Raw genomic sequence first — 48,108 nt, forward strand, 5'->3', positions numbered from 1 at the left:
TCGTCCGCACCACCGTGCTGGTACGCCTGACCGCCGGTGCCGCCCGTGCCGCCGGTGCCGCCCGTGCCGCCGGCCCGCGCCGGTCCGCCGCGGGCATCGTCCGCAGTGCCGTAGTACGCCGGGCCACCGTGGGCGCCGTACGCACCGGCCCCGGCACCGGCACCGGCAGGGGCAGGGGCAGGGGTGCCCGTTCCGCCCCCTTCGGTCGCGCCGCCCGCCTGATGCGGCGTACTCCCGGCGGCCGCCGGGCCCGTCGTGCCGTAGACGTCCTGCCATCCGTGCGCCGCCGCCGGGTCCGCGTAGGCGTCGTACGCCGGCGGGGGCGCCCCCTGCGGCAGGTACACGTTCGGCGGGCCCTGCGGCTCGCCGCCCGTCGCTCCGTCGGCGTAATCGAATGGCTTGGACATGGCGGCGCATTCTAGGGACCGAAGGTGCTGGTGGGACAGCGTGCGGCGATATCGCCCCAAATAGCCGCGTCTCACGTGGCGGAAAACACGACCCGGCAGCCATTACCGGGCCGTAAGCTCCCACACATGCAGGTGATCCAGTCGACCAAGCTCGCCAACGTCTGTTACGAGATCCGGGGCCCGGTTCTCGAGGAGGCGATGCGCCTGGAAGCAGCAGGGCACCGCATCCTCAAGCTGAACACCGGCAACCCGGCAGCGTTCGGCTTCGAGTGCCCGCCGGAGATCCTGGAGGACGTCCTCCGGAACGTGTCGTCGGCACACGGCTACGGCGACGCCAAGGGCCTGCTGGCCGCGCGCCGGGCCGTCGTGATGCACAACCAGACCCTCGGCATCGAGACCGACGTCGAGCACGTCTTCATCGGCAACGGCGTCTCCGAGCTGATCGTGATGGCGATGCAGGGCCTGCTGGACGACGGCGACGAGGTCCTCGTGCCCGCGCCCGACTACCCGCTGTGGACCGCCGCCGTCTCCCTGTCCGGCGGCACCGCCGTGCACTACCGCTGCGACGAGCAGGCCGACTGGATGCCGGACCTCGCCGACATCGAGCGCAAGGTCACCGACCGCACCAAGGCGCTCGTGATCATCAACCCCAACAACCCGACGGGGGCCGTCTACGACGAGGCGATGATCAAGGGCCTGACCGACATCGCCCGCCGGCACAACCTGCTCGTCTGCTCCGACGAGATCTACGACAAGATCCTCTACGACGGGGCCACGCACACCCCGACCGCCTCCGTCGCCCCGGACCTGCTCACCCTCACGTTCAACGGCATGTCGAAGGCCTACCGGGTCGCCGGCTACCGGGTCGGCTGGATGTCGATCTCCGGGCCGCGCGCCCACGCCGACTCCTACATCGAGGGTCTGACGATCCTGGCGAACATGCGCCTGTGCGCGAACATGCCGGGGCAGCACGGAGTCGTCGCGGCGCTCAGCGGACGGCAGACGATCAACGACCTGGTCCTGCCGGGCGGGCGGCTGCGCGAGCAGCGGGACACGGCGTACGAGCTGCTGACCCAGATCCCCGGGGTGAGCTGCGTCAAGCCCAAGGGCGCGCTCTACCTCTTCCCGCGCCTCGACCCCAAGGTCTTCAAGATCAAGGACGACCGCCGCATGGTCCTGGACCTGCTCCGGCGCGAGAAGATCATGGTCGTCCAGGGCACGGGCTTCAACTGGCCGGAGCCGGACCACTTCCGGGTGGTGACCCTGCCGACGGTGGGAGACCTGACCGACGCCATAGGGCGGATCGGCCACTTCCTGGACGGCTACAGCCAGGCCTGACCACGCCGGACCGCTCCCGGCCGCACCTGACCCCGACTGCCCGCTCACGCTATGTGTGCGGGCAGTCCGGTTTTGTGAAGAACTCAACTTTAGACGAAATCTAAGCTAGGATGGTTTCCTGTAAGAACTCAGGAGGCCTTCCCATGTACGAACCGATCCGCACCAAGTCGGTCCACAGCACGGTGGACGGCCCCAACCCCGACTTCCCCCACCGTTCCCGCGAGGAAGAGCTGGACATCCAGCTCGCGGGGCACCTCGCCGCCCTGCTCGCGGTCACGGACGAGCTGCGTGCGGCGCAGGCCTCGGCCGACCTGGACACGGCGGCGGAGCGGCTGGCGGAGCAGGTGGGCCGACTGCGCGGCGGGCGCACCCCCGTGCGCGCGGCGGCGAGCGGCCGACGCGAACGCGGCACCGCAGCCCTGCACCGGCGGGCGCACGCCCTGGCCGGCCGCGCGCTGGTCGTCGCCGCCTCCCGAGCCGACACAGCGGCCGCCATCCTGGCCGCCGAGCGCATGGACGCGCACACCGCGGCCCTGGAGCCACGCGAACTCGCGTCCCGCTGAGCAGCCCCTCGGGGCTCCCCCTGGACGGCCCCGGTCCGCGCGCACCCGCAGCGACGCGCGGACCGGGCGCCACAAGCCACCTGTGGAGGAATCCCCGGGCCGTGCAGGACGTTGATCCTTCAGGAACCGTGGTAGAGCCGCTGCAGGTCGACGAGAACCACTTCACCCCGGCTCTCGGCCGCCCGCAGCTCCGGGTCGAATCCGGCGCCGCTGTAGCAGGCGGGGCTTGCATGACGAGTGTCGACACCCTTCGCCTCCAGCAACTCCAGGATGCGACGCAGGCGTTGCAGGTGTCCGAGGTTCATGACCTTGTGCCACTTGGCCTCTCCCACGGACAGCAGGATGCCCTGGTCCTGGCCGATGGCTCCGTGCACCACGACATCGGCCTCGAGTGAGGTCCGGTTCACCGGGTCGGCCACGGTCCCGGAGGCGACCTGGATCGGCATGCCCCCGAACGTCGCGGGGTCCGCGTGCCACTCGACCCACTCACGGCACAAACGCTCGAAGTGCGGGCCCACGACCTTGCTGAGGAACGTGGACCTGCTGTGTTCCCACATCGCGGCCGCTCCTCGGCGGCGGCTCAGCAGAGCCGTCTCGGGGCGGACGACCGCATGGTGAAAGGTGATCAGCGGCTCGGCGACGTGGTAGGTCGTGCGATTGGCGCGGAAGGCGTCGGGCTCTGAGGTGAGCAGGCCACAGTTCTTCAGGACGGACAGCGGCAGCGAGATGTCCGTGGCCTTACGGCCCACCGCGCTCGCGATGCCACCGCTGGTCCGGTTGCCGCCCGCGACCGCGGCCAGGACCGAGTGGTACAGCGACCGGTTGCGCAGATCCGGCTCGGCGGCCAGGAGGTAAGGCGCCTCTCCGTGGATGGGACGGGCCGGGTTGAGTACGGTCCGGCAGACCCAGGCGTCGAAGTCGTCGGGCCCGTCCGGCACATCGTCGTCGACGAACTCCCTGCGGTACGCCGGGGTGCCGCCGACGATCGCATGGACGAGCACTGCCAGCCGCGGGTCCCGGATGCCCCAGAATTCGGCGGCCTCGCGAAAGCCCAGGGAGTGAACGACGAGATCGAGGCCCGCCCGGCCGTAGAGCGGTGAAGCCCCGGAGAGGAGCCCACCCATGAAGGACATCGCGCTGCCGCACAGCAGGATCCGGGGCCGTTCCTTACGGTGACGTTCGGAGCGCACCCCGATGGCGGCCTGCAACTGGGAAGGGAGAGCTGGGGCGTTCCGTGCCAGATAGGGGAACTCATCGATCACCACGGGCAGCGGCCTCTCCTTCGCCAGCCCGAAGAGCAGCTCCAGCCCCTGTTCCCAGTTGGCCGGCCTCGGCGGGACGACGGCACCGGTGAAGCGTGCGACCGCATCGCCCAAGAGGTGCAGGGACTCAGCGGCCGATGCCTCGACCGCCGCGTAGTAGAACCCGTCGGTGGCGTCCGCCAGCGCCTGGAGCAGGAAACTCTTGCCTTGCCGACGGCGGCCGGACACCACGCCGAGCCGAGGACCCGCGCCCTCGGCGGTCGCGAAGGCGGTCAGCTCACTCCACTCCCACTCCCTGTCGAACATGTCCTGCGGCTTCGGCAGACCGCGCGCTGCGGGGCGGGTCATGGCGCCTCCGGTTCTTAGAGACGTACCTCTTAGAGGTACACCGGTAAGAACGAGAGGAGCCGGAATCCGTTACGCGGTGCGTTCGAGACGGCGGGGCGCGAGCACTACCACTGGTACGAACGCGACGTGGACGGACCACAGCCAGTTGTCCGGCATCACCGCGGGCGGCAAGAGCTACGACCTGTACGCCGGTGGCGACCCCATCAGCAACACCGACCCGTCCGGTCTGGGCTTCGGCAGTTTTGTCGACGGGGTATTCGGTGGCAAGGATCTGTATGAGACATGGCAGAACCGCAACAACCCCGACGCTCTGATTGCACAGTCGGTCGGTATGGTCGCGGGCGCAGTCTTCGGAGCTGTCTGTGTCGCAGGGACATCCACCATGGCGACGGCCGCCGGAATGCCCTATCTCATTCCACTAACCACGACTGGCTGCGGTATCGCTGCTGACACTGTCAGCAGTGAAACTTCGGGGGCGATGGAGAACACGCTCAAATAGTGAAAGGCAACGGTCATGTCATGAACTTGCCTCCAGACGGCGGCGATATGCTGGATCCACATGCAGGCTCTGAGCCAGGCAATTCCATAGCGGCTGCATCACTGTGGGTCGGCCTGTGCGCCAGCGTCTCCGCTATCGTCATCGCGATTTACGCGGCAGCGAATGACAGGGTCGTCGTCGGGCTCTGGACAGGCGGTGTCGCCGTCGTCTTGGCCATGGCCTTCGGGACCGCTCTGAAGTACCGGGCTCGATAGGCCGCAAACGGGACAAGGGTGCGTCACTGACCTCTGGCGCGGCACATCTCGACCGCCGGCCGCCCTCCAGGGTGGCCGGCGGTCCCCAGATGGTCCCCAGGCTCGACCTCAAGCGGGGCCGACGGCGTCAGGCGTCAGGCGCCGACTTGAGGGACGTGACGAAAGACGTCCAGACCCGGGCCGTGATGGTGAGGACCGGACCGTCGGGGACCTTGGAGTCGCGGACGGGGACGACGGCGGTGTGGGCGTCGCACACTTCGACGCAGTTGCCGCCGTCGCCGTTGCTGTAGGTGCTCTTGCGCCAGGCCGCTGTGCTCAAGTCACGTGCGTTCTTCGCCATTTCGGTCATCCTCAGCCGCTTGCTCGATCAGGGCGAGGGACGCCTCCGGGGGCAGGGCGGCGGCCCTGAGCCGATCGTATGCCTTGCGGTACTGCTTCACGAGAGCCGGATCGTCGATGGTGTCCCCGCTGTACTGCGCCTCTGTGTAGACCAAGGGCGGGGCGTCCGCGAAGGTCATGACCATTGCCGAGCCCAACATCAGCGGATACGCCCCGCAGTACCACGGAAGGATCTGGGGAACGATCCGGCGGCATCGCGCGAGTTCCGCGATGCGCTCCCACTGTTCGGCGCTCCGCTCCGGCGGCAGGATCGGCTGACGCAGCAACGACTCGGGCAGGATGACCCAGTACTCCGGGGTCTTGTGATCGTCCTCGAACAGCCGGGCACGCGCCAGCCTCGCGGTCACCTTCTCCTCCACCGCCTCGTCGGGAGCCAGAGGGTGGGCGGAGCGGGTGACCGCCCGCGCATACGCCTCCGTCTGCAACAACCCCGGCACCAGCGTCGGGCACCACTCCTCGATGGTCTCCGCGTGCTGCTCCGCCTCCAGCACCCGCTCGAAGTAGCTCGCGTGCCCCCGCCGTTTGGCCTTTCGCACGTCCTCGCAACGCCGCCTGAAGAAGCCGTCCGTGCCGAGCACCCTGTCCACGTGCTCGGCGAGTTCCGCCGGCATCCGGCGCGTGCCTCGCTCGATCTCGCTGAGGTGGCTCGGGCCGTAGAAGCTGCCCTCGACGAGTTGCTGGAGGGTGAGGCCTGCCTCCTCCCGTTTCCAGCGCAACTCACTGCCGTAGAAGGTCGGGACGCCCGTCGAACCGTCGATGTCCTTGCGTTGACCCATCGTTCACCGTCCTTGGTGTGCCGTTACCGCGCGCTACCGGATCCAGCGGCACATACGCGCAGTTCAGGAGCGGGAGACCGAACGGCTGTCACGCTACGCGGGCGGCGGCAGAGTGTGAGGGGTTCGTCACAGAGCGCACTGGAAGGTGTGAACCCCCATGTACGACCCCAATCAAGCCGACACCCGCGTCGCGGACTTGAGAGCCGCGCTTGCCGCGCACGGCATCACCCGGCCGTCGCTCGGAGTCGACCTCCCGGCTTGCGCCGCCCGCTGCCCCACGCGACCGCCGATGATCACCCTGGAGCTGCTCGCGACCCCCGCCGAGGTGTCCGGCGTTCGGGGGGCCCTGCGACCGCACGGCATCGACGTGCAGCTCTGCGCGAGCGAGCTCGTCACGACCGTGATCCGGCACGTCGGGGAGGGCGTCCCCGTGACGGTGCGGGTGTGGCGGGACGGAGGGCGCGTCCGGCTGGGGGTCACCGATCCCGACCCCCGGGCCCTGCCCGTCCTGGTCACAGTGGTCGGGTCCGAGTCGGAGTCCGGCCGAGGGCTGGCGCTGCTCGACGCGCTGGCCGTGCGCTGGGGCGTGGAGCAGGAGGCCGGGTGCAAGACGGTGTGGTGCGAGCTGCTCGTCCCTGTTCCGGAAACGCCCGAGCGCCCCGGTCGACGTAGGCGGTCGACCGGGGCGCTCGGTCAAGCATCGGCACGTTCGTGAGCCCGCCTGGGGGCCGCGCCGAAGCGGGCGGGAGGGGGCCGGTCGCCGCCGGTTCCCGTCGGGGCGGACGGAGGACGCGGCGGCCGGCCCGGAACCCCGCACGCCGTTGTGCGGGTCCCGCCAGTCGGTTCCGCGGCCGGCCGTGACGATGTTGCTGGTCAGGGCACAGTCGGTTCCAGCCGGCCGCGGAGTTCGGGGGTGGGATCAGCCCAGGCGCTGCACCAGCGCGCGGTACTGGTCCCACAGCTCCTTCGGCGTGTGGTCGCCGAAGGTGTTGAGGTGCTCGGGGACCAGGGAGGCCTCCTCGCGCCAGACCTCCTTGTCGACCGTGAGCAGGAACTCCAGGTCGGACTCGGCCAGCTCCAGGCCGTCGGTGTCGAGGGCCTCCTTGGTCGGCAGGACGCCGATGGGGGTCTCGACGCCCTCGGCGGTGCCGTCCAGGCGCTCCACGATCCACTTCAGGACGCGGGAGTTCTCACCGAAGCCGGGCCAGACGAACTTGCCCTCGTCGTCCTTGCGGAACCAGTTGACGTAGTAGATCTTCGGCAGCTTGGACTGGTCCTTGTCCTTGGCCACGTCGACCCAGTGGGCCATGTAGTCACCCATGTTGTAGCCGCAGAACGGCAGCATCGCGAACGGGTCGCGGCGCAGCTCGCCGACCTTGCCCTCGGCGGCGGCGGTCTTCTCGGAGGCCACGTTGGCGCCGAGGAAGACGCCGTGGTTCCAGTCGAAGGACTCCGTCACCAGCGGAACGGCGGTGGCGCGGCGGCCGCCGAAGAGGATCGCCGAGATCGGCACACCCTTGGGGTCCTCCCACTCCGGCGCGATGATCGGGCACTGCGAGGCCGGCACGGTGAAGCGGGCGTTGGGGTGCGCGGCCGGAACGCCGGACTCGGGCGTCCAGTCGTTGCCCTTCCAGTCCGTCAGGTGGGCCGGGGTCTCCTCCGTCATGCCCTCCCACCAGATGTCGTTGTCGTCGGTGAGGGCGACGTTGGTGAAGACGGAGTTGCCCCACAGGGTCTTCATCGCGTTGGCGTTGGTGTGCTCGCCGGTGCCGGGGGCGACGCCGAAGAAGCCGGCCTCGGGGTTGATGGCGTAGAGGCGGCCGTCCTCGCCGAAGCGCATCCAGGCGATGTCGTCGCCGATGGTCTCGACCGTCCAGCCGGGGATGGTCGGCTCCAGCATGGCGAGGTTGGTCTTGCCGCAGGCGCTCGGGAAGGCCGCGGCGACGTACTTGGACTCGCCGCGCGGCGGGGTGAGCTTCAGGACGAGCATGTGCTCGGCGAGCCAGCCCTCGTCACGGGCCATGACGGAGGCGATGCGCAGGGCGTAGCACTTCTTGCCGAGCAGGGCGTTGCCGCCGTAGCCGGAGCCGTAGGACCAGATCTCGCGGTCCTCGGGGAAGTGCGAGATGTACTTGGTCTGGTTGCAGGGCCAGGGGACGTCCGCCTGGCCGGGCTCCAGCGGGGCGCCCAGGGTGTGCACGGCCTTGACGAAGAAGCCGTCGGAGCCGAGCTCGTCCAGGACGGCCTGGCCCATGCGCGTCATCGTGCGCATCGACACGGCGACGTACGCCGAGTCGGTGATCTCCACACCGAGCGCGGACAGCGGCGAGCCGAGCGGGCCCATGCAGAAGGGCACGACGTACATGGTCCGGCCGCGCATGGAGCCGCGGAACAGGCCGCCCTGGCCTCCGGAGCCCTGGAAGATCTCCCGCATCTCGGCGGGGGCCTTCCAGTGGTTGGTCGGGCCCGCGTCCGCCTCCTTCTCGGAGCAGATGAACGTCCGGTCCTCGACGCGGGCGACGTCGGTGGGGTCGGAGGCGGCGTAGTAGGAGTGGGGGCGCTTGATCGGGTCGAGTTTGCGGAAGGTGCCCTTCCCGACGAGCTCCTCGCACAGTCGCTCGTACTCGGCCTCGGAGCCGTCACACCAGACCACGTTGTCCGGCTGCGTCAGTTCAGCGATCTCGTTGACCCACGAGATCAGCCCCTGATGGGTGGTGGGGACGGTGGGAGCCGCGATATCGCGCGCCACGATTGCTCCTAAATGAGGGATTTTTTGTGATGTGGAGGCCCCGTGGGGGCTGCGACCCGGATGCTTCGGTGGATCTTGGCGCTCATCCGGTGCCGACCGCACTCATTTGATCATCCGACGTACGCGCCCATCTGTCCAGAGGAGCGCACAGGTGAGCAACGTGAGGCTCGCCACGGTTTCCGCGCGCCGCTTTGCATGTACGTTGCGTTCACATGGCAGTCCGTTTGCGTGACCGTCGCCGGGGCGCGATGAGAGGATGGCCACTCTTCACCGGTCAATCGACGGCACCGACACGCCACTTACGGTTCCGTAGCTACCATTCGGCCATGACTGCGTTCGTCCCCGACGCGCCCACGGACTCGGCGGCCGACGGCCACGGTCCGAAGGCGCTCTCCCTGCCGCATCCGGTCAAGCCGAAGCTGCGCGGCTGGCTGCACCTGGGCATGTTCCCGGCCGTTCTGGTCGCGGGCCTGGTGCTGACCGCGCTCGCCGACTCCTCCAGAGGGCGCATCGCCTGCGGGATCTTCGCGCTGACAGCCTGCCTGCTGTTCGGTGTGAGCGCGCTGTACCACCGGGGCAACTGGAGTCCGCGCATGGACGGCGTCCTGCGCCGGCTGGACCACGCCAACATCTTCTTGATCATCGCGGGCACCTACACGCCGCTGACCCTGCTGCTCCTGCCCGGCGCCAAGGGCCAGTGGCTGTTGTGGGGCATCTGGGCCGCGGCCGTGGCCGGCATCCTCTTCCGGGTCTTCTGGGTCGGCGCCCCGCGCTGGCTCTACACGCCCTGCTACATCGCCATGGGCTGGGCGGCCGTCTTCTACCTGCCGGACTTCATGCGCACCGGCGGCATCGCCGTCCTCGTCCTGGTCATCGTCGGCGGCCTGCTCTACAGCGCGGGCGGCGTGGTCTACGGCATCAAGAAGCCGAACCCGTCACCGCGCTGGTTCGGCTTCCACGAGGTGTTCCACTCCTTCACCCTGGCGGCCTTCATCGCGCACTACGTGGGGATCTCGCTGGTGGCGTACCAGCACGGATAGGGCCGGTGAAGTGACAGTGGCTCGCGTCTGAGAGCTACTGTCACTTCATGGATACCGTCACCAACCCGGCCGACCGCCCTCCCCTGGGACTCCGGGAGCGGAAGAAGATCAAGACCCGCCAGGCGATCCGCACCGCGACGTACGCGCTGATCGAGGAGCAGGGTTACGACGCCACGACGATCGAGCAGATCGCGGACCGTGCCGAGGTGTCGCCGTCGACCGTCTTCCGGTACTTCCCCACCAAGGAGGACATCGTCATCACCGACGAGTGGGACCCCGTGATGACGGCGGAGCTGCGGGCCCGGCCGCGGGACGAGTCGTGGGCGGACGTCCTGCGGCACGTGATGCGCACGGCGCTCGACCTGAGCCTCGCCGAGGAGCCAGAGGTGACGCGGCTGCGGACCCGGCTCGGGGTCGAGGTCCCCGCCGTGCGCGCCCGCATGATGGAGAGCATGGCGGCGACCGGCCTGCTGCTGCGCGAGGCCCTCGCCGAACGCTCCGGGCTCGATCCCGACAGTCTGGAGCTGCGGGTCTTCGCCATGTCGGTGATGGGCGGGCTGATGGAGGTCTCCCAGTACTGGGCGGAGACCGGCCACCGGGACGACATCCGGGACCTCGTCGACCGCGCCCTGGACGTCATGGAGCAGGGCCTGCCGGGCGGAAAACCCTGAGGCCGGCGCCCGTCGCCATGACATCCTGACCTGGTGAACGGTCCCGAGATCCACGTCGAGTTCGCCCCCGAGCTGCACGTCTTCGTCCCCCGGGCCCGCCGGGACGGCACCGTGCGGGCCGCCACCGACGGCGCCGCAGGCCTCGGCCATGTCATCGAGTCGCTGGGGGTGCCGCTCACCGAGGTCGGCGCGCTGCTCGTGGACGGCAGCGAGGTGCCCGTCTCGCACGTCCCGGCGGCCGGGGAGTCGGTGACCGTACGGACCGTCGCACGCCCCCAGCGCGTCCCGGGTGCTCCCCTGCGCTTCCTCCTCGACGTGCACCTCGGCACGCTGGCCCGCCGGCTGCGGCTGCTCGGCGTGGACACGGCCTACGAGTCGACGGACATCGGCGACCCCGCCCTCGCGGCGCGTTCGGCGGCGGAGCAGCGGGTGATGCTGAGCCGCGACCGGGGGCTGCTGCGGCGGCGCGAGCTGTGGGCGGGGGCGTTCGTGTACAGCACCCGGCCGGAGGAGCAGCTGCGGGACGTACTGGACCGGTTCGAGCCCGAGTTGCTCCCCTGGACGAGGTGCACCGCCTGCAACGGGACGCTCCACAAGGCCTCCAAGGAGGAGGTGGCGGACCAGTTGCAGCAGGGCACGCACCGGTCGTACGACGTGTTCGCGCGGTGCGGTGCGTGTGGGCGGGCGTACTGGAAGGGTGCGCATCACGAGCAGTTGGAGGCCATCGTGGAGCGGGCGCTTGCGCTCCGCGCGGAGCGCCGTTGAGCCCTGAGCGCCATTGAGTCCTGAGCGCCGCGGGGAACCGCGGGACCGCCGTGGCCGGTCGCGCAGTTCCCCGCGCCCCTGAAGGGGCGTGCCTCTCCTAGCGCCTGCTCAGGTCCCCCTTGCCGCAGGCGATCCCGTCCCTGTTGCGGTCCAGGTTCAGCGGGTCGTCCTTGCCGTTGACCTTCAGGCGGCCGTAATCGTTCGTCTTGAGCCACGTGCAGCGGGCGGCGGTCGTCTTCTTCACCTCGGCCGGGAAGTCCGTCGGCACGCAGACGTTGATCGAGCCGTAGTGGCGGTCGCAGCCGGAGACCGTCGGGCCGACCTTCTGCGACACCCGCTTCTTGCCGGGCCCCGTGACCTTGCCCTTCGGCGCGTCGGCGAAGTCGTGGACGTGGGCCGAGGCATCGGTCGCCTTCAGGGCCTGCGGGCCCTGGAGGTGCACCCACTTCGCCACCGAAGGCACCCCGTTCGCGTCCACCGCGAAGAGCATGTACCAGCCGGGCGGGGCCAGGTTGGGGTTGCTCGTGACGTTCAGGTCGACGTTGTCGCCGTCCACGGACAGCGGCAGGTCCACGAACCGCTGGTTCGGGTCCGAGGAGTGCGTGACGGCGGCCGGGCGGATCAGCTGGGCCTTGGCGACGGGCCGGTCGACGGTGATCCGCTGGGTGTCGCCGTAGTTCCACTCGGTGTCGATGACGGACGTGATCTGCGGGCGCGGGCCCTTGAACAGGTAGGGCGGGCTGTAGACCGACACGTCGTGGTTCCAGGTGCCGTTGCCCGGGTTGTCGCCGGTGGTCATCACGCGGCCGTCGGGGAGCAGGAACGCCGAGGAGTGGTAGCCGCGCGCCTCGGGGTCGACGGCCACCGGGTCGAAGGTCTCCGACGCGGGGTCGAAGATCGACGTCTCGTAGACCGGGTTGGCCCGGTTGTGCAGCGCGCCGCCCGTCTCCAGCACCTTGCCGTCGGGCAGGAGCACCGCGGAGACGTACATCTTGCCCTGGTTACCGGTCTGCGGGACCGGACCGTTGCCGAGGTCGACCGTGCCCTGCGGGATCGGCGGCCCGGCCACGTACGACGGGTTCGGCTGCTTGAGGTCGATGATGTCGGTCAGGCGGTTCGCCTCCGGGTTGGAGTCGATGTTGCCGCCGCCGAGGGTGAGGACCTTCTGGTCCTGCGCCGGGGGCAGCAGCACGCTGGCCGACTGGTCGCGCTCGTCCTTGTTGCGCAGGCCGGGCACCTGGGTGGTGGTGTTGGCGTCGTAGTCGTAGATCGCGGAGCCGGTGCCGGGGATGTTGTTGCCGAAGACGTGGCTGCCCGAGTAGAAGAGGCGGCCGTCCTGCATCAGGATCATCGACGGGTACAGGCCCCAGTACGACCAGGTCTGGTTGACCTTCCACAGCGGCTGCCACTGCTGCTCGGCCTCGGAGAACAGCTCGGCGGTGACCGAGCCGGTGGAGTCCTCGCGCAGGCCGCCGAAGGAGATGACGTCACCGTTGCCGAGGATCGTCGCCGACGGGTACCAGTGGCCGTCGTTCATGTCGTTGGTCTTGGTGTAGGTCTCGGTCTCCGGGTCGAAGATGTACGAGTCCTTGTAGCCCTGGTAGCCGACGCGGCCGTCCGCCGTCGGGTAGCCCTTGTTGCCGGACATCACCAGCACGCGGCCGTCCTGGAGCTGGACGTGGCCGGCGCAGAACATGTCCTTGGGCGTGGGGACGACCTTGTAGGAGCCGTTCGCCGGGTCGTACACCGCCGAGGTGAAGGTGCCGGCCTCGAACATCGACTCGTCGTTGCCGGAGCCCGCGATCAGCAGCACCTTGCCGCCCGGCAGGACGACGGAGTGCATGGAGCGGACCGGGTTCTGCGTGGGCAGCACGTCCCACTTGCCGTTCGCGCACTGCTCGGCCGTGCCGGTGCACTCCGGCGGCAGGACCGGGTCGGGGACCTGGTCCATCGTGTAGTCGTCGGTGGTGGCGGAGCCGGTGCCGTAGACGGAGACGCCCCAGGAGATGCGGTCGGTGCCGGCCGGGACCTCGGGGGTGCGGACCGTCGCCTCGGTCCAGCCGCCCGCCATGTCCAGTGTCTTGAGGTCGGTCCAGTACTGCCAGCCGGCCGTGGTGTCGTGCCGGAAGAGCGTGATCGCCGCGTCGGGCGTGGTCGTCTTGTACCAGAGGCCGAGGTCGTACTGCTTGCCCGGCGTCACCACCGGTGCGCACGCCGCGGACTCGGTGATCAGCGCCTTGCGGTCACCGTCGACGCGGCGGGTCAGCTCGACCTTCATGGCCTTGGAGCCGGTGTGCGCGTCGGACGTGGTGGTGAAGGTGAAGTCGTTGTCGCCCCAGCCCGACTTCTCCCAGCAGTACGGCATGTCGTCGGTGCCGGCGGTCTCGAAGCCGGGGTTCTTGATGAGGTTGGCGGCGGAGGCGGACTGGGGTGCGGTCAGCAGCAGGCCCGCGGTGAGGCCCGCCACCGCCAGGAACGCGGTACTTCTACGACGTCTGTTCACACGGCTCCTCCTTGCTGTGCGGTGCTCCCACGACCGGGCTTCTCGCGTCCCCGCCGCGGCAGATAGACCAGCGCTTCGGTCCCGGCGAAGCGCAGGACGAACGTCGTCACCAGCGCGAGCGCGGTGGCCGACAGCACGCCCAGGTGCAGCTGGTGCACGAACAGGGCGATCAGCGGGATGCGCAGCACCAGATCGGCGTTGGCGAGCAGCGCGAACCGCCCGGCCCGGTCCCACCAGCGCCGGTGCCGGCGCCGCTCGCGGAACAGCAGGTGCTCGATGAGCACGAAGTTCCAGGCGACACCGAGCTGGTTGGCGAGGATCTCCGCCGGTACGTAGTGCATCCCGGCGGCGGTCAGCGCCCACAGGCCCAGCAGGTTCGGCACGAAGCCGGTCAGCCCGATCAGGCCGAAGCCGATCATCCGCGCGACCGGCGAGGCGGCGCGCAGCCCGGCCAGGTGGCGCAGGAAGCGCAGGCCCTCCTGCGCGGTGGACTTGGACTCCCCGGCGAACCGGTCCTGGAAGACGAACGGCACCTCGGTGACCCTGCGCGGGCGGCTGCGGACGGCGAGTTCGAGGAGGATCTTGTAGCCGAGCGGCTGGAGGACCTCCGCGGTGACCGCGCTGCGGCGGATCGCGAAGAAGCCGCTCATCGGGTCGCTGATGCCGTGCAGCCGGCGCGGGAAGAGCGCCTTGGTCAGCCAGGTCGCCCCGCGCGAGACGGCCACCCGGTAGCTGCCCGCGAGTCCGGCCCGGCTGCCGCCCTTGATGTACCGGGAGGCCACGACCAGCCCGGCGTTCGCCCGCTCGCCGGTGGCGACCAGGTCGGGCACGAGGGCCGGCGGGTGCTGGCAGTCGCCGTCCATGACGACGATCCAGTCGGACGTGGCCGCCTTCAGGCCCTCGACGACCGCGCCGCCGAGCCCGCCCACCGGCTCCTCCCGGTGCAGCACGGTCACCGGGAACGGGCAGTCCTGCGCCGCCTTCTCGATGACCTCGGGCGTGTCGTCGGTGGAGTCGTCCACGAAGACGACCTCGCAGGGCAGCCGGGCCGGGACGGCCTCGGTGATCTGGCGCAGCAACTGCCGTACGTTGGCCGACTCGTTGAACGTCGGTACGACGATGGTGACGGCGCCCGGCTCGGGGATCTCGGTGGTCTCGACGACCTCGCCGGGGACGGTGGACTCCTGGCTCATCGCGCGCCTCCGGCGGACGTCTGGATCTGGCGGATCTCGATGCGGTCCTCGCCGGTGCCGAAGGTGGCGACCGGGTCCGAGTGCTCCATGGCGGCCTTGACGTTGGGCAGGTCGGCCGCGTCGCGCCGCACGGTCGGCGAGGCGACGACGTAGTCGAGGTCCTTCCAGCCGCGCGGCATCGTCTTCGTCACCGCCGGGTCGAGGTCGGCCTTGTAGAACCAGATGACGCCGAGCCCGGGCCGGTAGCCCTGGTGCACCAGGTCCAGCCAGAGGGCGTCGTCCACCAGCACCCGGGTGCGCTCCGGGTCCTCGACCTCCGTGGCCAGCCACTTGGAGGCGGCCTTGTAGGGGGCGTTGGCGTCGGTGGTGACGGCCGTGTGGGCGCCGTCGTACCAGCGGGGCAGGACGTAGGCGCCGGCGGCCAGGGCGAGGACGGCGGCGAGCGCGTACCGGCTCACACTGACGTACCGTTTCTCCGCCTCGGAGCGCCAGCGGCTCAGCACCGCGTGGGCGACGGAGGCGGTCCCTCCGGCGAGGACCAGCGCGAGGAACGGCAGGGCCTGGATGACGTACATCGCGGGCAGGTAGCCGTTCGGGCGCAGGGCCAGCGCGGCGAAGATCGCCACGGCCAGGGCCGGTCCGGCCAGGGCCCGGGCGGTGACCGACCAGCGCCAGGTGAGGAGCAGGAGCAGGGCGCCCGCGAGACCGCCGAGAGGCAGGACCTTGTCGTAGTACAGCCACGACTGGAGCACGCCCCAGGAGCCGGATCCCTGGTCCAGGATGAAGCCCGAACCGGGTCTGGTCATCTGGTACTTGACGCCGTCCCAGAGGGACACGTGCCCGGCGCCGGGCAGCAACTCGCCCTTGAGCAGGGCGAACAGCGGGTACGAGAAGCCGATCAGGGCGCAGGCCGTGACGGCTCCGGTGAGGGCGAACTTGCGGGTGTCCCGGTGGCTGTGGCGCCACATGGTGAGGAACAGGGCGGGCAGGACGACGAGCATCGTCTCCTTGGTGAGGACGGCCGTCGCGGCCGCTATCCCCGCGCCGAAGTGGTGCCACAGGTGGCGGCTCGGGGAGGCGGCCAGGGTGAAGGCCAGCAGCGTCCACATCACCGCGAGGTTGTCGAGGAAGATCTCCCGCTGGAGGACGACCGACAGCGGCGAGAGCCCGAAGAACACCATGCCGAGCCCGGCGGCCCAGCGGGGCAGCGCGAGGCGCCGGCCCAGCACGTAGACGAGGACCGCGCTGATGCCGCTGATCACCAGCATCGCGGCGCGCATGGTGCCCACCGTCATCGACTCGGGGCTGATCAGCGCGGGGATCCAGGTCAGCACGGCGATCTGGATCCAGCCGAGCGGCGGATGGTCGTACCAGTAGGTGTAGTGGGCCAGGCCGTTGCCCTGCTGGACCGACCAGGCCTGGGCGAGATAGGTGCCCTCGTCGTCGCTGAGGGCCGGGTAGTCGCCGATGTTCCAGCCCTGCACGACGAGGATCGCCGCGAGGAGGACACCGCACAGAAGCAGGTCGGGCCGGGAGGAGCGCAGCCGGCTCGGCGGCTCCGGTCTGCGGTGCGCGCCGGTCCGGGGCGCAGGCCGGCGCTGCGCGGGGACCTTCGCAGCGGTCACCGCGGGAAGGGTGGAGGTCACGCGGGTACGTCCTCTCGGGTCACGTCGCGCCGGGTCACGGCCGTCTCGTCGAGGTGGGCCCCGACATGGCTGGTCAGCTCCCAGTCGTTGCGGCCGCGCTGCTCACGCCAGACGGCCCGCACGGCCGCTCCGGCGAGCAGGACCTGGTAGAAGGGGCCGCCGAGGATCAGCTTCAGGTAGTGCGCGAAGCGGACGCGCAGCCCGTACTGCTTGCCGAAGTCGTGCAGTCCGACGACCTCGAAGACGAAGGTGACCAGGGCGGTGACGGCCGGCAGGAAGGTGATGAAGGCGATGCCGACGGGCACGTCCAGGAACAGGGCGATCGCCACGTTCAGCGGGATGATCAGGCCGGTGAAGGCCTGCATGAACGGCGTCATCAGGGTGTAGCGGGCGAGCAACCGCTGCCCGAGGGTGGGCAGTTGCTTCCAGTCCTTCTTCCGGTACACCTGGAGGAACCCCTGGTTCCAGCGGGTGCGCTGCTTCAGCAGGGACATCAGCGAGCCCGGGGTCTCCTCGCGGGTCACCATGTCGGAGTCGTAGGCGACGACGACCTTATTGCCGACGCTGGACAGGCGCACTCCGAGGTCGCAGTCCTCGGCGAGGCAGTTCGGGTCCCAGCCGTCGGCTTCCCTCAGGACGTCCGTGCGGACGAAGACGGTGTTGCCGCCGAGCGGAATGAAACCTTTCTGCGCGTGCAGGTGGAGCCGGGAGCGGAACCAGAAGAAGTACTCCAGGCAGTTGCGCAGGCTGTACCAGCTGGAGTGGAAGTTGATCAGCTGCACCCCGCCCTGCACGACATCGGCACCGGTGGTGCGGAAGGCGTGGTCGACGTGTGCGAGGAGCTCCGGGTGGACCTGGTCCTCCGCGTCGAAGACGCCGACGACGTCGCCGCGGCAGTGCGGCAGCGCCGTGTTCATCGCCTTCGGCTTGTTCTTCTTCTCGTGCGTGTCGACGACGACCCGGACCCGTGCATCACGCGCGGCGGCCTGCTCGGCCACCGCGGTGGTCTCCGGGTCGTCGTGCCCGACGATCACGATGATCTCGAAGTCGGTGTGGCTCGACTCCAGCAGCCGCTGGATGGTGTGGTCCAGCACCGCCTGTTCGTGCCGCGCGGGCAGCAGCAGCGAGAACGAGACGTGCTCGTCCCCGTCCGGACTGCTGAACCGGGTGGAGGCGAGCACTTCCGGCGTGCGCCAGGCGTGCATCTGCCACCACAGGGTGAACGCCGCCATCCAGAACAGAGCCAGCGAAACGGCAGCGATGAAGACAGACGTCAGCAAGCAGATCCCCCCAGATCCCAGAGCCCCCGGTCGTGACGGTGTGCCGGTGCGGCCCCTCCCGTCACGTCACTGTGCAGAGATTAGGGGGGAACTGTGAATCCTGGGGGCTGTTCAGATAAAGAGCGTGTTTCCGTTGATTCCCGACTTCAGTCGCTCAGCACCGCACGCAACCGGTCAACTTCCGTTGTCGGCGCGTCACATGTGAAGTTACGGCAGACATAGGCCGCCGGTTCACCGCCGACCAGCGGACGGGCGCTGAGCAGCGGGAACTCCTCGCTCTCCGGCACCCCGACGGCGACGACGGCACCCGGCGCGGTCCCCAGAAGCGCCGTGCGGTGCAAGGCCCTTGTGCCGGCGTCGTCGAGCGACGGACCCACGACCGCGACTTCCCGCGGACCGTCCAGCACGGCCTCCGCGACCGCGAGCCCCCAGCCGATGAAGCGCGGCACCCGCGGCCCGAGCGCCTTGACGACACCGAGGGCCTTCTCGGCTGCCGTGCGGTGCGGCTCGGAGCCGGTGTGCGCGGCGTACCCCAGCAGGGCACCGGCCGCAGCACTCCAGCCGGACGGCGCGGCATTGTCGGTCGGATCCTGCGGACGGCGGATCAGCCGCTCGGCGTCGGCCGCGGTGTCGTACAGCGAGCCCGACTCCGGGTCGGTGAAGCGGGCCAGGACGTGGTCGACGAGGAAGCCGGCGAACTCCAGCCAGACGCCCTCACCGGTGACGGACGCGAGCGCGAGGAACCCCTCCGCCACATCCGCGTAGTCCTCCAGGACACCCGCGTTGGCGCCGGCGTGGCCGTCCTTACTGGTGCGGGTGAGCCGGGCCTGCTCGTCCAGGTGCAGCCGGACCAGCAGGTCGGCCGCAGCGACGGCGGCCTCGACCAGGTCGGGCCGGTCGAAGTAGGCGCCCGTCTCGGCCAGGGCGGCGATCGCGAGGCCGTTCCAGGCGGCGACGACCTTGTCGTCCCGGCCGGGCGCGGGCCGCCGCGACCGCGCCGCCAGCAGCCGCTCCCGGACGGAAGCGACCTTTCCCGCATCGACGAAGCCGTCCCGCACGGGCAGTTGGAGGACGGACGCGCCCTCCTCGAAGGTCCCCTCCTCGGTCACCCCGAAGTGCCGCGCCGCGAGGTCCGCGTCCTGCTCGCCGAGGACCTCCCGCAACTGCTCCGGCGTCCACACGTAGTACGCGCCCTCGACGTGCTTCCCGGTGCCGTCGTCGCTGTCGGCGTCCAGCGCGGAGGCGAACCCGCCCTCGTTCGTGCGCAGTTCACGCACCATGAAGTCGGCCGTCTCCAGGGCGACGCGGCGCGCGAGCTCCGAGCCGGTGGCGCGCCACAGATGGGCGTACACCCGGCACAGCAGGGCGTTGTCGTACAGCATCTTCTCGAAGTGCGGCACGACCCAGTCACGGTCGACCGAGTAGCGGGCGAAGCCACCCCCGAGCTGGTCGTAGATCCCGCCCCGGGCCATCCGCTCGCAGGTGTCGCTCGCCATCTGGAGCGCGCCCTCGGCGCCGGTCCGCGCATGGTGCCTCAGCAGGAACTCCAGCACCATGGACGGCGGGAACTTCGGCGCCCCGCCGAATCCGCCGCGCTGCGGGTCGTACTCCCGGGTCAGCCCGAGCAGGGCCTGCGCGAGCTCCTCCTCACCGGGGGTCTGCGCATCGCCGTAGGAGATCTCCCGCCCGGCCAGATCCCGGACGATCTTCCCGGCGACCTCGGTCACCTCGTCCCGCCGCTCGTCCCACGCCTGGTGCACGCCCTGGAGCACCTGCCGGAAGGACGGCATGCCCTGCCGGGGAGCGGGCGGGAAGTACGTACCGAAGTAGAACGGCTCGGCGTCCGGGGTGAGGAAGACGGTCATGGGCCAGCCGCCCTGCCCGGTCGCGGCCTGCACGGCTTCCATGTAGACGGCGTCCACGTCGGGGCGTTCTTCGCGGTCGACCTTCACGCTGACGTAGTGCGCGTTGAGGTACTCGGCGGTCTCCTGGTCCTCGAAGGACTCGTGCGCCATGACGTGACACCAGTGACAGCTGCTGTATCCGATGCTGAGCAGCACGGGCACGTTCCGTTTCCGCGCCTCTTCGAACGCCTCTGCCGACCAGGGCCACCAGTCGACGGGGTTGTCGGCGTGCTGGAGCAGGTACGGGGACGTCTCATGAGCCAGTCGGTTCGGCATGGTGTCCATCCTGCCGCAGTACCCCGCCCGTCACCCGGCAGGCGTCTCCCAGACGGTCACCTTGAACTTGGCGGTGCCGCGGCCGGCCGGCGCGGAGACGACGCTCAGATACGCCGTACGGCCCTCGGTCGTCGCCAGACAGAAGCGGCTGCCCCTGGCTGCCTCGCCCGAATACGTGCCGTTGTCGGCCACGGCCTCGGCGCACTGGGACTCGGTCGGCGCCGAGCCGGACGCGGGCAGGGCGGCGAGGGTGTTGCCGGACTTCGGCGTGTACAGGGTGGGGGCGGCGGCGGTCGTGCTGACCGTGAGGTCGTCGCCCTCGCCGTCGGTGCCCGTGACGACCGGTGCGGTCGAGTCCAGGTCGAGGTAGCGCATGCCGCCGCTGCCCAGGTCGACCTCGAAGTCGTCGGGGCCGTAGAGGACCTCGGCCGCCGCGGCGCTCTCTTCCGACGGCGCGGCGGGCTGCTCACCGTCGGTGGACTCCTTCGACGAGGACGACCGGACCGGGGACTGCGCCTGGTCCTCGCTCGTGCCGTCCGACGAGTCCCGGCCGCTCACCAGGATCGTGACCAGGATGCCCACGACCGGGATGACGATCCCGATGACCCACCAGGCCCAGCGGGGCTGGTGCGGCCCCTGCGGCGTACCGGTCGGCGCATTGTTGTGCGCGGTCATGTGCTCCCCCGTGTTGCCCCTTCGTCGTGTGCGATCACGATAGCCCGCCGGGCGGACGGCGGCCCCGATTCACCATCCCTCCACGGCTGTTGGCCGGCCGCACAACCACCCACTCCACGCTGAACGGGTCCCTTCCCGACGACCCGGCCCCTCCCCATGACGCGCCGTTCGCAGCACACTTGACCTTGAACGCCGTTGCCGCCGGAGGGGGAAGTGACATGCGGGACAGCCATCGGGCCGATGCCGAACGGCTGTTGGTGCGGGCCGTGGAGGAGGAGGTGCGGCGCTCGGGCGGACGCAGCGACGGGAAGGTGCTGCTCGCGCGGGCGCGCGGAGCGCTCGACACGATGGCGCGGAGCGCGGGTGAGGAGTACGAGGCCTACACGCGCGCCCTGGACGAGGCGGCGGCCGGCCAGCTGACCTTCGGGCAGCGGTACGCCCGGGAGGGGGCCGGGACGCCGCTGCTGGTGGCCGGGGTGGCGGCCGTCGCAGCCGTCGTCGCCGACCTGGCGCTGGGCACGGGGACCGGGACGGCTCTGGGGGCCGGTGTGACGGTGGGTGTCGTCGGGGCCACGGCAACGGTGGTGAAAGTGGTCGGGTCGCATCTGCCGGCCGCGCACCGCCGGGCCGGTGCCGTGAGCCAGCCGGGCGGCCCGGAGCAGTTGCGGTTGCAGTGGCTGACGGCGCTGGAGGTGCGGGGCATCCGGCCGTTCCTGGACCAGCAGCGGGTACTCGCGGCCTCGACGGGGCCGAAGAAGACGGGCGGCCCGCGGCTGCGGGGCGCGGACAAGAGCGCGGCGGCGCGCGGGCGCAATGTGCTGGAACAATCCTTCGGGCAGCTCCCCGAACCGGCGGAGCCGTTCGCGGGGCGGCGGCAGGAGCTGGCGCAGATCCGGCAGTGGGTGCAGGCGGCCCGGGCGAGCACCGAGACGCAGCCGACGGTGGTGGTGCTGCACGGCACGCCCGGCAGCGGCCGTACGACGCTCGCCGTGCACGCGACGCACGATCTGAGGGACTACTTCCGCGGTGCCTGTGTCGTCGACCTGCGCGCCGACGGGCCGGGCGAGTCACCGCTGTCCACCCGTGACGCGCTGCTGCATCTGCTGAACCGGCTCGGCGCGCCCCGCGAGCAGCTGCTGTTCCGCGAGCGGTCCTCGCCCGACCAGCAGGTCAAGCGGCTGAGCGAGCTGTACCACCAGCATCTGACGGGCCTGCCGGTCACGGTCGTCCTCGATGACGCCGCGGACGCGGAGCAGGTCCGCGCCCTGGTCCCGGAGCGCTCCGACAGCCTGGTACTGGTGACCGCGCGGGGTCCGCTGGAGCTGGGGGGCCTGCCCGCGCGGGTGCACCAGCTGGCGGTGGCGCCGCTGGACGCGGCGGGTGCGGAGGAGCTGCTGGGCGCGGCGGCGCAGGACCGTTCCGGGCCCTACGACGCGGAGTCCGCGGACCGGGTCCGGGAGCTGTGCGGCGGGCTGCCGCTGGCGCTGCGCATCGCGGGCTCGTGCCTCGGTCCGCGCTCGCCGCGCGCGCTGGCCACGGACCTCGACGCGTACGGCCCGGTCGAGCCGGTCGAACGCGTCCTGTGGCTGCGCTACACCGACCAGTCGGAGACCGTACGGCGCTTGCTGCGCCGGCTGGCCCTGGCCGGGCGGGCCTCCCTGGGTGCCGCCGCGGCCGCCGCGCTGCTGGCGACGGACGAGGCGGAGGCCAAACGGCATCTCGGGGTCCTGACCCGGGCCGGGCTGATCGACCACGTCCGGGGCGACCGCTACCGGCTGCACGACCTGGTCCGTTCCTTCGCCCAGGCCCGCCTGCTCGACGAGGAGGAGCCGGCCGAGCGCACGGCGGCGCAGGAACGGCTGATCGTCAACTACGCCGAGCTGGCCGACTCGGTGCTGCGGATGGTCGACGGCAACATGTCGACCCGGACGAACCGTTTCAGCCCCTACGGCTTCACCTCCCTCGACGAGGCGCTGCGCTGGCTGGACGACGAGTCGAGCTTCATCACGGCGGCGCTGCGGCATGCCGAGGGGGTGGACCAGGCGGCGGTGCTGAACCTGCTGGGCGCCCTGTGCGACTACTGCCTGCTGCGGGGCGACCTGTACCGGCTGGGTGAGATCAGTGAGCTGGCGCAGGCGGTGGACGAGGGGCTGATGGTCCGCTCGGTGCAGTGGCGTACGGGTATCGCGGCCCGGCAGCTGGGCGAGCTGGACAAGGCCCGCACCACCCTCGCCTCGGTCGTGGACCTCTACCGGGAGGCCCACCACGACGCCGGCGCCGCCCGCGCGCTGTGCTCCCTCGGCATCACGCTGCACCACCAGGGCAACCTGACGGAGGCGTCGGCGAAACTGCGCGAGGCGCTCACCCTCCAGGCCCCGCCCGCGCTGGCGGTGGACCGGGCGTGGACGATGCACGCACTCGCGGCGGTGGAGCGGGACCGTGCCCGGCTGGCGGAGGCGCTGGAGCTGCTGACCGAGTCGTTGGTCCTGCACCGGCGGGGCGAGTCCGTGCACGGCCAGGCGTGGGCGCACTTCCAGCTCGGTCAGCTGGGACTGCGCAGGGGCGACGTCCCACGGGCCGAGGCGGAGCTGCGGGCGGCCCTGGAGCTGTACGGGCGCACCCGTGACGCCCGTGGTGAGGCCTGGGCCCTGACGCAGCTGGCCCGTGCGCTGCTGGTCGCCGGGGACGCGTCCCCGGCGGTGGAGGAGCTGCGCGGGGCGGCGGCCCGGCACCGCGACAACGAGGACGCGCGCGGCGAGGCCTGGACCCTGTACTACCTGGGCCAGGCCCTGGAGGAGACGGGCGATCTCGATCAGGCGGTCCGCGAACTGGAGCGGGCCCGCACGATGTTCTCCCGCATGCGGGACGTCTACGGTCTGGCCTGCGCCCGCCACCACTCGGCGCGCGTCACCCGCGACCAGCGGGCGGCCCAGACGGGCTCACTGCGCAACTCCGGCTTCGCCCGCCAGCTCCTGGTCGACGCCCGGGCCGACTTCCAGCGCATCGGCGTCGCCCACGGCGAGGCCTGGACGTGCCTGGAACTGGCGGTCGTGGACGCGGGCAACGCCCGCACCCAGCAGGCACTGGCCCTGTGCGACGAGGCGGTGGACCTCTTCACGTCCTACGGCGACCGCCGGGGCGAGGACTGGGCCCGCTTCCTGCGCTGCACGCTTCTGCCGTATGCGGCCCCCGGCGGCATGGAGGTGGGCACGGCGGTGGCCCAGGAGGAGCTGGCGCAGCTGTCCCGCGCCGGCCACGGGCTGCGCGACGGGAAGCTGGACGACTACCTCGACGCGTACCAGCTGCTGCTGGAGCGGGGCGTGACCCTGGAGGCGGGCTGGCAGGCCTGGCGTCTCGGCATGGTGCCGAACCGGCATGCGCGCGAGGTGATGGGCGTGGCGGTGGAGACGGAGGCGTAGCTCCCGACGCGCGCGGCGCATCCGTCGGCGGCGGTTGTCGCCGGCCGCCGACGGGTGGCGCCCCCTCGGCCGGGGGGCGTCAGCCTTGCTTCTTGGCTCCCTGGCCGGTGGGCTCCGCTTCCCCGGCCTTCGCGTCCGCGTCCGCCGGGGCCTGCTCCGGCTGCTCCGCCGTCGGGTCCGGGACCTGAGTGAAGTCGACCCGGTTCATGTGCCGGCTCATGGACTTCATCAGGGCCCACACCGCCAGGGCCATCGCCGCGAAGACGATGAAGCCGAGGACGCCGGGGGTGACCTTGTCCTCGTCGACCTCCTTGGCGAAGGAGACGAGGTGCGTCATTGCCAGGCTTGCGCTTGCGCTCATGTCAGGCATTGTCGCGGATGCCCGCGAAGAGGTCGTCCTCGGGGAGGGAGGTATCGACGAGGGCCTTCGCCAGCTCGTACTCCTCCGTCGGCCAGACCTCCTTCTGGATCTCCATCGGCACCTTGAACCAGCCGCCGTCCGGGTCGATCTGCGTGGCGTGGGCGATCAGCGCCTTGTCACGGATCTCGTAGAAGTCGGCGCACGGGATGTGCGTGGTGAGCGTGCGCTGCTTCATGCCGAACTCCTCCCAGCGCTTGAGCCAGTCCCCGTAGGGGGACTCCAGGCCGCGGTCGAGCATCGCCTGGTGCAGGGCCTCGGTGCGCGGACGGTTGAAGCCCTGGTTGTAGTAGAGCTTCTGCGGCTGGTAGGCGGGGCCGTACTCCGCCTCCGGGTACTTCTCGGTGTCCGCGGCCGACTCGAACGCCACCATGGAGATCTTGTGCGTCATGATGTGGTCGGGGTGCGGGTAGCCGCCGTTCTCGTCGTAGGTGGTGATCACCTGCGGGCGGAAGGCACGGATCTTGCGCACCAGCTCCCCGGCCGCGTGGTCCACGTCCTCCAGGGCGAAGCAGCCCTCCGGCAGCGGCGGCAGCGGGTCGCCCTCGGGCAGGCCCGAGTCGACGAAGCCGAGCCATTCCTGCTTGACGCCCAGGATCTCCCGGGCCTCGTCCATCTCCTTCTTGCGCACCTCGTGGATGTGCTCCTCGATGTACGCGTCACCCTGGAGCTTGGGATTGAGGATGGAGCCGCGCTCCCCGCCCGTGCAGGTCACGACCAGCACGTCCACCCCCTCGGACACGTACTTCGCCATGGTCGCAGCGCCCTTGCTCGACTCGTCGTCGGGGTGGGCGTGAACGGCCATCAGTCGCAACTGGTCAGTCAAGACTCAATCCTCAGTAAGTCGGCGCCCTGTGTGCGTCGGCGCAATCAGCGGCTTCTATAGTGACCGAATCGGGGGGCGAATAATTCCGGGGCCCGGTGCCGGCGCCCCCTCCGGGACCTTCGTCCCGGCCCTGCCAGGAGGACGATCATGAGTACGTCGAGCACGCGACTGCCCGAGGGCCGGTACGGCCGTTCCTCGGACGAGCGCGCCGACCGCACGCTCAAGGTCGTGGGCACCGTCCTCGCGGTGGCGCTGCTGGGGCTCCTCGGCTGGTTCGGATACCACTACGTCGCCAAGAGCGAGATCAGCGCCGAGGTGATCAGCTTCGAGCCGGGCAAGGAGTCCGTGCAGGTGCATCTGGAGGTCCGCAAGGACGCCGGCGCCAAGGGCTACTGCACCGTGCGCTCGCAGGCCGAGAACGGGGCCGAGGTGGGCCGGGCCGACTTCCGCTTCGACGGCGACGGGACCCGCATCGACAAGGTCGTCACGCTCCGTACGACCTCCCCGGGGACCACGGCCGAGCTGCTGGGCTGCCACACCGGCTGACGCCGACCGGGCATCACCTGGAATACGTAGCACGTGACCTGCATCGATGTGAATCTGGTGGCTTATGTCCTCCCCCTTGAGCCCCTGAATTGTTAGGCTCGTGGTTTCGCCCTTCCGTGAAGGAACATTCTTCTGTGTAGGGCGATGCTTTGTATTCCCAGTACCTACGAGGAGCACCTGTGACCCAGACCAGCGAGAACGTCACCTGGCTGACCCAGGAGGCGTACAACAAGCTCAAGGCTGAGCTTGAGCACCTTACTGGTCCCGCGCGGGCGGAGATCTCCGCGAAGATCGCCGCTGCGCGCGAAGAGGGCGACCTGCGTGAGAACGGCGGGTACCACGCGGCCAAGGAGGAGCAGGGCAAGCAGGAGCTCCGTGTGCGCCAGCTCACCCAGCTTCTCGAGAACGCCAAGGTGGGCGAGGCGCCCGCGGCGAACGGTGCGGTGGCGCCCGGCATGGTCGTCACGATCGCGTTCGACGGTGACGAGGACGACACGCTGACGTTCCTGCTCGCCTCCCGCGAGTACGCGAGCTCCGACATCGAGACCTACTCGCCGCAGTCTCCGCTGGGCACCGGCGTGATCGGTCACAAGGTCGGCGAGGACGCGGAGTACGAGCTGCCGAACGGCAAGAAGGCCTCGGTGAAGATCCTGAAGGCGGAGCCGTACGAGGGCTGACCCACCGCTGCACGAGCCCTGATCTGCCCCCGGCGCCGAACCGGCACCGGGGGCATCGTCATGCCGTCGCCGAGCGGTACTTGCGCACCGCCAGGGTCCGGAAGACCACCAGGATCAGGATCGAGTAGATCAGCGAGGCCCACACGGGGTGCTGCATGGGCCAGGCGTCCGAGACGCCTACGACCAGGCCACTGGACGTGGCCGCCTCGGGGGTCCGGACTGACATGCCGATCAGGGCGCCGATCCATGTGAAGTCGTAGCCGCGCAGGAGCAGCAGGCGGAAGGCCGCGAGGGCCTCGGCGTTGGTGCTGCCGTCCGAGCCGACGCGCCAGCCGTACCAGCACGGCGACCGCCGCGAGGACGACCAGACGGTGGCCGATGTCTTCGCCCTACGCGGGAGCGGTGATCATCTTTCCCACGTCAGTCCCTCCGTGACTGGCAGCCGGTCCTTGACCGGCCAACCCCAGGGGGTGCCCGCCTCCTGGGGTCTTCCATGTGATGGCCCATGAGCGTAATTGCCTAATCGGCCACTCGTCCGATGATCTATGCCAACTTCACCCATTTTTGGGCCCGTTGGAAAAAGCCCGAGCAGAAGGCCGGCCAGACGCCACAATGCTCCCCGCTCCCCGCTCAACGGCGCGGTCGCGGACGCCACCCACGACCGCTTCATCCAGGTGCACTACAACCGGTCGGGCAACATCATGTCGCTCAACCCGGTGTGCCGTCCGAACCGGCACCATCCCGAGTTCGCGTGGCCGCTCGTGGGACGTCAGCGGCCCACGAAGAAGCCCCCACCTGTTCGGTGAGGGCTTCTTCATTCGCGAGGGTGGAAACCGGTCAGCCTTCCGCCGCCCGGTACTTCCGCACGGCAAGAGTCCGGAAGATCACGACGATCAAAACGGACCAGATCAGGGACGCCCAGACCGGATGTTGCATGGGCCAGGCGTCGGACTGGACCACGCCCGGATTGCCGAACAGCTCGCGGCACGCCTGGACCGTGGCACTGAACGGGTTCCACTCCGCGATGTGTCGCAGCCACGGCGTCATCTGGCTGGAGTCGACGAAGGCGTTCGAGATGAACGTCACCGGGAACAGCCAGATGATCCCACCCGAAGTGGCTGCCTCCGGGGTCCGGACCGAGAGCCCGATCAGGGCCCCGATCCACGTGAAGGCGTAGCCGAGGAGGAGAAGCAGCCCGAAGGCTCCCAGGACTCGGCCTATATTGGTCGGCTCGGCCGAGCCGGTGCGCCATCCGACGATCAGCGCGACGATCGCCAGGACGGTCAGCGTGATGCACGTCTGTACGAGATCCGCGACGGTCCGACCCGTCAGCACCGCACCGCGGGCCATCGGTAGAGAGCGGAAGCGGTCGACGAGCCCCTTCTGCATGTCATCCGCGATGCCGGCGGCCGAGCCCGCGGTCGCGAAGGTCACCGTCTGGGCGAAGATGCCGGCCATCAGGAAGTTTTTGTAGACGTCCGCATCGGTGGACCCTCCGATGCTCATCGAGCCGCCGAAGACGTACGTGAACAGGACCACGAACATTACTGGCTGAATGACCCCAAACAGGACCATCTCAGGAATCCTGGTCATACGAATCAGGTTCCTGCGGGCAATGACCAGCGAGTCGGCAACCATGCTCATGCGGGACGCCCCTTCCCAGCACTCACGCGCCGACCTCGAATGCTCGACGAGGTGAAGCGTGAAGACCGGCTGACCGGGTTCGCGGCCGGCGCGACCCGGACGGTGTCGGTGACGGCGCTCACTGGGCGGCCTCCTTGTCGTTGTCCTGGTCCTTGGCCTCGGCGACGTGGCCCGTGAGGGACAGGAAGACGTCGTCGAGGGTCGGCCGGCGCAGGCCGATGTCGTCGATCTCGATGCCCCGGGTGTCCAGCTCGCGGATGACCTCGGCGAGGAGCTTGGCTCCGCCGGTCACGGGGGCGGTGAGCTTGCGCATGTGCTCCTCGACCGTGGTCTCGCCCTTGCCGAAGCCGGCGAGGACCTCGGCGGCCGCCTGGATGTGCTCGCGCTCGTGCACCACGACCTCGACGCGCTCGCCGCCGGTGCGGGCCTTGAGCTGGTCGGAGGTGCCCTGGGCGATGACCTTGCCGTGGTCGACCACCGCGATGTCGTGCGCCAGGTGGTCGGCCTCCTCCAGGTACTGCGTGGTGAGCAGCAGCGTCGTGCCTCCGGAGACCAGTTGCTTGATGACCTCCCACAGCTGCTGGCGGTTGCGGGGGTCGAGGCCGGTCGTCGGCTCGTCCATGAACATCACGGGCGGCGAGACGACCAGGGCCGCCGCGAGGTCGAGGCGGCGGCGCATGCCTCCGGAGTAGGTCTTGGTCGGGCGGTCGGCGGCGTCGGTGAGGTGGAACTGCTCCAGCAGTTCGGCCGCGCGCTCCTTCGCCGCCTTCGCCCGCATCTGGTAGAGCTGGCCGACCATCTGGAGGTTCTCCCGGCCGGTCAGGTATTCGTCGACGGCCGCGAACTGGCCGGACAGCCCGATGGAGCGGCGGACCGCGTCGGGCTGCTTGAGCACGTCGATTCCCGCGACGACCGCCCGGCCGCTGTCGGGGCGCAGCAGGGTGGTCAGGCAGCGGACGGTGGTGGTCTTGCCCGCGCCGTTCGGCCCGAGCAGGCCGAGGACCGTGCCCTCGGGCACGTCGAGATCGACGCCGTCCAAGGCCTTGACGTCACCGAAGGTCTTGACCAGACCTTCGGCGTAGATGGCGCCTGGCATATGAGTCTCCACGTCTTCGGGGATGACCGGACAGACGTCCGGTGAGGCTTACCACCGACACACCATAACGCGATGTATCGCGTCTTACAATGAGTTTTTGCGCGTTGCTCTCCGTGAGACGAAAGGATCTTGCCCGGATCGGCGGCAGCTCCCGGACGGGTCGGGGAGCCCGCTCAGCCGATGACCGTGTAGCCCGCCTCGCGCAGCGCCTGCCCCACCTCCGCGCAGTGCGCCGGACCCTTCGTCTCCAGGTGCAGCTCGACCTCCGCCTCCGTGAGCCCGAGCCGCGGATCGGTTCGCACATGACTCACATCGAGGACGTTAGCGTCGACCACTGACAACGCGCCCAGAAGAGCGGCAAGAGCACCGGGCCGGTCCGTCAGCCGCAGCCGGACCGCCAGGTAGCGGCCCTGCGCGGCCATGCCGTGCCGCAGCACCCGCTCCATCAGCACCGGGTCGACATTGCCGCCGGACAGCACCGCGACGACCGGGCCCTCGAACGCGCCGGGTTCGCTCAGCAGCGCCGCGACCGGGCTCGCCCCGGCCGGCTCCACGACCAGCTTGGCGCGCTCAAGACACAGCAGCAGCGCGGCGGACAGCTCGTCCTCGCTGACCGTGCGCACCTCGTCGACCAGCTCGCCGACGATCCCGAACGGCACGTCACCGGGCCGCCCGACCTTGATGCCGTCAGCCATCGTCGCCGGGTTCTCGACCGACACCGGCCGACCCGCCGCCAGCGAGGGCGGGTAGGCCGCCGCGCCCGCCGCCTGCACGCCCACGACCCGCACGTCCGGCCGCAGGGACTTCACCGCCACCGCGATCCCGGCGGCCAGCCCGCCCCCGCCGATGCCGACCAGGATCGTGCGCGCCTCCGGGCACTGCTCCAGGATCTCCAGGCCCACCGTGCCCTGGCCCGCGATGATGTCGGGGTGGTCGAAGGGGTGGATGAACACCGCGCCCGTCCCGGCCGCGTACTCCTGCGCCGCGGCCAGCGTCTCGTCGACGACCTGGCCGTGCAGCCGCACCTCGGCGCCGTACTCCCGGGTGGCACTGACCTTGGGCAGCGGGGCGCCCTTCGGCATGAACACCGTGGAGCGCACGCCGAGCAGGGCGGATGCGAGGGCCACGCCCTGCGCGTGGTTGCCGGCGCTCGCGGCGACGACGCCGGCGGCACGCTCCTCCGGCAGGAGACCGGCGATCCGGACGTACGCGCCGCGCAGTTTGAACGAGCCCGTGCGCTGGAGGTTCTCGCACTTGAGGTGGACCGGCGCACCGACCATCTGGGACAGGTGCCTGCTGCCCTCCATCGCGGTCACCCGCGCCACACCCGAGAGCATCTTCTGCGCGCCGCGCACGTCGTCGAGGGTGACGGGCCGAAAGGAGTCAGCCGTGCTGTAGCTCATGACTCCAGCATCGCAGTTCACAGGCGGGAACGACCGTTGTGACCAACCTCCGAGACCCGCTTTGCGCAGCGCCGGTACGGCCTGCCTTCCGGCCGCGTACCCTGTCCCCCAATCTGCCAGCCCTCCACGAAGTGAGCCCCCGGCCATGCCCACAACACCTGAAATGTCGATGGACATGACGACCGTCGGTGACACCGGTCTTCTCGACACGTTGCAGCACGAGGTGGCGCTGTTCGCCCGCCGTGCCGAACAGACCCGGCTCGGCGGGGTCGGGCAGGTGCGCAACTCCATGGACCGCGCCGCGTACCTGCTGCTCAACCGCCTCGACAAAGAAGGCCCGATGGGCGTCAAGGCGCTCGCCGCGAGCATGGGGATCGACTCGTCGACGGTCACCCGGCAGGTGGCACCGCTCGTCGACACCGGCCTGGTCAAGCGCACCTCGCACCCCGAGGACGGACGCGCGGTGGTGTTGCAGCTGTCTCCGCGCGGCCAGGCTCGCCTGGAGGAAGTGCGCTCCTCCCGACGGCAGTTGATGGCCGAGCTGACCCACGACTGGCAGCCGGAGGAGCGCGAGGCGTTCTGCGACCTTCTCACGCGCTTCAACAGCGCCCTGTCCTCCCGGATGGCGGCCCAGGGGGTGCCGGGCCCGGAGGCGGAGCCGGCGTCCTGAACGCTCCGCCGCGCGGGGGCACCGCGTACGACGGCCGGGCCTCCACGCGCGCGTGGCGCCGGCCGAGCGGTGCGCGGCTCTTGACCTCGGGGCCGTGCCTGGCCTGATATGAGACCGGGCCCCGTCGCGTGCGGCCGGGTGCCCGCATCCTCAGGGTCGCCGGCAGGCGGGAGGCGCGGTGCTGGAACGGCATGCGTCCCGGGCACCCCGTCGCGCCCGGGAGTTCGAGGCGTTCGTCGCGGGCGCGGCCGGGCGGCTGCTGCACGCCGCAACGCTGCTCACCGCGGAGGCCCCGGACGTCAACCCCCGCGCGCGGCGCCTGCTGACGCTGTCACTGGCCCACACGTACGCGAGCTGGGACCGGCTGCGCGGCGAGGACCCCTACGACCGCACCCGCTCGCACCTCGCGGTCCGCTTCGCGCGCGGGGCGTGGCACCACCACGGCGGGCTCGGCCGCTCCCGCCCGGATCCCGCGAGCCCCCTGGCCCCGCTGACCCCGCAGGAACGGCTGGTCCTCGTCCTCCGGCTGTACGAAGGCGTCGCCGAGGAGCAGACGGCGGCCCTGCTCGGCCTGTCCCCGGAGCGCGTACGGGCGATCTGCCACCGGGCCACGTCCACCCTGCTGCACCGGCCGCGGGGCCCGGCGCCCGCGGTGACGGCCACCAAGGCGGTGCCGTCATGAGCCCGGACCACGACCGGAGGGCGACATGAGCGGGAGCGACCGCGAGGCGGCCGTACGGCGGCTCCTGGAGCAGGCGCCACGCCCCCTGCCGCCCGAGATCCACCTGGAGGCGGTGCGCCGCGGCGGCCGTATGCTGCGGCGCCGGACGCTCGCCCGCCGCGCGCTGTGGCTGCTGCTGCTCGCGGCGACCCTGGCGTTCACCGTGTGGGCGCTGACGGCCCGCCCGTGGGTGGAGCCGCCGTCCGAGACGACTCCACCCCTGAGCGGCTGGTGACCAGGTGAAGGTGCCGGACCCCGAGTCTGCGACCCCACCCGAACGGCAGGCCCTAGCCGAGTGCCTGCTGAAGGTCCTCCAGCAGGTCCTCGGCGTTCTCGATGCCCACGGACAGCCGCACCAGGTCACCCGGGACCTCCAGGGCCGAGCCGGCCACGGAGGCGTGCGTCATGCGGCCGGGGTGCTCGATCAGCGACTCGACGCCGCCCAGGGACTCGCCCAGCGTGAAGATCTTCGCCCGGTTGCACACCTCGACGGCCGCCTCCTCGCCGCCCTCGACACGGAAGGAGACCATGCCGCCGAACGCCTTCATCTGCTTGGCGGCGACCTCGTGACCCGGGTGCTCCGGCAGCCCCGGGTAGAGCACGCTGCTCACGCGCGCGTGCCGGGTGAGCATGTCGGCGATCTTGGCCGCGTTCTCGCTGTGCCGGTCCATGCGCACGGACAGGGTCTTGGTGCCGCGCAGCACCAGCCAGGAGTCGAAGGGCCCGGCGACCGCGCCCATGGCGTTCTGGTGGAAGGCCAGTTCCTCGCCCAGGCCGGCGTCGGCCGTGATCAGGGCGCCGCCCACGACGTCGGAGTGACCGCCCATGTACTTGGTCAGCGAGTGCACGACGATGTCCGCGCCCAGCGCCAGCGGCTGCTGGAGGTAGGGCGTGGCGAAGGTGTTGTCGACGACGAGGCGGGCGCCCGCGTCCCGGGCGACCTGGGCGACGGCGGCGATGTCGGTGATGCCGAGCAGCGGGTTGGAGGGGGTCTCCACCCAGACGACCTTGGTCTTCGGGGTGACGGCGGCGCGCACCGCGGCCGGGTCGCTCGTGTCGGCGACCGACCACTCCACACCCCAGCGGGCGACGACCTTGGCGAACAGACGGAACGTGCCGCCGTAGGCGTCGTTCGGGATGACCACGTGGTCGCCCGGGCTGAGCAGCGTACGCAGCAGGCAGTCCTCGGCCGCCAGCCCGGACGCGAACGCGAGACCGCGCCGGCCGCCCTCCAGGGCGGCGAGGTTCTCCTCCAGCGCGGTCCTGGTGGGATTGGCGCTGCGGCTGTACTCGTAGCCGCCGCGCAGGCCGCCGACGCCGTCCTGCTTGTAGGTCGAGACCTGGTAGATCGGCGGGACGACCGCGCCCGTCAGGGGGTCGGCGGTGTTGCCCGCGTGGATCGCGAGCGTCTCGAAGTGCTGACTGATGTGCCTGTCGCTCATGAGCACCGAGGGTAGTGCGCCGGGGCGAAGAGTGCCGGGGGGTCCGGGGCGACGAGGAGTTTTCCACAGGTTCGGGGAGCAGGTTGGCCAATTGTCGGCGCGGTCTGGTTCGCTTGTTGCATGGAGATTCTCTGGGTCCTGATCGCGCTGGTCATGCTGGGCTTCGTGCTGCTCCCCTTCCTGCGGCGCAGGCGCGGTGGTGCGATAGGGCTGGTCTCGCCCGACCACCCGGACGCGGCCGACCCGGCGAACTACGGCTTCGTCCGCGAGGAGGAGCTCGACATCCGCATGCCGGGCCCCGACCAGGACCTGCTGGACGTCCTGGACGTGGTGCAGCGCACGCAGGACTACCGCGCCGCGCAGCAGCTCCTGGCGGGCACCGAGACGGAGGGTGAGCGGCGCTGGCAGCGCGTCCAGGCCTTCGCGGGCGCCGCCTCCCTGGAGCTCTCGCGCCGGCCCGGCGGGGTGAGTGAGACGCCGGGCGGGCAGTGGCTGCGCGTGTGGCGGTCCGAGGCTCCCAAGGACGCGGGCGGCGCGGCGGTGCACGCCGAGTTCCTGGTGCAGCAGGCCTGGCGTACGGCCACCCCCGGGACGGACGAGTTCCGGATCATCATGGAGGAGGCGAGGACGGCGTGCGGCGAGGCGGCGCTGCTCGCCCCCGGTGACCCGATCCCCTACATCGTCGAGTTGTCGGTGGCCCGCGGTCTCGGCTACTCCCAGAAGGACTTCGAGCAGGTCTGGCTGAAGATCCTGGACCGCGCCCCGGCCCACATGGGGGCGCACCTGGCCGCGCTGCACTACTGGTGCGAGAAGTGGCACGGCTCCCGTGCGGAGGCCTACTCGTTCGCCGAGGCCGCTGCTGCCCGGGCCCCCCAGGGCTCCCTCCTGTCGGCGATGCCCCTCTTCGCGGTGTTCGAGCACCTCCCCGAGGTCACCCTCGTGGCGAGCTTCTGGCAGAGCGAGGTCGTCACGAAGGCGGTCCACGGCGCGCTGCACGCGGTGCACGCGGCCCGCCAGGACGACCCGATGCTGGCGCACGTACGGCACATGCTGGTGTTCTTCCTGGTCCGCAGCGAGCGCTGGTCGGAGGCGATGAACCAGCTGGTCCTCATCGACGGGCATGTGGGCGCCCTGCCCTGGACGCTGTCCGCCGACCCGGCGGCGGAGTTCGCGGTGTACCGGGCACTGGCCGTGGCGGGCTACGAGGCGAACGGCGGCAGCCCCGCGAGCCTGCCGCACTGACGCCCGCGGTGTGTCCTGCCCGGTCGGTGTGGGGAGGGCCGTGGCTGATCCTGCGAGCTTCGGCGGGGGCTGGATCTCCGAAGAGGGTCTGCGGCCGTTCTGCGAGACCATCGCGGAGTTCTCCGGCTACGAGTTCGACGACCTGGACGGGCAGGCCGTCGGCAACGCCCTGCCCGGCACCGACGTCGTGAAGCCCGACGGCTGGTACGACTACCCGCTCTCGGGCCGGATGCCGCTGACGCTGCTGGTCGCGGACGACCCCGGCTCGTCCGTGGTCTTCGTGCGGGTCACGGGGAACCCCGGCGACCGCACACGGGCACAGATCGAAGCTGCCCTGCACATCTTCAGCATGTACACCGTGCGCTGACGGTTCGTTCCCGGGGGGCGGGGCTGCTGTGGGTGCCCTGTCAGCCAATAGGGTGCCTGCGTGACTGCGCCTGTGAGTTCCGAAAGATCCCGTGCCGCGCTGCGGATATCCGCGCGGGTGTCCGGTGAGTTTCTGCTGGTGTTGGCCGGGCTGGCCGTGACCCTGTGGCTGCTGGGCCGGATGTGGTCGGTGGTGTGGCCGCTCGTGGTCGGGCTGCTGTTGACCACGCTGACCTGGCCCGCGGCCCGGTTCCTGCGTCGCCGGGGGTGGCCGCCCGCGCTGGCCGCCTCGGTCGTGACCGTGCTGTTCCTGCTGGTCGCAGCCGGTGTGGTCGCGTTGATCGCGGTGCCGGTGGCGTCCCAGTCCGGTGAGCTGACCGACGGTGTCGTGGAGGGCATCCAGCGGCTGCGCGAGTGGGCCGCCGGGCCGCCGCTGAACATCGGCGACGCGCAGATCAACCAGGCCTTCGACAGTGCGGTCGCGCGGGCCCAGGAGGGCGTCGGCAGCATGGTGGGCGCGGTCGTCACGGGCGTGAGCACCGTGGTCAACGGTGTCGTCACCGCCGTCCTCGCGTTGTTCCTGATGTTCTTCTTCCTCAAGGACGGCCCGCGGTTCCTGCCCTGGCTGTCCCGTCAGCTGCCCGGCCGGCTCGCCACGGACGTCCCGGCCGTGTTCGACCGTGGCTGGGCCACCCTGGGCTCCTTCGTGCGGTCACAGGCTGCCGTCGGCCTGCTCGACGCCGTGCTGATCGGCTTGGGTCTGTGGGTCCTGGGTGTTCCGCTGGTGCTTCCGCTGGCCGTGCTGACCTTCGTCTCCGCGTTCGTGCCGATCATCGGCGCCCTGTTCGCCGGGTTCGTCGCGGTGCTCATCGCGCTGGTCTCCAACGGCCTGACGGACGCGCTGATCGTGCTGGCGATCATCGTCGTGGTGCAGCAGCTGGAGGGCAACGTCTTCCAGCCCATGATCCAGAGCCGCGGCCTGGGCCTGCACGCGGCCGTCGTGCTGCTGGCGGTGACCCTGGGCGGCAGCCTGGCCGGCATCGTCGGCAGCCTGCTCGCCGTCCCGATCGCCGCGCTGATCGCGGTGGTGTGGAACTACGTGCGGGAGCAACTCGTCGATCCGGCTGACGACGCGAGCACCGGCGATCCGGAGGCCGGCGCCGCCGTCCCGTCCTGAGGAGCCGGGCGCGCTAACGGCCCCGTCCAGGTCGCGGGGCCGCTCGCCGCTTGCGAGTCTGCGAGCGAGAGGAGTGCCGCCCATGGTTCCTGCCGCAGCGTCACCCGTACGTCTGGAAGCGTCCGTCGATCCCCGGCTGTCCCGATGGCTGTGGCTGGTGAAGTGGCTGCTCGCCATCCCGCACTACATCGTGCTGTTCTTCCTGTGGATCGCGTTCGCCGTCGTGACCGTGATCGCCTTCTTCGCCGTCCTGTTCACCGCGCGCTACCCCCGCTCGCTCTTCGACTTCAGCGTCGGCGTGCTGCGCTGGAACTGGCGGGTCGGCTACTACGCGCACACCGCGCTCGGCACCGACCGGTACCCGCCGTTCACCCTCGCCGACGTGCCCGACTACCCGGCGCGCTTCGACGTCGCCTACCCCGAGCGGCTGTCGCGCGGACTGGTGCTGGTGAAGTGGTGGCTGCTGGCGATCCCCCAGTACATCGCCGTCGCGATCATCGCCGGTGGCGGCTGGGGCGGCGGGGACGACTGGCGGGGCGGCGGTGGGCTGATGCCGTACCTGTCCCTGGTGGCCGTGGTCATCCTGCTGTTCACCGCCCGCTACCCGCGGCACCTCTTCGACTTCCTGATCGGCCTGGCCCGCTGGACGGCGCGGGTGGCGGCCTACGCCGCGCTGCTGACGGACCAGTACCCGCCCTTCCGGCTCGACATGGGCGGGCAGGAGCCCGCACCGGCGTCACCACCGGCTTCGCCGCCGGGCTCCCCGCTGACCAAGGCCTGACCCGAAAAGGGCGCAATCACAGCGGCGGCGTTTCCCCCGCCCTACGCTCCCTCGCATGGTTCTGCGACGAGCGTTACAGCTGATCATGGTCATCGTTCTGGCCCTGGCGGGGGCGGCCCGGGGCGGCGCGGGCACGGCACGGGCGGAGGAGGACGGGACGGCGACCGAGCGGCAACGGCTGTTCTACAACCACGCCTACGGCGTGCTCGACCGGGAGACCGCGGACGCCATCGAGCACTCCGCCCATCTGCGGGACTTCGCCGCCTTCCAGGTCCGCACCACGACCGGCGCGGGCGGGCAGACCTGGACCGGCCGCTACCTGATGGGACGTGAGACCTACCTGGAGTTGTTCGGGGTGGGTGACCTGCCGGGCAAGGACGGCACCCTCGGCGCCACCGGCATGGGCGTGTCCACCGAGCACGCCGGTGACCTGCCGGCGGTGATCGAACGGCTGCGGAAGGCCGGGATCACCGACCCGGTCACGTTCCGGCAGACCCGCGACTTCGGCGACGGCGTCCCCGTGCCCTGGTTCGACACCGTCTTCACCACCGGCGAGTACGACCTCTTCGGCGCCTGGGGGATGGAGTACCGGCCGGAGTACTTCGCCGACCCGCGCGGCGACACCGAGCCCGCCTCCCACCCCGGTGACGTGGGCCGGGAGCGCTATCTGCCCGACACCTACCGCGACCGCCTGATGCGGGACGTGACCGGGATCCGTCTCGCGGTGACCGCACGGGACCTCGCCGACACGGTGCCGTTGCTGAAGGCCGGCGGCTTCGCGGTCCGGTCCCTGCCGGGCGGGGGCGTCGTCGCGTACGGCGGCGGCACCACGCTCCGGTTCGACCCCGTGCCCGTGCAGCGGGTGGGCCTCAAGCAGGTCACGATGTCACTGAACCGGCCGGTGGCGTACCGGCACGTGGAGCGGATCGGCCACTCGGCCCTCGTGGTCGGCCCGGGGTCACGCGCGGTGTGGACGTTCGAGAGGCAGGACCCGCCCGGCTCAGCGGGCCAAGGGTCCTAGGGACACCGCCTGGCCCAGCCTCTCTCCCAGGAACTCCTCCCACGTCCGCTTCCCCGCCTCGGCCCCCTCCAGCGTCAGGTTCGCCCCCGCCCGGTACGCCCGCCCCGCCTTGCCGGGGATGCGCACCGGCAGCATGGGGCGGCGCCTGCCCCGCAGGCCGAGGTAGGGGCGGGCCAGGGCGGCGAGGTCGTGGACGTCGGGCCCGGTCAGGTCCGGGACCAGGCCGGACGGGGCGCCGAGGGCCAGTTCCGCGAGGCGGGCGGCGACCTCGCGCGAGTCCACCGGCTGGAGCCGCAGGCCGCCGGGGACCGGGAAGACCGGCAGCTTCGCCATGTTCTCGACCATGGTGAACGCCAGGTCGTGGAACTGGGCCGCGCGCAGGGTCGTCCACGGGATGCCCGAGGCGGCGACGGCCCGCTCCGACTCCAGCTTCGTCCGCATCCAGGCCAGCGGGACCCGGTCGGCGCCGATGACGGAGATGTAGAGCAGGTGGCGTACGCCGGCCCGGGACGCGGCGCGTACCAGCGTGCGGGTCGCCTCGTCGTCGCCCTTGGGGCCGCCCGCCAGGTGCAGCACGGTCTTCACCCCGTCGACGGCGGCCTCGACGCCGTCGCCCTTCAGCAGGTCGCCGGTGACGTACGCGGTGCCGTCCGTGGCGGGGCGGGCGTGCCGGGTGAGGACCCGCACGTCGTGGCCGCAGGCGCGCAGCAGCGGAACGACGTGGCCGCCCAGGGTGCCCGTGCCGCCGGTGACCAGGATCGGTGATGTCATGACTGCTCCCCAGCTCGTCTGCCGTGTGTTGCCTTCGCCGGTATGACGTGCGGCGGCACGACGATGTGACGGGCGGGGGTGTGATCGGCCCGGCGAGGGCTCAGCCGCCGCTGCCGTAGGGCCTCGTGATGATCTCCAGGCGGTGGCCGTCGGGGTCGTCGAAGTAGGTCCCGCGGCCGCCGTCGTTGTGGTTGATCTCGCCGGGACGGCTGTGGAACGGGTCCGCCCAGTACGTCACGCCGGCTTCCCGGATGCGGCCGAAGATCTCGTCGAACTCGTCCTCCGAGACGAGGAAGGCGTAGTGCTGCGGCGTGATGGCGCCGGGGCTGTCCATGAAGTCGAGTGTGACGCCGTTGGAGATCTCGACCGGGAGGAACGGGCCGTAGGGCGGACTCACGTCGAGCCCCAGGAGGTCGGCGAGGAACCGGGCCGAGGCGCGCTTGTCGTGGGCGGCGACGATGGTGTGGTTCAGCTGCACGGTCATGGTGGCCTCCCCTGACGTACCTGGCGGACCCCCCTGGTGCACTCCCCCCCCCCCGCGTGTACCCGCGCACTTCCCCACGTGTACCCCACGTGCGCCCTGTCGTGCATCACGAAGCCTTGAGGGCCCCGGCACGCGGCCGGGGCCCTCAGGGGGTGCTTTCCAGCAAGTCAGCAGGCCGGCGGTCAGATGGTCGCCGTGTCGATCACGAACCGGTAGCGGACGTCGCTGGCCTGGACCCGGTCGTACGCCTCGTTGATCTGGTCACCGCGGATCAGCTCGATCTCGGCGCCGAGGCCGTGCTCGGCGCAGAAGTCCAGCATCTCCTGGGTCTCCGCGATGCCGCCGATCATGGAACCGGCGAGGGTCTTGCCGCCGCCGATCACCGAGAAGAGGTTGAGGGAGACCGGCTCCTCGGGGGCGCCGACGTTCGCCAGCGTGCCCTCGGTCTTCAGCAGCGACAGGTACGCGTTGAAGTCCAGCGGGGCGGAGACCGTGGACACGATGAGGTCGAAGGTGCCGGCCAGCTCCTCGAAGGTCTTCGGGTCGCTGGTGGCGTAGTAGTGGGCCGCGCCCAGGCGCAGGCCGTCCTCCTGCTTGCGCAGGGACTGCGACAGCACGGTCACCTCGGCGCCGAGGGCGTTGGCGATCTTGACGCCCATGTGGCCGAGGCCGCCCAGGCCGACGATCGCGACCTTCTTGCCCGGGCCCGCGCCGAAGCGGCGGAGCGGGGAGTACAGGGTGATGCCGGCGCACAGCAGCGGGGCCGCGACGTCGAGCGACAGCCCGTCGGGGATGCGGACGACGAAGTTCTCGTCGACGACGACCGTCTGCGCGTAGCCGCCGTAGGTGGGCTCGCCGTCGTGGCCGATGCCGTTGTACGTCGGGACGTTGCCCTGGACGCAGTACTGCTCGCGGCCGGCCTTGCAGTTCTCGCACTCGCGGCAGGAGTCGACCATGCAGCCGACGCCCACGCGGTCGCCGACGGCGAACTTCGTGACGCCCGGGCCGACCTCGGTGACGACACCGGCTATCTCGTGGCCGGGGACCATCGGGAAGATCGCCTCGCCCCAGCCCTCCTGGGCCTGGTGGATGTCCGAGTGGCAGATGCCGGCGAACTTGATGTCGATCAGGACGTCGAACTCGCGGACCTCGCGGCGCTCGATGGTGGTGCGCTCCAGCGGAGCCTTGGGAGCGGGAGCGGCGTACGCAGCAACAGTGGTCATGCCGGGGGTTCTCCTAGCGGGGGTCGTGTGCCCGGCTGCCTTCTGGATCTTCTGACCGGGCACGATCACCAGCGTGCCCGATTCGGGCGTGCTCACCCAGACCACGCTTTTGCGTACGCACACGGTGCGTACCACTGGTGGGGTCAGGCTCGTGAGCGTACGACCGTGAATACTGGACGGCATGGACGAACAGCCCGAACCCGCACAGACGGCCGGTGGCGGCCTGGACCGGCGCGCCGAGCTCAGCGAGTTCCTGCGCACCCGGCGGGCCCGGCTGAAGCCGGAGGACGTGGGGCTGCCCGATTTCGGGCGGCGCCGGGTGCCCGGGCTGCGCCGCGAGGAGCTGGCGCAGCTGGCCGGGGTGTCCGTGGCGTACTACACGCGGCTGGAGCAGGGAAACGGCCGCAACGTCTCGGCGGAGGTGCTGGACGCGATCGCGCGCGCCCTGCGGCTGAGCGACGCCGAGCACGCGCACCTGATGCATCTGGCGAAGCCGAAGCAGCACAAGAAGAAGCCCGCGTCGCGCAGCCGGCAGGTGCGGCCGGCGCTGCGGCACCTGCTGGACTCGATCGAGAACGTCCCGGCGTACATCGTCGGGCGGCGCTCGGACATCCTGGCGTGGAACCGGATGGCCGCGGCTCTCTTCGGCGACTGGGCGGAGCAGCCGGCCCAGGAGCGGAACTGGGCGCGGATGGTGTTCCTGCGGCCCGAGTACCGCGAGCTGTTCGTCGAATGGGAGCAGAAGGCAGCGGACATCGTCGGCTACCTGCGTATGGACGCCGGCTGCCACCCCGACGATCCGCAGCTGTCGGCGCTGGTCGGTGAGCTGTCGGTGAAGAGCGAGGAGTTCCGCCGCCTGTGGGCCGCCCACGACGTCAAGGAGAAGAGCTACGGCGTCAAGCGCCTGCGCCACCCCCTGGTGGGCGACCTGACCCTGTCCTTCGAGACGTTCCGCCTGGTCGACGACGGCGAGCACTCCCTGATCACGTACCACGCGGAGCCGGGCACCCCGTCCGCGGAGGCGCTGCGCCTGCTGGCGAGCTGGGGGGCGGACGCGACCCGCTCCGGCACCAGGGCGTCGGCGCCCTCGGAGTAAGCAGGTCACCCGCGGAGGTCACCTTCGCCTCAGTCGACGATGCCGAGGTCCTCCCGCATCAGCCCGCGCATCGCGGACAGCCGCGGTTCGGCCTCCTTCAGGTCGAGGAGAGCGCCCTCGGCGCTCTCGCCGTCCCGGGCCACGCCGCGGTCGAGCCGCTTGACCACCGCGTCGATGCCCGCGAGGACCTCGTTCACGGACCGGGAGGCCTCCAGGATCCGCTCCGGCACGATCATCTGGGCCTCGGCGTACCGGTCCCGGTAGTCGCGCCGGGTCTCTTCGAGCTGAACGCGTTCGGCATCGCCGTAGACCCCGTCGCGGATGCGGTGCAGGGCGTCCTTCAGGAGGGTGTGGAACTGGCGCGAGGCCCTGTTCATCGCCGTGTACGCGTCTCTGCGCTCCTCGTAGCGCCGTCGCCGCTCCTCTGCCCGGGTCTCCTCGTCCCGCTGCCGCGCGGAGAGCCGCTGGCCGAGTACCGGCGCGAAGAGCGTTCCGAGGACGCCCACGACGGCGGTGATCATGGCGGTCACTGCGGCGGTCATGCGAGGACCCTACGGCAGACCCGCCGGGAGCAGGGCTCCCGGCGGGTCGTCAACACGCTTGCGCTACGGCTTACTTGCCGAAGTACGCGTTGTAGATCGAGATCGTCGACTTGTTGCCCTTCTTGTCGGCGATCTTGGCGTGGAAGGAGATGCCCTTCCCCTTGGCCGGGTTCTTGACGCTCACCTTGCCGTCCTTGACGGTGAGCTTCTTCCAGGTCTTGCCGTAGTCGTACGAGGCGTACACCGACAGGGACTTCAGGTTGCTGCCCTTGGCCGCGCCCTCGACGGTGACCGGGATCTTGACGGTCTTGTCGGCCGGGGCCTTGCTGTCCAGACCCGTGGCCGCGAGGAAGCGGGCCGTGGAGACGGGCAGCTTGGTGATGTCGCTGGTCTTCTTCGAGCGGAACGTCCAGCTGGCGTCGACCCGGGTGGAGGCGGCCGCGACCTTGACGCTGCGCTTGACCGACGTCGTCAGCTTGTAGGCGGCGTCGCCGGCCGGGACTTTGAACTGCTTGTCGCCGAAGAGCGGGTCGTCGTTGCTGCCGACCTTGGTGCCGTTGCGGTACAGGGTCGTCTCGACCGCGGAGAACTTCGAGTAGCCCACGTTGCCCTTGCCGTCCGCGAACAGCGGCAGGGAACCGTAGATCTCGTTGCCCTCACGGAAGACCCCGAAGTCGCTCGTCAGGCGCGGTCCGAAGACAGCGGTGTTGACGGTCTTCGAGTAGCTCTTGCCGGCGGCGAACTTGTGCGTGCCCATGTCGTAGGCGGCCTCGTCGACCGGGAAGCCGTCGGCGTCCACACCGCCGGACTGGGCGAACTCGAGCTGCCACTTCACGCCGCCCTGCGCGGACAGGTGCAGGGTGCGGGTGCCGGGCAGGGTCTGCGGGATGCCGATCGAGGAGGCGCCGGAGCTCCACGGCATCCAGCCCACCGCGCTGACCGAGCCCTTCTTGCCGCTCGCCGAGGCGCCGAGCCCCGCCTTCACCGTGGCGAACTCACCGGCCTTGTAGTGCTTGGTGAAACCGGTGGCGAGCTGCTTGACCGGACCGCCGGCGACGACGTCGTACTCCTCCTTGTCGCCCTTGGACCAGTGGCCGTCCCACTGCTGGGTGACCGAACCGTCGGTGACCTGCGACCCGACGTGGGCGGTGCGGATGTCGGCGAAGGAGTCCAGCCACCAGCCGTAGCCGTAGCTGCTGTCACCGGCTTCCACGGTGTAGTCGGCCGAGGCGAACTCCGACTTGGCGCCCGTGGCCGGGACGGTGATGTCCACCGGCTTGGCCTTGCGGGCGTCCAGCGTGACCGTCGTGTTCTTGGAGACGTTCAGCTTGGGCTGGGCCAGCCAGTCGACGCCCTCGAAGTTCTCCGGGTCGTCGCCCGCGAAGATGTTCGTGTTCAGGACGTAGGTGCCCTTGGGCAGACGCGCGGTGACCGTGCCGTCGGCGTCGTACGGCATGGCCCCCTTGCCCTTGCCCAGGCCCGCGATGCCGGTCAGGTCGGCGCTGTAGTTCTTCGCCGGCTTGCCGTCCCGGTTGAGGAACTTCAGCGTCACGTCGTACGACTCGATCTCCCGCTGCACCGCCGCCGCCGTGCGGACGGTCTGGCCGCCGCCCGTGGCCGTCACGTACGCCGAGTAGGCGCCGTCGACCGTGCCGCCCAGCTTGGTGTTGACGGTGAACGGCACGGAGGCCTTGCCGCCGGCCGGGACCGTCACCGAGGTGGCGCCGAGCTTGAAGAAGCCGGCCGGGACGGCCTGGCCCTTCGGGTTGGTGGCCGTCGACGCCAGCTTCAGCGTGACGTCCTTCGTACCGAGGTTGCGGTACGTCAGCTCCTTGGTGACCGGCTTGTCGTCGGTGTGCGGCCACTGCTGCACCCCGAAGCTCACCGAGGCCGGCTCGGCGATCACGGTCTGCTTGATGGCCTTGTCGACCTGGATCCGGCCCGAACCCTGCTGGAACGGGGTGTACTTGCCGCCCTTGGTGGAGCCGGTGAGGGCGCCCTTCAGCTCGGTGTACTTCCACTCCGGGTGCTGCTGCTTGAGGATCGCCGCGGCGCCCGCGACGTGCGGGGTCGCCATCGACGTACCGGAGATCGTCATGTAGCCGGCCGGCTTCTCGCCGACCTCCTGGGCTATCTGGTTGCCCGGGGCGGAGGCCGCGGTGATGTCCACGCCGGGCGCGGTCACGTCGGGCTTGAGGGCGCCGTCCATGCCGGGGCCGCGGCTGGAGAAGTCGGCGAGCTTGTCCTTGTCGTCGACCGCGCCGACGGTGAGGGCCGCGGCGGCGCTGCCCGGGGAGCCGATGGTCTGCTCGCCGAAGTCGCCCTCGTTGCCGGCCGCGATGGCGAACAGGACGCCCTTCTCGTCGGACAGCTTGTTCACCGCCGCTTCCAGCGGGTCGATCGCCGGGGTGTCGCCGCCGCCCAGGCTCATGTTGATGACGTCGGCGCCCTCGGCGACGGCCCACTCCATGCCGGCGAGGATCTCGGAGTCGCTGCCGAATCCGCCGTCGTCGAGGACCTTGCCGTTGAGGATCTTCGCGCCGGGCGCGACACCCTTGTACTTGCCGCCGGACTTCTTGCCGGTGCCCGCCGCGATGGAGGCGACGTGCGTGCCGTGGCCGACCTTGTCGGTGGCGTCGGGCGAGGTGGTGAAGTTCTTGGCGCCGACCACCTGACCCTTGAGGTCGTCGTGGGTGGCGTCCACACCGGTGTCCAGGACGGCGATCTTGGTGCCCTTGCCGTCGTAGCCGGCCGCCCACGCCTTGGGGGTGCCGATCTGCGGGACGGACTTGTCGAGGCTGGCCTTGCGGACGCCGTCGAGCCAGACGTGCGCGATGCCGGAGGCGGTCTTCTCGCCGTTGGTGACCGCGTCCCAGAGCTCGGGCGTTTCGGCCTGCGGCGTCTGCACCGCGTCCGCGTTCACGGACTTCAGCGTGTGGCGCAGGGTGCCGGCGTCGCGGACGTCGGCCTTGGTGGACGCGGCGCTGCCCTGGTAGCCGACGATGACCTTCAGGCCCTTCTTCTGGGCCTTCCGGGTCGTGGACTTGTTGAGCTCGGTGACGTCGAAGAGCCGCTGGTCGAGCTTGCCGGTGGCGACCAGGCGGGCCGCGTCGGCCGGGATGACGAGGGTGTGGCCGTCGACCTTGCGGATCTGGACGGGTACGTCCTCGCGGCCCTTGGCGTGCTCCAGGCCGATGACACGGCCCTTGGCGTCCAGGACGACGCGGTCGCCGGTGATCAGTGTGATGCGGTGCTTGGCGGTGAGGGAGGCCGGCTTGGCGGACGCTGCCGCCCTGTCGCCGTCGGCCGACGCCGGGCTGGTCATACCCGCCGCCAGGGCCACGGCCGCCGCTGTGGCGACCGTGGCCGCGCACGCCCTTTTCACTTGTCTGCGCAAGTTTCCCCCTTGCAGAAGAACCGGGTGAATTCCCCGTTCACCCGGCCGGGGGTGGTCTCGTACGCATGCCCGTACACCCCCCGGAAGAGGCAGTATGCCGAGAGGTGATCAGGTGCTCAATAGATGAGAAGGAGGTAAGAAATTCGTCGGCCGACTGTTACACGGCCGTCGGAACTCCGTTACAGGGCTGCCGGGTTACGCACGCGTGTTCTCCTTGACGCTGATCCGGCCCTTGCGGATCGTCGCCAGGCGCGGGGCCTTCCGCGCAATCTCCGAGTCGTGGGTGACCATCACGAAGGTGAGACCGAGTTCCTCCCACATGCGTTCGAGCACATCCATGATCTCGTCCCGCATCGATTCGTCGAGATTCCCGGTGGGTTCGTCGGCAAGGAGCACCTTCGGCTGCTTCACGAGGGCCCGGGCTATGGCCACGCGTTGCTGCTGACCGCCGGACATCTCGCCGGGCAGATGCGCGCGGCGCTCGCCGAGGCCGACCGACTCCAGTGCCTCGGCGGCCTGTTCGCGTCGCTGTTTCGGCTTCATGCCGAGGGGGACGAGGGCCGTCTCCACGTTTTCCTGCGCGGTGAGCGTCGGGATGAGGTTGAAGGACTGGAAGACGAAGCCGATGCTTTCGCTTCTCACCCGGGTCAGTCGTGCCTCCGGCAGCGCGGCCAGGTCGGTGCCGTCCAGGACGACCTGTCCGGAGGTGGGGCGGTCGAGACCGCCGAGCATCTGCAACAGCGTGGATTTACCGCCGCCGGTGGGACCCTGGATGACCAGTCGGTCGCCGTCGGGGATGGTGAGGTCGATGCCGTCGAGTGCTGGAACGGTGTTCTTGGACCGGGTGTAGTGCTTGGTGACGGCCTTGAGTTCGTACATTCCGGGAGCTCCTGAATCGCCTTCGAGTGCGGGTGCGTGGGGGGGCGCGCTCACGCGGCGGAGCCGCACATCGATACAGCCCCGCGCCCCTGAGGTCCGTGCTGGTGCCGTCGGCCTGAGGGGAGCGCCTACTCCACCCGCCGCAGTGCGTCCGCCGGGCGCAGTCTGGAGGCCCGCCAGCCGCCGAAGGCCCCCGCGACCAGCCCGCCCGTCACGGCCAGAGCCACCGCCAGGGCGATGGTCGTCGGGCTGACCGGCGCGGTGAGGGCGACGTCGAGGGTCCTCCCGGCGGCCTCACGACCCCGGCCGCCTCCGAAGCCGCCGATGCCGCCCCCGCCCCCAGCCCCGCCCAACTGCGCCTGGAGCGTGGGGCTCACGGCGGTCACGGCATAGGCGCCCGCCAGCCCCAGCGCGATGCCCAGCGCACCGCCCACCAGGCCGTTGACCACCGCCTCGCCGACCACCTGCCGCGTCACCCGGCCCGACGTCCAGCCCAGTGCCTTGAGCGTGCCGAACTCGCGGACCCGGCGCGAGACCGCCGCTGACGTCAGCAGGCCCGCCACCAGGAACGCGGCCGCGAGGACCACGGCCGACAGCCACCGGCCGACGCTCGCGGCGAGGGAGGAGGCCGTGGACAGGGAGCCGGAGACGGTTCCGGCGAGGTCGGCGGAGGTGGTGACCGTGGTGCCCGGGACGTCCTTCTGGATCTCCGACTTGACGCTGCCGATCCGCTGCGAGTCGGTGGCCTTGACGTAGACGGTGGTCACCTGGTCCTTGACGCCGGCCAGTGTCTGCGCCCGCTTCAGCGGGACGTAGAGGTTCGCGGCGGCGTCCCCGCTGTCGGCCGTGGCGATGCCGACCACCTTGAACCCGGTGCCCTTGATGGTCACCGTGGAACCGGCCTTGAGCTTCTTCTCCTTGGCGTACGCCGCGTCCGCCACGGCGACCTTCGCGTCCGTCTCGCTCCTCGTGAACGAACGGCCGCTGGTGATCTTCGAGGAGGTCAGCGGTCCGAGGGCCGGCTTGGTGACGTCGGTGCCGTAGACGGAGTAGTTGTTCACGTCGAAGTCGGCGCCGCCGCCCTCGACGCGGCCCTGCGGCGAGGGCTGGGCCCCGCCCCGGCCGAAGCCCTGCCCGCCGCCGCCCTCACCCTGCTCGAACCGGCCCCGGGTGAACGCGCCGCTGACCTTGAGGACCTGGAGGCTCAGCCCGCCCACCGCGTCCGCGACGCCGCTCTGCGCGTCGACCCTGCCCACGGTCGAACCGGCCAGGGTCTGGAAGCCGCGCACCATGACACGGTCGCTGCTCTGCTCGCCGCCCGACCCGTCGTCCCGGGCGTCGAAGCGGAAGCGCGGCCGCTGTGCGTCGCTCCCGGCCGGTGCCGCGGCCTTGGTGACGGTCATGTCCGTGCCCAGCCCGTACAGCGACTCCAGCACCTTGTCCTGCGCCCGGCCCATTCCGGCGGACACGGAGGAGACGACGATGACCAGCGCGATGCCCAGCGCCAGTCCGGAGGCGACGACGAGGGCCGCTTTTCTGCGGCGGCGCAGCTCGCGCCTCAGATAGGTGAAGAACATGGCAGCAAGCTAGGGACGGTCTGTGATGAGGACTTGAGCCGCGCATAAGAGGTGGATGAGAAGAGACGAATAGGCCGCCGCCCACCCCCGGGCGGGGGAGGGCGGCGGACTAATAGGCGGCGGGGCCGGGGACCCCGCAGTA

Annotated in this window: 42 protein-coding genes and 2 pseudogenes; 19 read left to right on the forward strand and 25 right to left on the reverse strand. The window is 70.6% G+C overall.

Annotation, left to right across the window (positions count from 1 at the left end):
- A pseudogene (locus tag AB0E85_RS31665) lies at positions 1-407 on the reverse strand (hypothetical protein); the annotation flags it as partial.
- Positions 408-533: 126 nt separating this feature from the next.
- Here AB0E85_RS31665 and AB0E85_RS31670 point away from each other — a divergent pair.
- Complete coding sequence (locus tag AB0E85_RS31670; RefSeq protein ID WP_184849428.1) at positions 534-1,745, forward strand: pyridoxal phosphate-dependent aminotransferase; 1,212 nt, start codon at positions 534-536, stop codon at positions 1,743-1,745.
- A gap of 143 nt (positions 1,746-1,888) precedes the next feature.
- Positions 1,889-2,308, forward strand: a complete 420-nt coding sequence (locus tag AB0E85_RS31675; RefSeq protein WP_361934430.1) for a hypothetical protein — start codon at positions 1,889-1,891, stop codon at positions 2,306-2,308.
- Between the two features lie 119 nt (positions 2,309-2,427).
- Here the strand turns inward: AB0E85_RS31675 and AB0E85_RS31680 are convergent, their stop codons facing one another.
- Positions 2,428-3,918 carry an ATP-binding protein gene (locus AB0E85_RS31680; RefSeq protein ID WP_361934433.1) on the reverse strand — a complete coding sequence of 497 codons (1,491 nt, stop codon included), beginning with the start codon at positions 3,916-3,918 and terminating at the stop codon, positions 2,428-2,430.
- Positions 3,919-4,063: 145 nt separating this feature from the next.
- Between AB0E85_RS31680 and AB0E85_RS31685 the strand changes: the two genes are divergently transcribed.
- Entirely contained in the window at positions 4,064-4,417 is a 354-nt protein-coding gene (locus tag AB0E85_RS31685; RefSeq protein WP_361934436.1) for a hypothetical protein, read from the forward strand.
- A 381-nt stretch (positions 4,418-4,798) separates the two neighbouring features.
- Here AB0E85_RS31685 and AB0E85_RS31690 read toward each other — a convergent pair whose 3' ends face one another.
- A complete protein-coding gene (locus AB0E85_RS31690; RefSeq protein WP_361934439.1) occupies positions 4,799-5,020 on the reverse strand; it encodes a DUF397 domain-containing protein in 222 nt (73 codons plus the stop codon).
- Positions 4,992-5,846, reverse strand: coding sequence for a helix-turn-helix transcriptional regulator (locus AB0E85_RS31695; protein WP_361934442.1), 855 nt, complete (start codon positions 5,844-5,846; stop codon positions 4,992-4,994). Before AB0E85_RS31695 ends, AB0E85_RS31690 begins: the two co-directional genes overlap by 29 nt.
- A gap of 157 nt (positions 5,847-6,003) precedes the next feature.
- Here AB0E85_RS31695 and AB0E85_RS31700 point away from each other — a divergent pair, with 157 nt between their 5' ends.
- A complete protein-coding gene (locus tag AB0E85_RS31700) occupies positions 6,004-6,561 on the forward strand; it encodes an ATP-binding protein (RefSeq protein WP_361934445.1) in 558 nt (185 codons plus the stop codon).
- 204 nt (positions 6,562-6,765) lie between these two features.
- Here AB0E85_RS31700 and AB0E85_RS31705 read toward each other — a convergent pair whose 3' ends face one another.
- Positions 6,766-8,595 carry a phosphoenolpyruvate carboxykinase (GTP) gene (locus tag AB0E85_RS31705; RefSeq protein WP_361934448.1) on the reverse strand — a complete coding sequence of 610 codons (1,830 nt, stop codon included), beginning with the start codon at positions 8,593-8,595 and terminating at the stop codon, positions 6,766-6,768.
- A 326-nt stretch (positions 8,596-8,921) separates the two neighbouring features.
- Between AB0E85_RS31705 and AB0E85_RS31710 the strand changes: the two genes are divergently transcribed.
- Genes AB0E85_RS31710 through AB0E85_RS31720 form a run of 3 tightly spaced genes read left to right on the forward strand, consistent with a single transcriptional unit; the run spans position 8,922 to position 11,071 of the window.
- Positions 8,922-9,635 (forward strand): hemolysin III family protein, encoded by a 714-nt coding sequence (locus AB0E85_RS31710; RefSeq protein ID WP_361934451.1) that lies wholly within the window; start codon positions 8,922-8,924, stop codon positions 9,633-9,635.
- Between the two features lie 47 nt (positions 9,636-9,682).
- The gene (locus tag AB0E85_RS31715) at positions 9,683-10,306 is read left to right on the forward strand and encodes a TetR family transcriptional regulator (protein WP_361934454.1); all 624 of its coding nucleotides are present in this window, start codon (positions 9,683-9,685) and stop codon (positions 10,304-10,306) included.
- 33 nt (positions 10,307-10,339) lie between these two features.
- Complete coding sequence (locus AB0E85_RS31720) at positions 10,340-11,071, forward strand: Mut7-C RNAse domain-containing protein (protein ID WP_361934457.1); 732 nt, start codon at positions 10,340-10,342, stop codon at positions 11,069-11,071.
- 97 nt (positions 11,072-11,168) lie between these two features.
- On the opposite strand, the gene AB0E85_RS31725 is transcribed toward AB0E85_RS31720, so the two are convergent.
- From AB0E85_RS31725 to AB0E85_RS31750, 6 genes are all read right to left on the reverse strand, one after another.
- Complete coding sequence (locus AB0E85_RS31725; RefSeq protein WP_361934460.1) at positions 11,169-13,574, reverse strand: galactose oxidase-like domain-containing protein; 2,406 nt, start codon at positions 13,572-13,574, stop codon at positions 11,169-11,171.
- On the reverse strand, positions 13,571-14,767 hold the full coding sequence (locus AB0E85_RS31730; RefSeq protein ID WP_361934463.1) for a glycosyltransferase family 2 protein: 1,197 nt from the start codon (positions 14,765-14,767) through the stop codon (positions 13,571-13,573). Before AB0E85_RS31730 ends, AB0E85_RS31725 begins: the two co-directional genes overlap by 4 nt.
- Entirely contained in the window at positions 14,764-16,413 is a 1,650-nt protein-coding gene (locus AB0E85_RS31735; RefSeq protein WP_361934466.1) for a phospholipid carrier-dependent glycosyltransferase, read from the reverse strand. Before AB0E85_RS31735 ends, AB0E85_RS31730 begins: the two co-directional genes overlap by 4 nt.
- Positions 16,410-17,693: a glycosyltransferase gene (locus AB0E85_RS31740; protein ID WP_361934469.1), complete on the reverse strand. Its 1,284-nt coding sequence runs from the start codon at positions 17,691-17,693 to the stop codon at positions 16,410-16,412. The genes AB0E85_RS31735 and AB0E85_RS31740 overlap by 4 nt, the downstream gene beginning before the upstream one ends.
- A gap of 146 nt (positions 17,694-17,839) precedes the next feature.
- A complete protein-coding gene (locus AB0E85_RS31745) occupies positions 17,840-19,873 on the reverse strand; it encodes a thioredoxin domain-containing protein (RefSeq protein ID WP_361934472.1) in 2,034 nt (677 codons plus the stop codon).
- Between the two features lie 30 nt (positions 19,874-19,903).
- On the reverse strand, positions 19,904-20,548 hold the full coding sequence (locus AB0E85_RS31750) for a hypothetical protein (RefSeq protein WP_361934475.1): 645 nt from the start codon (positions 20,546-20,548) through the stop codon (positions 19,904-19,906).
- Positions 20,549-20,766: 218 nt separating this feature from the next.
- Here AB0E85_RS31750 and AB0E85_RS31755 point away from each other — a divergent pair, with 218 nt between their 5' ends.
- On the forward strand, positions 20,767-23,967 hold the full coding sequence (locus AB0E85_RS31755; RefSeq protein ID WP_361934478.1) for a tetratricopeptide repeat protein: 3,201 nt from the start codon (positions 20,767-20,769) through the stop codon (positions 23,965-23,967).
- Between the two features lie 79 nt (positions 23,968-24,046).
- On the opposite strand, the gene AB0E85_RS31760 is transcribed toward AB0E85_RS31755, so the two are convergent.
- On the reverse strand, positions 24,047-24,337 hold the full coding sequence (locus AB0E85_RS31760; protein ID WP_361934481.1) for a hypothetical protein: 291 nt from the start codon (positions 24,335-24,337) through the stop codon (positions 24,047-24,049).
- Positions 24,330-25,211 (reverse strand): mycothiol conjugate amidase Mca, encoded by an 882-nt coding sequence (gene mca, locus AB0E85_RS31765; protein WP_184559710.1) that lies wholly within the window; start codon positions 25,209-25,211, stop codon positions 24,330-24,332. Before mca ends, AB0E85_RS31760 begins: the two co-directional genes overlap by 8 nt.
- 147 nt (positions 25,212-25,358) lie before the next feature.
- Here mca and AB0E85_RS31770 point away from each other — a divergent pair, with 147 nt between their 5' ends.
- Positions 25,359-25,757 (forward strand): DUF4307 domain-containing protein, encoded by a 399-nt coding sequence (locus AB0E85_RS31770; protein ID WP_361934484.1) that lies wholly within the window; start codon positions 25,359-25,361, stop codon positions 25,755-25,757.
- A 179-nt stretch (positions 25,758-25,936) separates the two neighbouring features.
- Positions 25,937-26,434 carry a transcription elongation factor GreA gene (greA, locus tag AB0E85_RS31775; protein ID WP_361934487.1) on the forward strand — a complete coding sequence of 166 codons (498 nt, stop codon included), beginning with the start codon at positions 25,937-25,939 and terminating at the stop codon, positions 26,432-26,434.
- Positions 26,435-26,492: 58 nt separating this feature from the next.
- Here greA and AB0E85_RS31780 read toward each other — a convergent pair.
- From AB0E85_RS31780 to ilvA, 4 genes and pseudogenes are all read right to left on the reverse strand, one after another.
- A pseudogene (locus AB0E85_RS31780) lies at positions 26,493-26,802 on the reverse strand (ABC transporter permease); the annotation flags it as partial.
- 469 nt (positions 26,803-27,271) lie between these two features.
- Positions 27,272-28,078, reverse strand: coding sequence for an ABC transporter permease (locus tag AB0E85_RS31785; protein ID WP_361934490.1), 807 nt, complete (start codon positions 28,076-28,078; stop codon positions 27,272-27,274).
- Between the two features lie 118 nt (positions 28,079-28,196).
- The gene (locus tag AB0E85_RS31790) at positions 28,197-29,174 is read right to left on the reverse strand and encodes an ATP-binding cassette domain-containing protein (RefSeq protein WP_361934493.1); all 978 of its coding nucleotides are present in this window, start codon (positions 29,172-29,174) and stop codon (positions 28,197-28,199) included.
- Between the two features lie 173 nt (positions 29,175-29,347).
- Positions 29,348-30,577 carry a threonine ammonia-lyase gene (gene ilvA, locus AB0E85_RS31795; RefSeq protein WP_361934496.1) on the reverse strand — a complete coding sequence of 410 codons (1,230 nt, stop codon included), beginning with the start codon at positions 30,575-30,577 and terminating at the stop codon, positions 29,348-29,350.
- Positions 30,578-30,740: 163 nt separating this feature from the next.
- Here ilvA and AB0E85_RS31800 point away from each other — a divergent pair, with 163 nt between their 5' ends.
- From AB0E85_RS31800 to AB0E85_RS31810, 3 genes are all read left to right on the forward strand, one after another.
- Positions 30,741-31,247: a MarR family transcriptional regulator gene (locus AB0E85_RS31800; protein WP_361934532.1), complete on the forward strand. Its 507-nt coding sequence runs from the start codon at positions 30,741-30,743 to the stop codon at positions 31,245-31,247.
- Positions 31,248-31,425: 178 nt separating this feature from the next.
- Complete coding sequence (locus AB0E85_RS31805) at positions 31,426-31,929, forward strand: sigma factor-like helix-turn-helix DNA-binding protein (protein WP_361934498.1); 504 nt, start codon at positions 31,426-31,428, stop codon at positions 31,927-31,929.
- Between the two features lie 25 nt (positions 31,930-31,954).
- Entirely contained in the window at positions 31,955-32,203 is a 249-nt protein-coding gene (locus AB0E85_RS31810; RefSeq protein ID WP_361934500.1) for a hypothetical protein, read from the forward strand.
- Between the two features lie 52 nt (positions 32,204-32,255).
- Here the strand turns inward: AB0E85_RS31810 and AB0E85_RS31815 are convergent, their stop codons facing one another.
- Entirely contained in the window at positions 32,256-33,410 is a 1,155-nt protein-coding gene (locus tag AB0E85_RS31815; RefSeq protein ID WP_361934502.1) for a cystathionine gamma-synthase, read from the reverse strand.
- 120 nt (positions 33,411-33,530) lie between these two features.
- On the opposite strand from AB0E85_RS31815, the gene AB0E85_RS31820 reads away from it, so the two are divergent.
- The 5 genes from AB0E85_RS31820 (at position 33,531) to AB0E85_RS31840 (ending at position 37,997) form a co-directional block, all read left to right on the forward strand.
- A complete protein-coding gene (locus AB0E85_RS31820) occupies positions 33,531-34,652 on the forward strand; it encodes a hypothetical protein (protein WP_361934505.1) in 1,122 nt (373 codons plus the stop codon).
- Between the two features lie 40 nt (positions 34,653-34,692).
- Positions 34,693-35,019, forward strand: coding sequence for a hypothetical protein (locus AB0E85_RS31825; protein ID WP_361934507.1), 327 nt, complete (start codon positions 34,693-34,695; stop codon positions 35,017-35,019).
- Positions 35,020-35,079: 60 nt separating this feature from the next.
- Positions 35,080-36,195, forward strand: a complete 1,116-nt coding sequence (locus AB0E85_RS31830; RefSeq protein ID WP_361934509.1) for an AI-2E family transporter — start codon at positions 35,080-35,082, stop codon at positions 36,193-36,195.
- A gap of 82 nt (positions 36,196-36,277) precedes the next feature.
- On the forward strand, positions 36,278-36,976 hold the full coding sequence (locus AB0E85_RS31835) for a DUF4389 domain-containing protein (protein ID WP_361934510.1): 699 nt from the start codon (positions 36,278-36,280) through the stop codon (positions 36,974-36,976).
- A gap of 79 nt (positions 36,977-37,055) precedes the next feature.
- Complete coding sequence (locus AB0E85_RS31840) at positions 37,056-37,997, forward strand: DUF5829 family protein (RefSeq protein WP_361934535.1); 942 nt, start codon at positions 37,056-37,058, stop codon at positions 37,995-37,997.
- Here AB0E85_RS31840 and AB0E85_RS31845 read toward each other — a convergent pair.
- The 3 genes from AB0E85_RS31845 to AB0E85_RS31855 form a co-directional block, all read right to left on the reverse strand.
- On the reverse strand, positions 37,977-38,768 hold the full coding sequence (locus tag AB0E85_RS31845) for an NAD(P)H-binding protein (RefSeq protein ID WP_361934513.1): 792 nt from the start codon (positions 38,766-38,768) through the stop codon (positions 37,977-37,979). The genes AB0E85_RS31840 and AB0E85_RS31845 overlap by 21 nt on opposite strands.
- A 100-nt stretch (positions 38,769-38,868) precedes the next feature.
- Entirely contained in the window at positions 38,869-39,252 is a 384-nt protein-coding gene (locus AB0E85_RS31850; protein WP_361934515.1) for a VOC family protein, read from the reverse strand.
- 182 nt (positions 39,253-39,434) lie between these two features.
- Positions 39,435-40,475 carry an NAD(P)-dependent alcohol dehydrogenase gene (locus tag AB0E85_RS31855; protein ID WP_361934518.1) on the reverse strand — a complete coding sequence of 347 codons (1,041 nt, stop codon included), beginning with the start codon at positions 40,473-40,475 and terminating at the stop codon, positions 39,435-39,437.
- Positions 40,476-40,656: 181 nt separating this feature from the next.
- On the opposite strand from AB0E85_RS31855, the gene AB0E85_RS31860 reads away from it, so the two are divergent.
- A complete protein-coding gene (locus tag AB0E85_RS31860; RefSeq protein WP_361934520.1) occupies positions 40,657-41,571 on the forward strand; it encodes a helix-turn-helix transcriptional regulator in 915 nt (304 codons plus the stop codon).
- Between the two features lie 29 nt (positions 41,572-41,600).
- Here the strand turns inward: AB0E85_RS31860 and AB0E85_RS31865 are convergent, their stop codons facing one another.
- The 4 genes from AB0E85_RS31865 to AB0E85_RS31880 all read right to left on the reverse strand — a co-directional run bounded on the left by AB0E85_RS31865 (position 41,601) and on the right by AB0E85_RS31880 (position 47,966).
- Positions 41,601-42,113, reverse strand: a complete 513-nt coding sequence (locus AB0E85_RS31865) for a hypothetical protein (RefSeq protein WP_361934523.1) — start codon at positions 42,111-42,113, stop codon at positions 41,601-41,603.
- Positions 42,114-42,183: 70 nt separating this feature from the next.
- Entirely contained in the window at positions 42,184-45,498 is a 3,315-nt protein-coding gene (locus tag AB0E85_RS31870) for a S8 family serine peptidase (RefSeq protein WP_361934538.1), read from the reverse strand.
- Positions 45,499-45,705: 207 nt separating this feature from the next.
- The gene (locus AB0E85_RS31875) at positions 45,706-46,389 is read right to left on the reverse strand and encodes an ABC transporter ATP-binding protein (protein WP_361934526.1); all 684 of its coding nucleotides are present in this window, start codon (positions 46,387-46,389) and stop codon (positions 45,706-45,708) included.
- 128 nt (positions 46,390-46,517) lie between these two features.
- A complete protein-coding gene (locus AB0E85_RS31880) occupies positions 46,518-47,966 on the reverse strand; it encodes an ABC transporter permease (RefSeq protein WP_361934529.1) in 1,449 nt (482 codons plus the stop codon).
- Positions 47,967-48,108: the final 142 nt, after the last annotated feature.

The sequence above is a fragment of the Streptomyces sp. NPDC029044 genome (genome assembly GCF_040637495.1).
GTDB lineage: Bacteria > Actinomycetota > Actinomycetes > Streptomycetales > Streptomycetaceae > Streptomyces.

Excerpts from the sequence above, each read along its gene's own strand:
- AB0E85_RS31860 (WP_361934520.1), top strand. The coding sequence starts at position 40,657 with ATGGACGAACAGCCCGAACCCGCACAGACGGCCGGTGGCGGCCTGGAC.
- AB0E85_RS31710 (WP_361934451.1), top strand. The coding sequence starts at position 8,922 with ATGACTGCGTTCGTCCCCGACGCGCCCACGGACTCGGCGGCCGACGGC.
- AB0E85_RS31695 (WP_361934442.1), bottom strand. The coding sequence starts at position 5,846 with ATGGGTCAACGCAAGGACATCGACGGTTCGACGGGCGTCCCGACCTTC.
- AB0E85_RS31770 (WP_361934484.1), top strand. The coding sequence starts at position 25,359 with ATGAGTACGTCGAGCACGCGACTGCCCGAGGGCCGGTACGGCCGTTCC.
- AB0E85_RS31815 (WP_361934502.1), bottom strand. The coding sequence starts at position 33,410 with ATGAGCGACAGGCACATCAGTCAGCACTTCGAGACGCTCGCGATCCAC.
- AB0E85_RS31865 (WP_361934523.1), bottom strand. The coding sequence starts at position 42,113 with ATGACCGCCGCAGTGACCGCCATGATCACCGCCGTCGTGGGCGTCCTC.
- AB0E85_RS31745 (WP_361934472.1), bottom strand. The coding sequence starts at position 19,873 with ATGCCGAACCGACTGGCTCATGAGACGTCCCCGTACCTGCTCCAGCAC.
- ilvA (WP_361934496.1), bottom strand. The coding sequence starts at position 30,577 with ATGAGCTACAGCACGGCTGACTCCTTTCGGCCCGTCACCCTCGACGAC.
- AB0E85_RS31670 (WP_184849428.1), top strand. The coding sequence starts at position 534 with ATGCAGGTGATCCAGTCGACCAAGCTCGCCAACGTCTGTTACGAGATC.
- AB0E85_RS31835 (WP_361934510.1), top strand. The coding sequence starts at position 36,278 with ATGGTTCCTGCCGCAGCGTCACCCGTACGTCTGGAAGCGTCCGTCGAT.
- AB0E85_RS31680 (WP_361934433.1), bottom strand. The coding sequence starts at position 3,918 with ATGACCCGCCCCGCAGCGCGCGGTCTGCCGAAGCCGCAGGACATGTTC.
- AB0E85_RS31850 (WP_361934515.1), bottom strand. The coding sequence starts at position 39,252 with ATGACCGTGCAGCTGAACCACACCATCGTCGCCGCCCACGACAAGCGC.
- AB0E85_RS31820 (WP_361934505.1), top strand. The coding sequence starts at position 33,531 with ATGGAGATTCTCTGGGTCCTGATCGCGCTGGTCATGCTGGGCTTCGTG.
- AB0E85_RS31810 (WP_361934500.1), top strand. The coding sequence starts at position 31,955 with ATGAGCGGGAGCGACCGCGAGGCGGCCGTACGGCGGCTCCTGGAGCAG.
- AB0E85_RS31690 (WP_361934439.1), bottom strand. The coding sequence starts at position 5,020 with ATGACCGAAATGGCGAAGAACGCACGTGACTTGAGCACAGCGGCCTGG.
- AB0E85_RS31880 (WP_361934529.1), bottom strand. The coding sequence starts at position 47,966 with ATGTTCTTCACCTATCTGAGGCGCGAGCTGCGCCGCCGCAGAAAAGCG.
- AB0E85_RS31800 (WP_361934532.1), top strand. The coding sequence starts at position 30,741 with ATGTCGATGGACATGACGACCGTCGGTGACACCGGTCTTCTCGACACG.
- AB0E85_RS31790 (WP_361934493.1), bottom strand. The coding sequence starts at position 29,174 with ATGCCAGGCGCCATCTACGCCGAAGGTCTGGTCAAGACCTTCGGTGAC.
- AB0E85_RS31785 (WP_361934490.1), bottom strand. The coding sequence starts at position 28,078 with ATGAGCATGGTTGCCGACTCGCTGGTCATTGCCCGCAGGAACCTGATT.
- AB0E85_RS31755 (WP_361934478.1), top strand. The coding sequence starts at position 20,767 with ATGCGGGACAGCCATCGGGCCGATGCCGAACGGCTGTTGGTGCGGGCC.
- AB0E85_RS31675 (WP_361934430.1), top strand. The coding sequence starts at position 1,889 with ATGTACGAACCGATCCGCACCAAGTCGGTCCACAGCACGGTGGACGGC.
- AB0E85_RS31855 (WP_361934518.1), bottom strand. The coding sequence starts at position 40,475 with ATGACCACTGTTGCTGCGTACGCCGCTCCCGCTCCCAAGGCTCCGCTG.
- AB0E85_RS31845 (WP_361934513.1), bottom strand. The coding sequence starts at position 38,768 with ATGACATCACCGATCCTGGTCACCGGCGGCACGGGCACCCTGGGCGGC.
- AB0E85_RS31750 (WP_361934475.1), bottom strand. The coding sequence starts at position 20,548 with ATGACCGCGCACAACAATGCGCCGACCGGTACGCCGCAGGGGCCGCAC.
- AB0E85_RS31875 (WP_361934526.1), bottom strand. The coding sequence starts at position 46,389 with ATGTACGAACTCAAGGCCGTCACCAAGCACTACACCCGGTCCAAGAAC.
- AB0E85_RS31715 (WP_361934454.1), top strand. The coding sequence starts at position 9,683 with ATGGATACCGTCACCAACCCGGCCGACCGCCCTCCCCTGGGACTCCGG.
- AB0E85_RS31700 (WP_361934445.1), top strand. The coding sequence starts at position 6,004 with ATGTACGACCCCAATCAAGCCGACACCCGCGTCGCGGACTTGAGAGCC.
- AB0E85_RS31760 (WP_361934481.1), bottom strand. The coding sequence starts at position 24,337 with ATGCCTGACATGAGCGCAAGCGCAAGCCTGGCAATGACGCACCTCGTC.
- AB0E85_RS31730 (WP_361934463.1), bottom strand. The coding sequence starts at position 14,767 with ATGAGCCAGGAGTCCACCGTCCCCGGCGAGGTCGTCGAGACCACCGAG.